At 42.5% G+C, this 57671-nt stretch carries 48 protein-coding genes and 1 tRNA gene (1 of these 49 running past the window's edge); 16 read left to right on the top strand and 33 right to left on the bottom strand.

Translation table 11 applies throughout. The features are described from left to right. From lpxA to BMY70_RS24445, 4 genes are all read right to left on the bottom strand, one after another. Positions 1 to 37 carry the 5' portion of an acyl-ACP--UDP-N-acetylglucosamine O-acyltransferase gene (lpxA, locus tag BMY70_RS24460; protein WP_090339435.1) on the bottom strand. 776 nt of this gene lie to the left of the window's left edge, so only the first 37 of its 813 coding nucleotides appear in the window; it begins with the start codon at positions 35 to 37; the stop codon falls past the left edge of the window. Then, on the bottom strand, positions 34 to 1425 hold the full coding sequence (locus tag BMY70_RS24455) for a bifunctional UDP-3-O-[3-hydroxymyristoyl] N-acetylglucosamine deacetylase/3-hydroxyacyl-ACP dehydratase (protein WP_090339432.1): 1392 nt from the start codon (positions 1423 to 1425) through the stop codon (positions 34 to 36). The genes lpxA and BMY70_RS24455 overlap by 4 nt, the downstream gene beginning before the upstream one ends. A 95-nt stretch (positions 1426 to 1520) precedes the next feature. After that, entirely contained in the window at positions 1521 to 2558 is a 1038-nt protein-coding gene (gene lpxD, locus BMY70_RS24450; protein ID WP_090339429.1) for a UDP-3-O-(3-hydroxymyristoyl)glucosamine N-acyltransferase, read from the bottom strand. Between the two features lie 90 nt (positions 2559 to 2648). Next, entirely contained in the window at positions 2649 to 3881 is a 1233-nt protein-coding gene (locus BMY70_RS24445; RefSeq protein WP_090339425.1) for an HD domain-containing protein, read from the bottom strand. 122 nt (positions 3882 to 4003) lie between these two features. Between BMY70_RS24445 and BMY70_RS24440 the strand changes: the two genes are divergently transcribed. The 3 genes from BMY70_RS24440 to BMY70_RS24430 all read left to right on the top strand — a co-directional run bounded on the left by BMY70_RS24440 (position 4004) and on the right by BMY70_RS24430 (position 6275). Beyond that, a tRNA-Ile gene (locus BMY70_RS24440) sits at positions 4004 to 4077 on the top strand. Positions 4078 to 4428: 351 nt separating this feature from the next. Beyond that, entirely contained in the window at positions 4429 to 5448 is a 1020-nt protein-coding gene (locus tag BMY70_RS24435) for a type IV toxin-antitoxin system AbiEi family antitoxin (protein ID WP_090339422.1), read from the top strand. Continuing rightward, positions 5445 to 6275: a hypothetical protein gene (locus tag BMY70_RS24430; protein WP_090339419.1), complete on the top strand. Its 831-nt coding sequence runs from the start codon at positions 5445 to 5447 to the stop codon at positions 6273 to 6275. Before BMY70_RS24435 ends, BMY70_RS24430 begins: the two co-directional genes overlap by 4 nt. A 456-nt stretch (positions 6276 to 6731) precedes the next feature. On the opposite strand, the gene BMY70_RS24425 is transcribed toward BMY70_RS24430, so the two are convergent. Next, positions 6732 to 6935, bottom strand: coding sequence for an ATP-binding protein (locus tag BMY70_RS24425; protein WP_310590660.1), 204 nt, complete (start codon positions 6933 to 6935; stop codon positions 6732 to 6734). Here BMY70_RS24425 and BMY70_RS24420 point away from each other — a divergent pair. From BMY70_RS24420 to BMY70_RS24400, 6 genes are all read left to right on the top strand, one after another. After that, a complete protein-coding gene (locus tag BMY70_RS24420) occupies positions 6882 to 7919 on the top strand; it encodes a TonB-dependent receptor plug domain-containing protein (protein WP_262485757.1) in 1038 nt (345 codons plus the stop codon). The two genes, BMY70_RS24425 and BMY70_RS24420, sit on opposite strands and share 54 nt — an antisense overlap. Before the next feature lie 282 nt (positions 7920 to 8201). After that, entirely contained in the window at positions 8202 to 8798 is a 597-nt protein-coding gene (locus BMY70_RS31395; protein ID WP_229209760.1) for a cytochrome-c peroxidase, read from the top strand. Continuing rightward, on the top strand, positions 8785 to 9246 hold the full coding sequence (locus BMY70_RS31390) for a cytochrome-c peroxidase (protein ID WP_229209759.1): 462 nt from the start codon (positions 8785 to 8787) through the stop codon (positions 9244 to 9246). Before BMY70_RS31395 ends, BMY70_RS31390 begins: the two co-directional genes overlap by 14 nt. 3 nt (positions 9247 to 9249) lie before the next feature. Continuing rightward, a complete protein-coding gene (locus tag BMY70_RS24410) occupies positions 9250 to 9762 on the top strand; it encodes a molybdopterin-dependent oxidoreductase (RefSeq protein ID WP_143072158.1) in 513 nt (170 codons plus the stop codon). Between the two features lie 337 nt (positions 9763 to 10099). Then, positions 10100 to 11326 (top strand): Na+/H+ antiporter NhaA, encoded by a 1227-nt coding sequence (gene nhaA / locus BMY70_RS24405; RefSeq protein ID WP_090339413.1) that lies wholly within the window; start codon positions 10100 to 10102, stop codon positions 11324 to 11326. A gap of 602 nt (positions 11327 to 11928) precedes the next feature. Beyond that, the gene (locus BMY70_RS24400; protein WP_090339412.1) at positions 11929 to 12570 is read left to right on the top strand and encodes a Crp/Fnr family transcriptional regulator; all 642 of its coding nucleotides are present in this window, start codon (positions 11929 to 11931) and stop codon (positions 12568 to 12570) included. 25 nt (positions 12571 to 12595) lie between these two features. Here the strand turns inward: BMY70_RS24400 and BMY70_RS24395 are convergent, their stop codons facing one another. The 3 genes from BMY70_RS24395 to BMY70_RS24385 are packed head-to-tail and all read right to left on the bottom strand — an operon-like array spanning position 12596 to position 15062. Continuing rightward, positions 12596 to 12985, bottom strand: coding sequence for a YidH family protein (locus BMY70_RS24395; RefSeq protein WP_090339409.1), 390 nt, complete (start codon positions 12983 to 12985; stop codon positions 12596 to 12598). A 32-nt stretch (positions 12986 to 13017) separates the two neighbouring features. Continuing rightward, positions 13018 to 14388 (bottom strand): sensor histidine kinase, encoded by a 1371-nt coding sequence (locus BMY70_RS24390; RefSeq protein ID WP_090339406.1) that lies wholly within the window; start codon positions 14386 to 14388, stop codon positions 13018 to 13020. After that, positions 14385 to 15062, bottom strand: a complete 678-nt coding sequence (locus tag BMY70_RS24385) for a response regulator transcription factor (protein WP_090339403.1) — start codon at positions 15060 to 15062, stop codon at positions 14385 to 14387. Before BMY70_RS24385 ends, BMY70_RS24390 begins: the two co-directional genes overlap by 4 nt. A 178-nt stretch (positions 15063 to 15240) precedes the next feature. Here BMY70_RS24385 and BMY70_RS24380 point away from each other — a divergent pair, with 178 nt between their 5' ends. The 4 genes from BMY70_RS24380 (at position 15241) to BMY70_RS24365 (ending at position 21325) form a co-directional block, all read left to right on the top strand. Beyond that, positions 15241 to 15549 carry a response regulator gene (locus BMY70_RS24380; protein ID WP_090339401.1) on the top strand — a complete coding sequence of 103 codons (309 nt, stop codon included), beginning with the start codon at positions 15241 to 15243 and terminating at the stop codon, positions 15547 to 15549. Positions 15550 to 15633: 84 nt separating this feature from the next. Further along, the gene (locus BMY70_RS24375; protein WP_177197130.1) at positions 15634 to 17013 is read left to right on the top strand and encodes a TolC family protein; all 1380 of its coding nucleotides are present in this window, start codon (positions 15634 to 15636) and stop codon (positions 17011 to 17013) included. Between the two features lie 21 nt (positions 17014 to 17034). Next, positions 17035 to 20241, top strand: coding sequence for an efflux RND transporter permease subunit (locus BMY70_RS24370; protein WP_090339395.1), 3207 nt, complete (start codon positions 17035 to 17037; stop codon positions 20239 to 20241). Continuing rightward, positions 20222 to 21325 (top strand): efflux RND transporter periplasmic adaptor subunit, encoded by a 1104-nt coding sequence (locus tag BMY70_RS24365; protein ID WP_177197129.1) that lies wholly within the window; start codon positions 20222 to 20224, stop codon positions 21323 to 21325. Before BMY70_RS24370 ends, BMY70_RS24365 begins: the two co-directional genes overlap by 20 nt. Positions 21326 to 21847: 522 nt before the next feature. On the opposite strand, the gene BMY70_RS24360 is transcribed toward BMY70_RS24365, so the two are convergent. The 6 genes from BMY70_RS24360 to BMY70_RS24335 form a co-directional block, all read right to left on the bottom strand. Continuing rightward, complete coding sequence (locus BMY70_RS24360; protein WP_090339389.1) at positions 21848 to 22909, bottom strand: ArsO family NAD(P)H-dependent flavin-containing monooxygenase; 1062 nt, start codon at positions 22907 to 22909, stop codon at positions 21848 to 21850. Continuing rightward, positions 22896 to 23990: an ACR3 family arsenite efflux transporter gene (gene arsB, locus BMY70_RS24355; protein ID WP_090339385.1), complete on the bottom strand. Its 1095-nt coding sequence runs from the start codon at positions 23988 to 23990 to the stop codon at positions 22896 to 22898. The genes BMY70_RS24360 and arsB overlap by 14 nt, the downstream gene beginning before the upstream one ends. A gap of 108 nt (positions 23991 to 24098) precedes the next feature. Beyond that, positions 24099 to 24512: an arsenate reductase ArsC gene (locus tag BMY70_RS24350; protein WP_090339382.1), complete on the bottom strand. Its 414-nt coding sequence runs from the start codon at positions 24510 to 24512 to the stop codon at positions 24099 to 24101. A 119-nt stretch (positions 24513 to 24631) separates the two neighbouring features. Further along, a complete protein-coding gene (locus BMY70_RS24345; protein WP_090339379.1) occupies positions 24632 to 25129 on the bottom strand; it encodes a GNAT family N-acetyltransferase in 498 nt (165 codons plus the stop codon). Positions 25130 to 25204: 75 nt separating this feature from the next. Next, positions 25205 to 25783 carry a DUF6428 family protein gene (locus BMY70_RS24340; protein WP_090339377.1) on the bottom strand — a complete coding sequence of 193 codons (579 nt, stop codon included), beginning with the start codon at positions 25781 to 25783 and terminating at the stop codon, positions 25205 to 25207. Between the two features lie 45 nt (positions 25784 to 25828). Then, entirely contained in the window at positions 25829 to 26158 is a 330-nt protein-coding gene (locus tag BMY70_RS24335) for an ArsR/SmtB family transcription factor (RefSeq protein WP_090339374.1), read from the bottom strand. Between the two features lie 318 nt (positions 26159 to 26476). On the opposite strand from BMY70_RS24335, the gene BMY70_RS24330 reads away from it, so the two are divergent. Both BMY70_RS24330 and BMY70_RS24325 read left to right on the top strand, forming a co-directional pair. Further along, positions 26477 to 28864: a TonB-dependent receptor gene (locus tag BMY70_RS24330; protein WP_090339371.1), complete on the top strand. Its 2388-nt coding sequence runs from the start codon at positions 26477 to 26479 to the stop codon at positions 28862 to 28864. A 2-nt stretch (positions 28865 to 28866) separates the two neighbouring features. Continuing rightward, complete coding sequence (locus BMY70_RS24325) at positions 28867 to 30135, top strand: PepSY-associated TM helix domain-containing protein (RefSeq protein ID WP_090339368.1); 1269 nt, start codon at positions 28867 to 28869, stop codon at positions 30133 to 30135. A 53-nt stretch (positions 30136 to 30188) separates the two neighbouring features. On the opposite strand, the gene BMY70_RS24320 is transcribed toward BMY70_RS24325, so the two are convergent. The 9 genes from BMY70_RS24320 to BMY70_RS24280 all read right to left on the bottom strand — a co-directional run bounded on the left by BMY70_RS24320 (position 30189) and on the right by BMY70_RS24280 (position 42105). Beyond that, positions 30189 to 31655, bottom strand: a complete 1467-nt coding sequence (locus tag BMY70_RS24320; RefSeq protein ID WP_090339365.1) for a BNR-4 repeat-containing protein — start codon at positions 31653 to 31655, stop codon at positions 30189 to 30191. 233 nt (positions 31656 to 31888) lie between these two features. Continuing rightward, positions 31889 to 33346: a RagB/SusD family nutrient uptake outer membrane protein gene (locus BMY70_RS24315; protein WP_090339363.1), complete on the bottom strand. Its 1458-nt coding sequence runs from the start codon at positions 33344 to 33346 to the stop codon at positions 31889 to 31891. Between the two features lie 11 nt (positions 33347 to 33357). Continuing rightward, entirely contained in the window at positions 33358 to 36813 is a 3456-nt protein-coding gene (locus BMY70_RS24310; RefSeq protein WP_229209758.1) for a TonB-dependent receptor, read from the bottom strand. A 53-nt stretch (positions 36814 to 36866) separates the two neighbouring features. Beyond that, entirely contained in the window at positions 36867 to 38057 is a 1191-nt protein-coding gene (locus tag BMY70_RS24305) for a FecR family protein (RefSeq protein ID WP_090339358.1), read from the bottom strand. 75 nt (positions 38058 to 38132) lie between these two features. Then, entirely contained in the window at positions 38133 to 38711 is a 579-nt protein-coding gene (locus tag BMY70_RS24300) for an RNA polymerase sigma factor (RefSeq protein ID WP_090339357.1), read from the bottom strand. 1038 nt (positions 38712 to 39749) lie between these two features. Then, positions 39750 to 39986 (bottom strand): hypothetical protein, encoded by a 237-nt coding sequence (locus tag BMY70_RS24295; RefSeq protein WP_090339355.1) that lies wholly within the window; start codon positions 39984 to 39986, stop codon positions 39750 to 39752. A gap of 299 nt (positions 39987 to 40285) precedes the next feature. Next, positions 40286 to 40723 carry an RrF2 family transcriptional regulator gene (locus BMY70_RS24290; RefSeq protein WP_090339352.1) on the bottom strand — a complete coding sequence of 146 codons (438 nt, stop codon included), beginning with the start codon at positions 40721 to 40723 and terminating at the stop codon, positions 40286 to 40288. Positions 40724 to 40833: 110 nt separating this feature from the next. Further along, the gene (locus BMY70_RS24285) at positions 40834 to 41292 is read right to left on the bottom strand and encodes a DUF1569 domain-containing protein (RefSeq protein WP_090339350.1); all 459 of its coding nucleotides are present in this window, start codon (positions 41290 to 41292) and stop codon (positions 40834 to 40836) included. Between the two features lie 90 nt (positions 41293 to 41382). Further along, complete coding sequence (locus tag BMY70_RS24280) at positions 41383 to 42105, bottom strand: DUF3891 family protein (RefSeq protein WP_090339347.1); 723 nt, start codon at positions 42103 to 42105, stop codon at positions 41383 to 41385. Positions 42106 to 42302: 197 nt separating this feature from the next. Here BMY70_RS24280 and BMY70_RS24275 point away from each other — a divergent pair, with 197 nt between their 5' ends. Continuing rightward, the gene (locus BMY70_RS24275) at positions 42303 to 43481 is read left to right on the top strand and encodes a glycosyltransferase family 2 protein (RefSeq protein WP_090339344.1); all 1179 of its coding nucleotides are present in this window, start codon (positions 42303 to 42305) and stop codon (positions 43479 to 43481) included. Between the two features lies 1 nt (position 43482). Here BMY70_RS24275 and BMY70_RS24270 read toward each other — a convergent pair whose 3' ends face one another. From BMY70_RS24270 to BMY70_RS24225, 10 genes are all read right to left on the bottom strand, one after another. Beyond that, positions 43483 to 44082, bottom strand: a complete 600-nt coding sequence (locus BMY70_RS24270; protein WP_090339340.1) for a class I SAM-dependent DNA methyltransferase — start codon at positions 44080 to 44082, stop codon at positions 43483 to 43485. A 6-nt stretch (positions 44083 to 44088) separates the two neighbouring features. Then, positions 44089 to 44835, bottom strand: coding sequence for a PIG-L deacetylase family protein (locus tag BMY70_RS24265; RefSeq protein ID WP_090339335.1), 747 nt, complete (start codon positions 44833 to 44835; stop codon positions 44089 to 44091). Between the two features lie 6 nt (positions 44836 to 44841). Next, the gene (locus BMY70_RS24260) at positions 44842 to 46062 is read right to left on the bottom strand and encodes an amine oxidase (protein WP_090339332.1); all 1221 of its coding nucleotides are present in this window, start codon (positions 46060 to 46062) and stop codon (positions 44842 to 44844) included. Between the two features lie 33 nt (positions 46063 to 46095). Continuing rightward, positions 46096 to 46986: a glycosyltransferase gene (locus BMY70_RS24255; protein WP_229209757.1), complete on the bottom strand. Its 891-nt coding sequence runs from the start codon at positions 46984 to 46986 to the stop codon at positions 46096 to 46098. Positions 46987 to 47642: 656 nt separating this feature from the next. Further along, the gene (locus tag BMY70_RS24250) at positions 47643 to 48458 is read right to left on the bottom strand and encodes a helix-turn-helix domain-containing protein (RefSeq protein ID WP_090339326.1); all 816 of its coding nucleotides are present in this window, start codon (positions 48456 to 48458) and stop codon (positions 47643 to 47645) included. Positions 48459 to 48557: 99 nt separating this feature from the next. Then, positions 48558 to 49118, bottom strand: a complete 561-nt coding sequence (locus BMY70_RS24245) for an RNA polymerase sigma factor (protein ID WP_090339324.1) — start codon at positions 49116 to 49118, stop codon at positions 48558 to 48560. Between the two features lie 241 nt (positions 49119 to 49359). Beyond that, positions 49360 to 52326 (bottom strand): DPP IV N-terminal domain-containing protein, encoded by a 2967-nt coding sequence (locus BMY70_RS24240; RefSeq protein ID WP_090339321.1) that lies wholly within the window; start codon positions 52324 to 52326, stop codon positions 49360 to 49362. Then, positions 52319 to 52666: a hypothetical protein gene (locus BMY70_RS24235; protein ID WP_090339318.1), complete on the bottom strand. Its 348-nt coding sequence runs from the start codon at positions 52664 to 52666 to the stop codon at positions 52319 to 52321. Before BMY70_RS24235 ends, BMY70_RS24240 begins: the two co-directional genes overlap by 8 nt. Then, positions 52636 to 54153 carry a M20/M25/M40 family metallo-hydrolase gene (locus tag BMY70_RS24230; RefSeq protein ID WP_090339833.1) on the bottom strand — a complete coding sequence of 506 codons (1518 nt, stop codon included), beginning with the start codon at positions 54151 to 54153 and terminating at the stop codon, positions 52636 to 52638. Before BMY70_RS24230 ends, BMY70_RS24235 begins: the two co-directional genes overlap by 31 nt. Positions 54154 to 54210: 57 nt before the next feature. Continuing rightward, the gene (locus BMY70_RS24225) at positions 54211 to 57243 is read right to left on the bottom strand and encodes a DPP IV N-terminal domain-containing protein (RefSeq protein ID WP_090339315.1); all 3033 of its coding nucleotides are present in this window, start codon (positions 57241 to 57243) and stop codon (positions 54211 to 54213) included. Positions 57244 to 57671: the final 428 nt, after the last annotated feature.

Raw genomic sequence — 57671 nt, 5'->3', positions numbered from 1 at the left:
TAGCGTCCGAATGGATATATGCTAACTGTTGTGTCATTTTTTCTTAACTAGACTTGCGACCATATCTGCTTCACACACCAGCTGCCCGGACACATATCCCCGACCGCTCATCTTTACTATTCCACGTTTCATAGGTGAAGTAAAAACACATTTAAATATAACTGTATCTCCCGGAACCACACTGCGTCGGAAACGGCATGCATCAATACCGATCAGATAAGACCAGTAATTATCAGGATCAGGCACGCTGCTCAGTACAAGGATACCTCCCGTCTGCGCCATAGCTTCCAGCTGCAGAACGCCCGGCATCACTGGATTCCCAGGAAAATGACCAAGGAAATACTCCTCATTGATTGTTACATTTTTGACACCAACCACGCTGTTTTCATCCAAAGCAATGATTTTATCAATCATCTGGAAAGGATAACGATGCGCGAGCAACTCACCAATCTGCTTGATATCAAGAACTGGTGCTTTATTAGGGTCGTAGGACGGAATATCTCCCTTTCCTGACTTGATAAGTTTCTTTATCTTTTTTGCCAGCGCTACGTTCGCGGCATGTCCCGGACGTGCTGCCAGGATCTGGGCTTTAATAGGTCTTCCGATCAATGCAAGATCCCCGATAAGATCCAGCAGCTTGTGGCGCGCCATTTCATTCGGATAATGCAATTCTACATTATTCAAAATTCCTTTTGATTTGTCAACACTTACCTTCGGCTTGTTTAGTAATTGTGACAAATGGTCCAGTTCGCCCTCTTTTACGTCCCGGTCCACAATAACTATCGCATTGGTAAGGTCTCCACCTTTGATCAGATTTTGTTTATACAATGCTTCAAGTTCATGTAAAAATACAAACGTGCGGCATTTGGCAATATCGTCTTTAAAAAGAGTAATATCGTTCAGAGAAGCATGCTGGCTGCTGATCACTTTGGAATTGTAATCAACCATTACTGTTAAACGATAATCTGAAAGCGGCAAAGCTGCCATTTCAATATCGTTATCCATATTTTTATAATGAACATATTCCGGCACCTCAAAGTAGTTACGGTATGCATTTTGTTCTTCAATTCCCGCATCCAGTAATGCATCGATAAATTTGATAGAACTGCCATCCATAATAGGCGGTTCAGGTCCATCCAACTGGATCAAAACATTGTCGATCTGCAATCCCACCAGCGCAGCCAAAGTGTGCTCAACCGTGTGAATGCGTGCACCGTTTTGTTCGATGGTTGTACCGCGCGACAGATCCACCACGTTGTCCACATCCGCATCAACAATAGGCTGATTTGGTAAATCAACCCGCTGAAACTTGTAACCGTGATTGGCCGCAGCAGGAACGAAAGTCATCGTTGCTACCACACCTGTGTGTAAACCTACTCCCGTAACTGATACGGATTTTTTTATGGTTTGTTGTTTTTCGTTCATTATATTCTCCTAATCTACTAAACGGCTGCGGGGCGTCGCATTTTCGCCAAAAAAGTGAGCTTATTTTGCTCAATCTATATTTTTTCTTTGTTTGTTCAATGTTCAGAAGCCTCACGCTTACGTTCCAGCTGTTTCAATCGTTCTTCAAGTTCGGGCAACCTTCTTGTCGAAGCCATGGCTCTCAGATGTTCTGTCAAATCTCTCGCAGGCGATCCTGAAAGAGACAGTCCTTCTTTCTTAATGGATTTGCCTATACCCGATTGTGCACCGACTTTCGTATTATTAGCCAGGGTTATGTGTCCTGAAATCCCTACCTGACCCGCGATCACACATTGTTCTCCAATTCTTGAAGAGCCTGAAATTCCTGCTTGTGCCGCAATTACGGTATTTTGCCCAATTTCTACATTATGAGCAATCTGCACAAGGTTATCAATTTTGACTCCTTTACGAATAATTGTTGAACCCATGGTGGCACAGTCAATCGTGGTGTTAGATCCAATACTAACATTATCTTCGATAATGACATTACCCAGCTGAGGAATCGTTTTATAGGATCCATCCGTTTGCGGAGCGAAACCGAAGCCATCACTCCCAATCACTGTATTAGCAAAAATGCAGCAGTTTTTTCCTATAACTGTGTTATCGTAAATTCTTACTCCGGGATGGATAATTGTATTGTCTCCGATCTCCACAAAATCTCCCAGGTATGTATTTGGGTATATTTTTACGCCGTTACCAATTTTGCAGTTCCGTCCTATGTAAGAAAAGGCACCACGGTAACCATTCTCACCCATCTGGCTGTTTTCACCAAGAAAGCTTGGCTGCTCAATTCCACTTTTCCCCGTTGCAATACGTTTCTGGTACTCTTCCAGGAGTATTGTAAACGCTGTATAAGCATTATCTACATAGATTAATGTAGCACTGATATCTTGTTTTGGAGTAAAGTCTTTATTAACAATAACTGCCGAAGACTGTGTGGTATAGATATAGGGTTCGTATTTACTATTGGCCAGGAAAGATATACAACCAGGCTGCCCCTCTTCAATTTTTGCAGCCGAATCAATTGTAACTGTATCATCACCAACGGTAGTTCCATCAAGCATCTTTGCAATCTCGCTGACAGTAAATTTCATATTTCGGCTAATTTCTGGTAACGTCTCTGTAAATAATAAAGCGAATTCTAAAAACGGGTCCTTTTGTTGGTGAAAGAATTGACATCCTAACTAACCACGCAAAGATACATTTTTACCCCAACATACATAATACTTGCGGACAATCTTCGTGAGCGCCTCGATCGTTGGAATATCAGAAGCATCTGCAATATCCAGCAAAGCCCCATCTTTCATTTTGACCTTTATGGGATCCTGTTCCTTTTCATATGCCCAATTCGTGGTTTCGCCAGTTACTAAAAAGTATGACAACTCACTTTGCTTTATCCCCTCCGATAAAAGTTTTTCTTTTAAAGGATTTAAAATTTCTTCTCCGGGAATGGTATCGAAAAAGCTTATCTTAAATAAATGTCTGTCAAGCAAATCTTTACACAAAGTCGAGAGAACCAGATCGGTATGTTTTGTCCAACCTTTGACAGAAGCCCATACGTCGTTATCATCCAGGTTGTTGAAAGATTCCAATAAATCCGGATTTTGTTCAAAATCAGATAGCGAAAATTTATTTTTCAGGAACAAAGAAAAGTCCGGTGTCGAAAATAAATTTTCACCGGCAGCTGATAATTCCCTTGCACGCTTTAATATTTGAGTGAGCATGGCTTGCGCACTCAATAAAGTTTTGTGCAGGTAAACCTGCCAATACATCAGCCTGCGTGCGTGCAAGAAATTCTCTATACTCAGCAATCCCTTTTCTTCAATCACAAGCTGGTCCTGACTGATCTCAAACATTTTTATTAAACGGTCGGCGCCGATCGAGCCTTCGATCACACCTGTGTAGAAACTATCACGGTTCAGATAATCCATCCGATCCATATCCAGTTGACTGGAAATCATCTGATGAAAAAATTTGCGTGGGTAAACCCCCTCGAACATTTGAATTGCAATGTCGAGCCGACCGTCCATTTCGCGGTTTAACTGCTTCATCATTTCCAATGTGATTGATTCATGCGCCACACCCGGCATCAACTCTTTTTCCAGGACATGGGAAAAAGGACCGTGCCCAAGATCATGTAAAAGAATAGCGGCCTGAGCAGCTTCCATTTCCGGCTCCCAGATCAAATGGCCTTTTTCCTGCAAGGTGCGCAACGCCTGACCCATGAGATGCATAGCACCCAACGCGTGATGAAACCGGGTATGGAGCGCACCAGGATATACCAAATCAGCCAGTCCGAGCTGCTTAATTCGTCTTAAACGTTGAAAATAGGGATGTTCAACCAGATCAAAAAGCAAATCCGAAGAAATGGTTATAAAACCGTAAACAGGGTCGTTGATAATTTTTCTTTTATTCAAAGCGTACTTTTTTTTGCAAAAATAGTAAACTACGAACGCAGAAAAGAATGAAATCTTATCATAATCATTTGGAGAATTAATCTCTTTGACTAATTTTGCACTCCAAACTCTTTTATAGAGCCGGGCCTATAGCTCATTCGGTTAGAGCAACTGACTCATAATCAGTAGGTGCCTGGTTCGATTCCAGGTGGGCCCACTTAAAAATCAAGGACTTAGCGAAATTCGCTAAGTCCTTTTATGTGCAATACAAATTTGCTTTTTGGCATAGGAGTAATTGAGTGCACTGAAATATTTTTTTTTCGCATGTTTTTTAATTCCACAATAAACTTCACTTTAATAGTTTACTGGTAGACTTGTTCAGGGTCCCTTTGCCAATCTTTTTCGAATTCCTTATTGATATTTTTGTCCTCGGCACAACACAAAGTCTGTCGTTATTAGATACTGAAATTTTTTAGCTAAAAATCTCAGCAAATAAATTTTTAATTGACCTTTTTGTTCGCTATTTTTGATTGTTCACTGAACACGAACAATTAAATAAAACGAACAAATGATTCTTGCAGAAAATGAGATTGTTGGAAGGGCACTGAGAAACCTAGAAGAAAATACCGGTATTACTGGTCATTGGACTTCTGTGCAGAACCCCTATATATCCGAGACCGATGGTGAAACAAGAATAAATATGAAAGAAACCACAGTTACTTTCAATACCGAGGTAAAACGTGAATTTCGCGACTACCACCTAGATAAGCTAATTCGTCAAGCTAAACTGAATAGACCGTTAATGCTTATTGCGGATAAGATATATCCAGCGCAGAAGCAGCGTCTGCGCGAAAACGGAATTGCCTATCTGGACACTGCAGGGAATATTTACATCTCCGACGGCAATCTACTTTTATGGCTGGATGGTCAAAAGCCGGTGCATCTAGGCGCAGATACAAAAACAAATCGGGCCTTCACCAAAGCTGGCCTTAAAGTAGTTTATGCTTTCTTACAAAATCCAGAGGCTGTAAATTTCACGTACCGTGAGATTGCCAGTTTTGCCAAGGTGGCACTGGCAACGATAAACGAAGCCATATTGTCTTTGAAAGAAGCCGGGCATATTGTACAGGTTAATAAAAACCGCATGGTACTCAGTAACAAAAGAGAGTTGCTCGAGAATTGGATAATAGGATATAAAAACATACTAAAACCTTCCTTACTATTAGGAACTTACCATTTCGCGGCAAGTGACCAATGGAAGCAAATGGAGTTACCTGCAACAGCTGTTTGGGGTGGTGAACCAGCAGGCGATCTTGAAACCGCCCACCTGAATCCCCAACAATGGACTATTTATACTGCCCAAGCCAAGCTCGAAATAGTAAAAATGCTAAGGCTTGCCCCCAAGCCTGATGGTAACTTAAATATCTACAACAAGTTTTGGATGGACACCGCCGTGTATCCAGACAACATTATGACTCCCGAATTGATCACTTACGCTGACTTGGTGATCACCGGAGATGCAAGATGCATTGAAACAGCAAATATTATTTACGAAACAAAGCTCAGCAGGATATTTGATCAGCCATGAAACACACAGAATTAAAGAATGTCTTTGATACGTTAGAGAAAGCTTTTACTGAACTCTCCATTGACTATTACCTGATTGGAGCCTTAGCAAGACAGATATGGTACGAGAGAGCTCAAATGAAATTCAGAACAACCAGAGATGTAGATTATGCCATTCTGGTAGGCAGTCATCAAGAATATGAAACTGTTAAGCAATACCTAATCAAAAATGAAAATTACTTACCAATCAGGGAAAATGCATTTGTACTGATATCGCCAGACGGATTTCAGGTTGACCTACTTCCATTCGGAGAAATCGAATCCCAGGGAAGTGTAAAGATTGAAGGGATAGGTATGACCACAATCCAGATAAGCGGGATGAAAGAAGTTTACGAAAATGGGACAGAGATTGTTAACCTTGAAACAGGAAACACCTTCAAGGCCGCTACATTAATTGGAATTGTTCTTCTGAAACTTGTAGCTTATGATGACAGACCCGAACGAAGACAGAAAGACGCCACGGATATTGGCAATATCTTCGTAAATTTTTTCGATATGCATCAAGATTTAATATACGCCAATCATCTTGACATGTTTGATGAACAAGAGCGTACACTTGAAAATATATCAGCAATCGTGCTGGGTAGGGAAATCAAAAAGATTATCTCATCCAATGCAAACCTGATCGACCGATTGAACAGAATTTTGAATGATCATATAAATTCTGGTGAAAAAAGTATTTTCACTCAATTGATTATCAAAGAAATCGGAAAAGAAATTGATTTGATAATCGAATATCTTCGAGATATTCTCTGGGGATTTGAAAATCCATCAAAACCTGTTGACTAGCATCATGGCAGTAGTCAATTCTCTGAAATATCTACCCCATATCAGGATACTATTGAAAATAATGCGCTTTCAGATTAGATATCTATAATCTGGATAATAAGGTTATGGCGTGATATCTTATCGTCTGCCATGCCTTCCAAAAAAAACGGAGCCATTACATAGTCATACTTACCTATCAGAAAGTAGTTTAATAGAAATCATTCCGGCTAAAAGAGATGGGCCTGCCTGGTTTGAAATATACATCGTGGGCCAGTGGTATATCTTGGATGAGGTGCAGCAGTTTACAGGCGGCTTCCGGATTAAAATAGACGTGATGCGGCTTATGTGGCTATGCTATGTTGACACAATAGGGTAAAGCGACACCGCAATCGCTGCATGTCGCGGTATAGCTGTTAGAGCCAAAACAGTAAGCGCTTCGGGCAGAAACGTTGCCCGAAACTTTTCTTTATATCTGTCTTATTGACTGGTTCCAGCCATGGGAAGCAGAATGGTAAAACTCGACCCAACCCCGACTTGGCCGCTGGCATAGATAATCCCATTGTGATTATCTACAACCTGCTTGCAGATCGAAAGTCCGATCGCGGTGCCCTCGTAGGTATTTCTGCCGTGAAGCCGTTGAAACACCTCAAAGATTCTATCCGCATACTGCGGATCAAACAATGGCCAAAGTGGAACAAGCAAAGCCTGTATTTTATATCCAATACCGCTGTCGGTGAAAGAAGCAAAGTAAAGACACGCTTATACTATGACACGTTTGTCAACCAGCTTTTCAGCTACGATGACACGACCTATACCAAGCAGACCCGGCCTTACGCCTTTCAAAGTTTTTACGACGATTATACATTTGGCGGCAATGCAGAATATGAGTCAAGGGCACTGGCTCATAATGTTTTCAAGCTGAATGTACAGTATAAGCGTGACGTACACAGAGAGCATGATCTGGGCGAACCGGTGCAGGGATATATTGATAATACCCTATCCTTAGGCATTGAAAATACCTATCAGATAACATCCGGTCTGGCTATTATTCCCGGCGTAAGCTTTAACATGCGCGGCAACGACAAAGCACAGGAATACAATGCGGCAACCAAAGAAATCACCAATTTCGCTGACAGCAAAAACAATGCGGTCAATGCGCAGATAGGACTTTTTTGGGATATCAACACCAGTCATTCTTTAAAAGGATCGGTAGCACGAAAAACCAGGTTTGCAACCATTAAAGACCGTTATTCCTACCGGATGGGCCAGGCCATTCCCAACCCTGACCTTGGCGCAGAAGCAGCTGTAAACATTGATTTAAGCTACTCGGGAAAAATTGCAGACAAACTCAGCCTGCAAGCTAGCGTGTTTAACAGCAATATTGATGACATCATTCAGCAGGTCGATAATGTGCAACCCGGACGTTTTCAGCTGCAAAATGCAGGCAAAGCCCGGTTCTATGGCGCGGAAGCAGGTCTGGATTACCGTGTCATTTCCGGGCTTAGCATTGGTTCCAACTATTCCTTTATCAAAAGAAAGAACAAGACCAACCCGGCTATTCTTTTTACCAACGTTCCCGAGCATAAGGTTTTCGCATATGCTGACTACTCTTTCTGGAAGCGGGTCAACATCCTGGCAAGTGTGGAACACAACAGCGACCGTTAAGCACTAGCTATGGCACCCAGGCGAAAGCCTACACGCTGGTCAATGCAAAGGCATCGGTTAAACTGTATAAATTCATTTCTGCGGAAGCGGGACTGAACAATATTTTTGATGTGAATTACAGCTTAGTTGAAGGTTTTCCGGAAGCCGGGCGCAATTTCTTTGTAAACCTGGTGTTCAGTCATTTTTAGATGTATTTATCTTGATGAGAAACTTGTTGAAAACGGTTGTAACAAACAAACCGGGTTGGCTTAAAGTCAGCCTGGTTTGTGCTGTTTTCATTTCTTGCGGGCTCATCCAGTCTTTTATGGGCAAAAATGCCCAGCCGTATGTTTTGCAGTATCCAGCGAATTCGGCTCGCGGTTTGTCATTCCGGAGGGCAATCCCACTACCAAAGAAGGTGTTTATCTGGGACGGCTGCTGTTCTATGAAAAAGCCTTATCCGCAAATAACAACATATCTTGTGAAAGCTGCCATAACCAAAAACTGGCTTTTACCGATGGAAAAGCATTCAGCACCGGCACCGACGGTTCTTTAACCGCCAGAAATTCAATGTCGCTGGCCAATCTTTTATGGGTCCGAAACTTTTTCTGGGACGGGCGCTCGCCTGCCCTTGAAGATCAGGCCAGGTTCCCCTTAACAGATCCGCACGAAATAGGGCAACCGCTCAGCGAATCGGCCAGAAAGTTAAATAAAACTACCCTTTATCCACCACTGTTCGCAAAAGCATTTGGAAGCAGCGTAATTACAGAAGACCAGATACTGAAAGCGCTATCCCAGTTTGAGCGGACATTAATCTCGGCTGGCTCTGAATATGACAAGTATCTGGCAGGCAATTACCAGCCCACTGCCCAGCAGCTCAAGGGGGTTGCAGCTCTTTGAAAGTAGTCCCGACCCCAAGCTTGGCATCAGGGGCGCCAACTGCACGCACTGCCATGGCGGGGTTAAAACTTTCAAAGAGCTTTTTCATAATAATGGCCTGGACAGTATTGCCACTGATCTAGGGAGAGAGAAATTTACCGGGCAAGCTGCAGACCGCGCAAGATTCCGCGTCCCCACCCTGCGCAATATCACGCTGACCGGCCCTTACATGCACGATGGAAGGTTTTCAACAATCGAGCAGGTCCTTGACCATTATAACCAGCACATTGTGCAAAGCCTGACGCTCAGCGCTTTTCTACAAAACGTTTCCAATGAAACCTGCGGCAAGAACCTGGCGCTGACAAAAGACGAGAAAGCAGATTTGACGGCCTTTCTGGGTATGCTTACAGACTCATCATTTATAACCAATCCTGCATTTTCCAATCCCCATCCTCTTAAAAATCCTTAAACTATGTCCAAACCTAAATTTTCCAGTCGCAGCATTGTTGTTAGTTTTTTGCTGCTTTTAGCCGTTTCATTTTCATCACTAGCCCAAAATACGGCGACGCTTTCTATTACCGGAGAAGTAACAACACCCCTGGATCTGAAACTGACAGATCTGGCCAGCTTTAAACAGGTAAGTCATAAAGTAAAAGACCGCGACGGAAAAGAACATGAATTTGCTGGAGTTGCCTTGATCGAGATCCTGGAAAAGGCAGGCGTTACAACCGGAAGCAAGTTGCGCGGTGAAAACCTGGCTAAATATCTGCTGATCTCGGCGGCCGATGGCTATGAGGTCTTGTATTCTCTTGCAGAAATCGATCCTGACTTTACAGACCAGGTAATTTTGCTTGCCACATCTAAAGACGGCCAGCCACTTGCAAACGGCGAAGGCCCATTTCGGATTATCACGCCCAACGATAAAAAGCCCGCCCGCTGGATACGGGAAGTGCGTTCTATCAAAGTCGCATTTGCCAAAAATTAAGATGTCTAAGACTGTAAAGTAAAATCACGACGACACATAGTTCATTGGGGATGAAATGACTACTAGCTCAATTATTATTACTTTCGGTTTTATAAATGCCTGTTCGATTTCATAGGCATGAACCGCTGAGCAGAACACAGAATCAACTAAGCCTTAAACTGCTACCTTGGCTTCTCGTGAGCCACACTCAGCGTGTTCCACTGTTTTTTTATAAAACCGATCTGTCCCTGGCAATCTCTTATAAAATTGGTAAAACCATTCAGAATACCTTTTTTTCATTTCTTGTGTTTGGGAAGTTTGGTTTCAGTTTTGACCATTAATGACTAGCTTTACCCTCATGGCAAAGCAAATTAACCTGAAATCTTTTCAAGAATTCCTTAAGTCCAGCTCAACCGGCGGAATCATTTTGATCATCTGTGTGATCGTTTCTCTCATCATTGCAAACTCCGGTGCAGGAGCTGGCTTCGAGGCACTGTTGGCTTCCGAAATTGGTGCTGATATGGCCGGTGTTCATCTGCGTTATCCTATTCTGCTCTGGATTAACGACGGCCTAATGGCGATCTTCTTCCTTTTGGTTGGACTTGAGATTAAACGGGAAATGGTAGAGGGAGAGCTTTCCTCAATTAAAAAAGCCTCTCTTCCCATACTTGCCGCAATAGGCGGCGTATTGGCACCCGCCCTGATCTATTTCTCATTGAATTCAGATACAGAAACAGCCAGTGGCTGGGGAATTCCCATGGCAACTGACATTGCCTTTGCCATTGCCATCATTTCGATGCTGGGAAAACGCGCACCTTCTTCTTTAAAAATATTCCTTTCGGCTTTGGCTATTGTAGATGATTTAATGGCTATCCTGGTTATTGCTATATTTTATTCCACTGATATTCAATACACTTATCTCTTATATGCGTTTGGAATTTTCATCTTCCTGCTGCTGCTAAATAAACTAAAAGTTAAAAATCTAGCTGCTTATCTGATCCCAGGCCTATTCATCTGGTATTTTATTCACCATTCAGGCGTGCACGCTACCATTGCAGGTGTTTTGACAGCGTTTGCCATTCCTACCACCCCTGACGCAACTGAATCACCTCTTGAAAAGCTGGAACACATTTTGGTCAATCCCGTGAATTTTCTGATTATGCCGGTTTTTGCACTGGCCAATACCAATATTCAGTTTGAGTCACAGATGCTGCAAGGACTTACGACTGCATTGGGTCTCGGAATCATTGCCGGCCTGGTGATCGGCAAACCGCTTGGCATCACCCTCTTCTCATGGATAGCTGTTAAACTTGGTATAAGTAAAATGCCAAAATATGCCACTTGGGCTCATATCGTTGGTGTGGGTATGCTTGGTGGAATAGGATTTACAATGTCCATATTCATTGCCCTGCTGTCTTTTTCAGGAAAGACATTAATTCTTTCTGAGGCAAAATTTTCTATTTTGACCGCTTCGGTTATTTCGGGGGCACTTGGCTATTTTTGGCTGGACCAGGTTGCAAAGCGGTCGAAAGTTAAAACCGGCTTACGAGCAGATCAACCATTACAACAGGATAGTGATCTGTGACTACGTTTCGCAAAAGATAAGCGATCATCGGCATACTATTCAGCAATACAAAATCCGGGTTTTCAGTAATGTTGCGAGTCTGTAATTTCCTGTTTTTGGTTAAATTAAGTCATTCTGTTTTATAAAAAATAAACAGCGAGCATTGCTAAATGCAATCAGTATCATTAAATAATGTAAACTAGCTATCAACGTAGTCTAAGCTTCCATCTTTGTTTGGTTCAATTTCTTGATATGGTCCATGCAGAGCCAATTCATAACCAAAATTTCCGGATCACTATGGTCGCTGCCGGTGTTCCTACGGAAATTGATGGCGCATGCATGTAGTTCCTAAGCTGAAGGGAGAGGCCCCTGACCCACCAAACATCTTATCTGGAGTTCGATAGATAAATACCCAGGCTTTGGATGCAATTATTTCCATCTTTGCCTCCTTTGTTATATAAAATTGAGGGTTGTTGAAAGTCCGGGAAGTGATAAAAGTCACACACGGGAAATATTATTTTTTTCAACTTTACAAACGACGAAGTCTTTAAGGTTTCTGAACATTGGAAATCTTCTACAAAAGTTTTGATTAAGACAATACGCCCGTTTTAATTATTGATCCTATGATAACTGAAAGTATTTCCTATTACCTGGACCATGTTTTTCCTGATTTTGAACCTGAATTAAAACAGCGGTTGGCAAAGGATTGCATCCTGAAATATATACCCGCCGGAGAGGTAATTATGCGGACAGGACAGTTCATTAAGCATACCTTGCTGATTGGCAGCGGCAGAGTGAAACTTTATCGCCAGGGTGATGACGGCGAAGAAGCTTTCATATACAACCTGGAACCCGGAAGCGCCTGCGCGCTATCAATGATCTGTAATACCAAACAGGAAGCCAGTGAAATTATGGCCAAAACCGTTGAAGATACCGTTGCGATCATGATACCGATCCAACTGATGGACGAACTGATGCAGAAATATAAAAGCTGGTATTATTTCGTGATTGCTAATTACCGGGCCCGTTTTGAAGAACTATTGGTTGTATTTGACAATGTCGTTTTTAAAGGTATGGACGAAAGATTGGAATTCTATCTGAAAAACCATTTTGAAAATCGCAAAACCAATATCCTGACCATCACCCACCAGGAAATAGGAAATGACTTGAATACTTCCCGGGAGGTCGTATCAAGATTACTAAAAAAAATGGAGCAGGACAAAAAGATCAGGCTATTAAGAAATAGTATCCAGTGGCTTTCCTGAAAATATGCCGGTATATGTGCTTACGTTAAACACTCTGGATCAAATATACAATCAGCACGATACTAATCAGCAAAATCACGCCTGTTAAAATGCTGGTAAGAACCGTGGACGGCTGGTAAGTTCCGTTTCTGAGTTGTTGATCCGTTTTTCGGTACTGCCAGAAAGAAAACAGGATAGACAAAACACCCATCGCTACAAGTACAATCCCGATGATCGCGGAATATCCATGCGAAGGTATCTTGATTTTCTCGCCCAGTACCAGACCAATTTGTTTGACAAATAAAGAGAATTTGACCACTACAAATCCAAATGCCATAATCCCGATACCAGTTCTTATCCACGCCAGATAAGTCCTTTCATTGGCCAGATGATCGTTGGGCTTAAAAGGAGAATTGTCTTTTTCTTTTTCATCCATACAACAAATATAGCGCTGATTATAACTTAAATTCAGGAAAGAGAAAAAGTCGGTAAAAGGATGCAAACTGTGGTACCCTGCCCATCTGGAGAATCTACCGTCAACTGTCCCTGGTGCATATCGATGATTTTTTTGGCAATAGTAAGTCCCAGTCCAAAACCTGGAAGATTTCCGACATTAGCAGCTCGCATCATCGGCAGAAATACATCTTCAAGCTGGGCCGCGGGAATGCCGATTCCCTGGTCAATCACCTTTATCATCACCAGATTCAAATCGAAATCAACACGCAGTGTAACGGGTTTGTTCTGAGAATACTTGCTTGCGTTTTCCAGAATATTATTAAGAACTGTACGAAGCAGTGTTGGATTTCCAAGTATCCTGATTGCTGAGGTGTTTTCTGTAAAATTATCCGTCAGTTGCAGTTCGATATGCTGGCCTGGATGCTTTTCTCCGAAATAAGTAATCGTGTCCAGTATTGTATCAACGATATTGATATCTTCCTTGAACTGCCCTGCCTGCAACCCTTCCACTTCTGCCAGATGAAGCAGAGAGTTTGCCAGATTGATTGCCCCCTCAAGACGTACAAGTGCCTTCTCCAAACTTAGTTTGGTGTCTTCCAGATTTTGATCGTAAGCCAGAGAAGTTTCCAAAACACCTTTTACGACCGTCAGCGGCGTTCGGATTTCGTGAGAGGCATACGCAACAAAATGCTCCTGACTCATCGCCAAAGCCTGGAGCCTGGAAAGCAGTTCGTTAAAAGAACTTGCCAGATAAGCCGCTTCATCACCTTCTGATTTGGTGGAAAGCCGAAATGAAAAATCATTCACAACCGCCGGGTTCATTTGCCCTATTAACCCATCAAAGGGACTGAGAGCCCTTCGGGCAAACCAAAATCCGGCAAAAGCAACAATGCCCAGCATGATCACATTACCTGTTATCAATATAAACATAAGGCTTTCAATCGCTTGCCTACCAGTCAGATCATAAGCCGTTACAACTGAAATATAGTTTTTCCCGTCGATTTTAAATGATAATGCAACCCCCTCCTTTAAAGAATTCCACGGTTTGGCCTTATACTGAAAATACACCTCCTTTTTGCGTGCCTCTGCAAACAAATCTGATGTCAATTTATAATCCTCCGTACCGGAAGACTGATAGAGCAACTTATTTTTTTCGTCGACTATCCATTCATGCTGTTCGGGCAAGGTAAGATAACTTGAACGGTGAAATTCCATGCGGTCCTGAAAATATAATTGTCCGGCGAGCGCCCGTCTTTGCAGCCTATTGTGCATCAGAGATTCACGGTAGGATTCGTAATTCTGATAAATAAAAACAGAAAACAAAAGCAATAAAGTAGCCACCAAAACACCGAATCCGATGGTAATTCTTCGCTTGATGCTCATGGCTCCGCTCCGATCATGTACCCAACACCAAAAACAGTATGGATAAGCCGGGGCTCCGATTGGTCAATTTTTCGTCGCAAATAGTTCACGTAAACATCAACCACATTCGTATTGGTATTAAAATGTACATCCCAGACATTTTCAAGCAGATCTACCCTGTTGATAACCTTTCCCTGATTGAGCATCAGATATTCGAGCAGCGCATATTCCCTGGCGGTCAGCTCTATCCGTCGGCCTGCCCTCCATACTTTGTGTGAATCTGTTTCCATTTCAAGATCCAATAATTGCAGTCGCTTGGCCATCGGAGCTCGTGACGGGTGTCGTCTCGCCAATGCTTTCAGCCGGAACAACAGCTCTTTAAATGCAAAAGGTTTTGATAAATAATCGTCTGCTCCCGCTTCAAAACCCAATACTTTATTATCCAGGCTACCTAGTGCGGTAAGCATGATCACAGGAATTGCCGGCCAGTTTTCTTTGATAAAACGGCAAAGGTCAAACCCATTCATGCCCGGAAGGTTCACATCAAGGATGACCACATCAAAGCGATGCTCATTAACCATACTACGCCCGATAACGCCGTCGAAGGCGACCGAAACCGACACTCCTTCTGAAAGCAGCCCCTTTTGAATAAACTGGGTTAGTTCCACATCATCTTCAACGACTAAAACATTCATAGTTTTTATTTCATCTCATACATTTCATGTGGTAAAAGTAAGCAACCGCACTGGAACACCTGCTCAAAGCCGCTCTTCTAATCATATTTTAATAACCCTCTAACTACCCTCTAACCGGATCAGTATTTACTTTGGAACATTGATGCCAACGTTTATGACATTAAAAACAAAATGACCTGTGTATCTGATAGATGACGAAGAAGACGATCCTATTTTATTTGAAATGGCAGTTAAAAATAAACATCTGGATTGCAATGTAAGCCGTTGGGTCGATGGGGAAGATTTCACTTCAAAGCTGGTCAAAAATAAAAAACCAGCACCAATCCTAATTTTTCTTGATCTCAAATTACCAGCGTTCAGTGACGTCGAAGTACCACGTCGGTTCTGCACGCTTCGTTTCGCATCGCTCTTTCCAGCTTTCATTCTGTCTGGCTCACAGTTACCGGGAGCTATTTCCCGGGCATACAAAGTTGCTGTTACAAGTTAGATATCAAAACAGGCAATTCAAAGACCAATGAGTCAGCACATTAGAAAAGGCCATTCATTTTGCGAAGAAAATATTAACCAGATTATGAAAAGAATAACACACCGTTTAATCGGTATTTTAATCGTTTTGTTTTATCCGTATACACTTTTGGCCCAGGTGATGGGAATAGAGGACGCAGTGAATGCGACACTTTCTAATTATCCTTCGCTGTCAGCAGCGCAGTCTGCGCTGGAAGTTGTGCGTGAGAATGCCCAAGTCATTAAAGACAACCGGCTTCCGAATGTCCGTTTGCATGATCAGATCAATGTCGGTACGGCAAACGGACTTTCGGGATCTTATTTTTCAATGGGGCTTATTGTTCCGACTTCCGGCGGTAGGCGCCCGGAAAACAGCTCAGATCTGGCTTCGGGCAATATTGCTTTGGCAACTGCTGACTGGGAAGTATACAATTTTGGACGTTTCCAGGCGGAAGACCGTCTGGCTAAGGCTGACATTCTGGTAGGTGAAGCGGCAGTTGAAAATGAAAAGTTTGGTATCCGCCAGACGGTCATCAATACATATCTGGACCTGCTCTGGCTAAGACAGACCATTAAAATCGAACAACGCAATATTGCGCGCGTCGATACCGTCCGAAGGATCATAACGAATCTGGTACATAACGGAATTCGTCCAGGTTTGGATTCCTCCCTGGCCTCCGTGGAATTCTCGCGGGCAAAGCTTAATTATTTCCAGATGCAAGAGCAGTTACAGAGAGCCTTCATCCAACTTGCTACGCTAACCGGCCGGCCCGTAAATCAGCTGGAAATTGATACGACTTTTCAGGAGCAAGCTCTGTTGATGCAACCTCTCGATATGAAACTCACAGCAGATCATCCGCTGCTGCGATATCAAACTAACCTGGTCAACCGGCAAAATTTCGAAGTAGAACTCATCCGTAAGTCTGCGTTGCCAAAGGTTTCACTACTTGCGTCCACATGGGCGCGTGGGACGAGCCTGGATATAGATAATAATTTCGGCCCGCTCGGATCAGGGTTTGGATATAGCCGGACAAATTTTTTGGTAGGCGTAGCTGCAACAGTAAACCTGACTGATTTTCACCGGATCAAAAACCGTTCTCAATTGCAACAATGGCGGATCAAACAAGCGCGCAGTCAGCTGCAAACCCAGCAAATCCAGCTACAAAACTCGCTTACTACCTCTGACTCTGTCATGGCAACCGTTAGACTGGCATTAATGGAGCTTCCGACCGCTCTGAATTCTGCAGAAAGGGCTTATCAACAGCGGCTTTCGCTTTATAATAACGGAATCGAAAATATTCTGGGCCTGACCGATGCACTGCAACTTCTGACAACCGTCGAAAAACAGGCTGTCAGTATCCAGCGAAGGGCGGTAGACGTTCGTCTGCAACGTGCGTATGCAACCAGCAATTTTGACGATTTCTTCTCACTTTTCCGTCGACAATAAATCCTTTTATAAACCAGATTTATGTTATCAACTTCATTAAAACGACCCATTTCAATACTGGTACTCGTCGCAGGACTGATCGTTTTTTCGGTCATGTCCGCAACCCGGATACCTATTGACATTTTCCCGCGACTTAATTCGCCCGTGATTTATGTCATCGAGCCTTATGGCGGGATGTCACCTGCACAGATGGAAGGATTTTTTGCCACCCGGATGCAGGATCAGTTCCTGTATATTGGCGGAATAAAAGAAATTTCCAGCCGGAGTGTGCAAGGTTTAACCGTTGTAAAACTGGCATTTTATGAAGGTAGTGACATGGCACAGGCTTCGGCCGAAGTAGCAATTCAGGTCAACAGGGCTATGAAATTTTTCCCGCCCGGAGCATTGCCTCCGCAGGTGGTCCGCTATGACGCGTCCTCGGTACCGATTGGCGATCTGGTTTTCAGCAGTAAGACCCGCTCATTAAAAGAAATTCACGAGCTGGCCGTAACGCGTATCAGGCCTCTGTTTTCAACCGTACCCGGACTGACCGCGCCGCCTCCAATCGGGACGAATGCGAGAACGGTGGTTATTAATCTTAATCCCCAGAAAGCGCGCAGTTTAAATATTTCTCCCGACCAGGTCGTTGAAGCGCTGGCTGCCAATAACGCGATGACGCCTTCCGGGAACATTCGTGTTGGCAATACATCTTACATTACCACCCTTAATTCACTGGAAGAACAGGTTGCAGATTTTGGTCAGATACCCGTTTCAACCGATGGGCACCGGACAGTTTTCTTAAAAGATCTCGCAAATATTCAGGACGGATCCGATGTTACGGCTGGTTACGCGATTGTCAACGGGAGCCGGTCTTCCTATATTCCTGTTGTAAAAACAGCGGATGCTTCTACCTGGGATGTTGTTACTGCCTTAAAGGCTAAATTGCCGGAAATGCGCAGTTTACTCCCCGATGATATTGAAGTGAACTACGAATTCGACCAGTCCATTTTTGTGATCAACGCGGTAAAAAGCCTTCTTTTTGAAGGAGGCCTTGGCGCAATTTTGACTGGCTTAATGGTACTGCTTTTCCTGGGCGACTGGCGCTCCTCGGTGATTGTGATTGTGACCATACCTGTGTCAATTATTGCTGCAGTTTTATTTTTGAGCCTTGCCGGACAGACCATCAACATCATGACTTTGTCAGGACTGGCCTTAGCAATCGGAGTACTTGTGGACCAGGCAACGGTAACGATTGAAAATATTCACCAGCACCTGGAAATGGGTAAACCCAAAAAACAGGCTATTTATGATGCCTGTCAGGAAGTTGCCTTGCCATTGCTTCTTATATTACTTTGTATTATTGCCGTATTCGCACCGTCATTTATTATGAGCGGAGTTCCCCGGGCGATGTTTCTTCCGCTTTCATTATCAATCGGTTTTGCCATGACCGTATCATATCTTCTGGCGCAAAGCCTGGTACCTATTCTGGCAAACTGGATGCTGAAAGATCATTCAGAAGCCGCACACGCCGGCAGTTCTAACAAAAAGCCCTCCTTTTTTGACCGAATCCGGGAAAGTTTCATGGGTCAGAACCGAAAGTTGCTGCGCAGCAACCGCCTGATCGTGATAGTATATTTTCTGGCGGTTTTTGCTCTTGCAGCGGCAGGTTTTATGCTGATTGGGAAAGACATGCTTCCGCAGCTAAATTCCGGCCAGATGGTGATCAGGCTAAAAACTCCTGATGGAACGCGTCTGGAAAGAACGGAGGAAAAAGTGAGTGAACTGATGAGCATCGTTGATCAGGCTTCCGACGGCAACCTGGCAATTTCTTCGGCATATGTTGGCGTTGTCCCTACCAATTATGCAACAACAAACCTGTATGTGAGCACCAGCGGTTCTAATGATGCCGTTATCAAAGTGGGACTTAATGGTGCGTATCACACGAATATGCAGGATTTAAAAGAAAGGATCCGTGATGCGGTGAAAGAGCAGATGCCCGATGCCACCTTGTCTTTTGAACCCGCCGACCTTACAGAAAAACTAATGAGCGGCGGTGCTTTTACGCCAATCGAAGTGCAGGTAGCAGGACGGGATATGAAACAGATCGAAACGTATGCCAATAAACTTGTAAACGGTTTATCACAGGTTGACAACCTCAGGGATGTGCGTATCGTACAGCCGCTAAAATTCCCAGTGATCAATATCAAACTGGACCGGCAAAAGCTGGCTGCTATGGGACTTAATTTGCAGAAAACAGCGCGCTCGATCACAGCTTCAACATCGTCGAGCCGATTTACCGAGAAAAATCAGTGGCTTGATGCGAAAGCTGCCTACACCTATCAGGTACAGGTGCAGATTCCTGAGTTTGCCATGCGAAATCTTTCGCAGTTACAGGAAATCCCCCTTGTATCCGGCCAAGCTCGTCCGGTACTGGCCGACGTAGCAACTTTTTCGATAGATACTCTTCCCGGAGAATATGCCCGTATAGGCCCAAGACGTTTTGTAACCGTCTCGGCAAATCTGCACCATACAGACTTGGGCACAGCAACGACAGAAGTCGAAAACGTGATCGCAGGTCTTGGGGAAGCACCAAAAGGGCTGGTAACGCAGGTGAAAGGAATGTCTTCTTTATTAACTGAAACACTTAATAGCTTGCAACTAGGATTGGGCATCGCCATTGTCGTCATCTTCCTTCTGCTCGCAGCCAACTATCAATCACTTAAATTATCACTGGTTATACTCTCCACAGTGCCGGCTGTTATTGTGGGTTCAATCGCAATCCTTCTTTTGACAGGAAGCACACTGAATTTGCAATCCTATATGGGCATTATCATGTCAACAGGTATTTCTGTTGCCAACGCGATCCTGATCGTTACCAACGCCGAACGCCTGCGCTGGGAATACCGCGATGTTCGGCGTGCCGCATTGGACAGTGCCGGACTTCGTCTTCGTCCTGTATTAATGACGAGTTTCGCCATGATCGCCGGCATGGTTCCCATGGCCTTAGGAACCGGAGAAGCAGGCGAGCAGGTAGCACCGCTGGGCCGTGCTGTGATCGGCGGATTAATCGCTTCGACGCTTGCCGCCCTTTATATCGTACCACAGATTTATGTTTGGCTGCAAGGTAAAACCAATTTCGAAGACCCATCACTTTTACCCGATGAAGTTAATTCATCTCAATTTATTGTTAGTCCCAATGGCAGTTCTCACTCAGATCAATCTTCAACATATGAAAAACATACTTTATAGCGGCATGTCTTTGATGTTATGCATCGCAGTTTTGACAGCCTGTTCTTCATCGGAATCTGATGAAGCCAAATCAAAAGAAAAGAAAAAGAAATATTCACCAACCTATCAGTTTGGCAAGGTTTCACAGCAGAAGGTAGGATCGGAAATTCAGTTACCTGGAGAATTTCTACCCTTTCAACAGGTCAGTATCTATCCAAAAGCAGACGGTTTTGTTGAAAAAGTGCTGGTAGACCGAGGATCGAAGGTTCATAAAGGTCAGGTGTTAATGGTGCTCGAAGCACCTGAAACTGAGGAACAACTCGTTGCAGCCCGCTCGAATTACCTCAAGGCAAAAGCAATGCTGGTAGGTAGTGCAGAACATTACAGAAGGCTGGTTGCAGGAAGTAGAATTAGCGGTTCCGTATCCGCGTTGGATCTGGAAAGTGCGCATGCAAAAATGATGGCAGATAGTGCAGCGGCTATGGGTGAACAGGCGAATTTCGGCGCATTAGCCAAAATCAAATCGTACCTGGTAGTCCGCGCACCGTTTGACGGCGTTATTACAGAAAGAAATGTTCATCCGGGTGCCCTCGTCGGATCAGGTTTAAGACTATCCGGGCCCATGCTGATGCTTCAGCAGCAAAACCGTCTTAGGCTGGTTGTTGATATTCCCGAAACGTACAGTTTAGGTGTTGAGAACGGGAAAGAGGTCACATTTGAAGTAAATGCAATGCCTGGGAAAAAATTCACAGGAAAAATCAGCCGGCGCTCGGGTAACATGAATGAGAAATTTCGCTCAGAAACCGTTGAAATTGATGTCAAAAACAATGACCAGCTCATTAGACCAGGAATGTTTGCTGAAATCAGTATGGCATCCGATGGTACTGCCGGAGCATTGTCTGTTCCAAGTTCCGCAATTCTGACATCAACGGAAAGACAGTATGTAGTGAGGGTCCAAAACGGTTTGGTAGAATATGTTGAAATCAAACCCGGTCAGCAGTCGGATACGATGACAGAAGTTTTCGGAAATCTTCATGTTGGTGACAGTATTGTTACCAATCCGCGTAATGATCTGAAAAATGGGACTAAAATAGCGATGAAATGATTCGCGAGAATTGATAGCTCCGAGCTTAAATTAGAATCAACCATGTAAATTCAAGACAGTTGACAGTCTATTTGTTATGATCATTCTATTAATATTTTTTTTAGGAACAATAACTTTTCTGACAAGCCAGGTGATTCATAGGCTAGAATCAAGGTTGGGCATTACGAATAATGAAGGAAAGCGCCAAAAAAAACATAAGCAGTTACAGCTAAACAAAGATGTTCTGATCGACAGGTATTAATATAGCATAAAGCTGATAAAAAGGCTTTTTGGCCATATCATAAGATAAGACAGCTCAGAGATTTAGGTGACTTTTAGAATGGATTCATCTAAGTATTGCCACTGAATTTACATGATTCAGTGGCAATACTTATTCTGGATTTCAGTTATTCGCTGGTTCCTGGATGTTGAAAGTTTTTCGTATACATTTTCATCATGGGTCTGGTAAGTCTACCGAAAACGTCATTTTTCTTCCGATTTCATATTGGCAAGATATTAAATCCCATCAAAAAAACGTCTTTCTCAACGTTTCGTCTTTTTTAAATATTCAACTATTTCATTGACAGTCTGGCGCGCAGAACGACCAACACCAATTAAAGTAGCTGATGCAAATCCGGTAAAACTTCCGTATCCCACTAGCCAAAGACCTTCGACATCTATGGATCTGGTGCCCTCACATTCCATTTTTCCGTTCTTCTGCAAAATACCCAGATCTTTCAGATAACTGGTGGCATACCCGAATCCTGTACACCAAATAATCACGTCAAAGGATTGTCGGCTTTCATCCTGCCATACAACGCCGTCTTCAAAAATTTCCTTAAACGTTTCCCTGCTATTAAGCACACCGCGGGATCGGGCTTCTCTTACAGTTGGCACCATGACAATATGCCCAATATTATATTGAGCAGCATCGAACTGCTTCCCTTCTTTCATCGCATGATATTTGGCTGAAGCCACGTCAAAAAGCACTCTGCCATCGACATCGTCAGGTAGAAATTCAGGTTTATTTTGTGTCGCCCAAACCGTTTTTGCCACCTTTGAGACTTCTGCAAGGATTTGCGCGCCAGAATTGCCACCGCCAACAATCAGCACCGATTTGTCTTTAAACTGATCCGCAGTTTTATATTGTGACGAATGCAGCTGTTGTCCTTTGAATAAATCTTTTCCAGGCACCGAAGGAATAAATGGATTTTGAAAAGTACCGGTTGCGGAAATCACAGTCTTGCTTTGATAGTCACCCTGATCAGAAATTATAGTAAACAAAACTCCTTTTTTTTGAACATTTTTTACCTTTACACCATTTTTTATCTGAATCTGATAGCGCTCTTGATAAGCACTTAAATAATCCAGAACTTCCTGTTTTGAAGGAAATTCGTTTTTAGATTTGGGCATCATCCAGCCAGGCAGCGAGCTTTGTTCTGATGGTGAAAACAAAGTCAGAGAATTCCAGGCGTGCTGCCAGGCTCCTCCGGTATGCTGCTGATCATCCAGAATAATATATTCCAAACCGGCACGACGGAGAAAATAACCGCATGCCAAAGCGCTCTGGCCCCCACCGATTACAATCAGATCATATATTTTCATGGTGCGCAGCAATGGGATCAGCTTTATAATATTTGTCTCGCAGCCAAAACGCAACGTTGACCAGAGCAATCAAAGCAGGCACTTCCACCAGCGGCCCGATCACCCCTACAAAAGCTTGTCCCGAATTGATACCAAAAACGCCAATTGCCACCGCGATCGCCAGCTCAAAATTATTACCCGAAGCGGTAATGGCTATGGAGGCATTTTGAGAATAATCCGCTCCCTGCGCTTTTGCAACAAAAAAACTGACCAGGAACATAATAATAAAATAAATTACCAGTGGAGTAGCGATAAGCAGTACGTCCGTGGGTAATTGTAAAATGAGTTCTCCTTTTAACGAAAACATTAAAACAATCGTTGACAACAACGCCACAAGTGTGATCGGTGAAATAAAAGGAATAAACTTCTGTTCATACCACTGCTCGCCTTTCCAGGCTGTCAGTACGACACGGCTCAGCATTCCGGCAGCAAATGGAATCCCCAGATAAATACCTACACTGACAGCAATTTCTGCAATGGTTATGTTTACTACCAATCCTTTCAAACCCACCAAGGGAGGTAGGACCGTTATGAAAAAATAGGCATAAAAACTGTAAAGCAGAACCTGGAAAACACTGTTTAAAGCCACCAGACCGGCAGCATATTCACGGCTTCCTTCCGCAAGTTCATTCCAGACCAGCACCATGGCAATACAGCGCGCGAGGCCGATCAGTATAAGACCGATCATATAGTCCGGGTGGTTGGGAAGAAAAATAATGGCAAGAATAAACATCAGTACCGGCCCGATAATCCAGTTCAGGATCAGCGAAACGGTCATTACTTTGGTATTACGAAACACTTCACCCATTTTGTTATATTTCACCTTGGCAAGCGGTGGATACATCATTAAAATAAGTCCGACAGCCAGCGGAATATTGGTTGTACCGCTTGAAAAAGTATTGATGTAGGATGGAATGGGAGGCACGAAATTACCAAGACCTATGCCTATGGCCATCGCAATAAAAATCCATAAGGTTAAATAGCGGTCCAGAAAGCTCAATTTCTTTCGGTTGGCCGCAGGGGCGCAATGATTTGCAGACATAATTTTTTGCTAGCATCTTGATGCAGATAACGGTTAGCCCGCTGGTTAACCGTTATCCGCTGTTATCCTGAATCGGTTCAAATAAACAACCTGCCCGGCGCAGAATCGTTAAAGGTTTGTCTTCACAAAATCTTCAGAGTATTGCTTAATCATTTCCCTGACAGAGCGGAACTCCTCAAGTACCTCTTCTTCACTACCGGTTGCTTTGGCGGGATCCGGAAAATTATAATGGAATTTCTTTGCATTGGTAGGAAAATACGGACAACGTTCTTTGGCATTATCGCACACAGTGATCACGAAATCGAAGTCGATGTCAGAGTATTCATTTATGTTATTAGATGTATGACCGGAAATGTCAATCCCATCTTCGGCCATGATCGTTATAGCTTTCGGATTAACACCATGCGTTTCGACACCCGCACTGTAAACAACGGCTTGATTACCGGCAAATTTTCTAAGATATCCTTCCGCGATCTGGCTGCGGCAGCTATTTCCCGTGCAGAGTACTAATATTTTTTTCATGTGGATTGCTTTTGGCCGTCAGCTACCAGCAGCCGGCAATATTTATTTAATTGATTTATGTTATAAAATGGACAAAGGTGCATTTTCAGCAAACTTTATTGAAGGCCGATAACACGCACCTAATCAATTCCGGTTACTTTACTTCTTCTTTCAAGAAGATTTACACTTCGCCATACTCCGTTCATTTTTCCAATGTTTTCCCGAAATCCGATCAGCCTGAAACCATTTCTGATATGAAGATTCATACTTGCCAGGTTTTCTGCAAAAATTCCGGCTTGTAAAGTCCAGTATCCCATACTTTCACTTTCGCGGATTAAATGCTTCAAAAGCATATCACCAATCTTTTGGCCTCTGAATCTGCTGCCGACATATACGCTTACTTCGGCTACGCCAGCATAAACGCACCGACCAGAAACGGGAGTCAGTGCAGTCCACCCAACTATTTCTCCATGTTCATTTAGTGCAACATATCGTAAATCCTGCGTATGGGACTTGTCCCAAACCTCCCATTGCGGCGGACTTGTTTCGAGCGTCGCCTGTCCGGTTGCAATACCTTCTGCATAAATCTCGCAGACAGCCTCCCAATCACCAGACTTTAAATTCCGAATTGATATCATCACAAATGTGCATTTGAATTCCCTATCTTTAAATAGTGCATTGGTCAGCACCCCATAGCTGTTAGCTGAAAGACATTAACAGCACCCGCCGCCTGGTGTACAGCTTTGATTTTGCTCGCCGATGGTTTCCAATACGAGATTTTGTTTTAATGGCGCGACCATTTTGTCAGCAGGTGAACAGCATTCTTCACCCGCTGGCGTAATTCCACAACTCCCACCTCTGGTAATAGCTTTGCATTGTGTGTAGTCTGCGGTCAGTTTCACGGTAAATCTGTCGCCTTCTGAAATAAATTCAGATGGGTACATCTGGCGCGTATCAAATCGTGAATTGCCAAATTCAATTTTTACAATTCCAAGAGGGTTAAGTGGAAGCGATTTTTCAACCAGATTCATAATGGATAACGCTTTGCTTACCTTCATAGCGCGGTCTGTTTCAGCGATCGAAGGCTCCCAAAGCTGCAAAATAACTTCCGTCCAGCTATTCATCACGCCGCCGCAATCTACCGAAACAATCGGCGCTTGTTTGATCTCCGTAATATGATAAGACGCGTCGACATATAAATCTTCGGCATATTGAAACTGAAGTACCTTATCAGGATTTTCAACCAGCGTATTTTTAAACGCCTGCCAGTTCATCGGATCTGAATTATTCATTGCTATGTTACGATTAATTATAATAAGAAAATCTTTCCCCTGAAATTATTTGCAGCAGGTTACTGCAACTTCCGATTCGAAAATTTCTCCGAATATAGCCTTTGCTTCCAGCCAGACCGTTTCATTGATGCAATAACAAACCCTCGGCGGGTTAATCTCTCCGTGAAGAATCCCGATATTTTTCAATTCCTTCAAATGTTGTGAAACTGTGGCCTGCGCAAGCGGTAATACTTCGACGAGATCACCGCATACACATGATTTTTCTTTTAGTAAATGTTGAATAATCGCAATACGCGCCGGATGGGCTAGCGCCTTGGCCAAATCGGCAATACGGTTTTGCTTTTCGGTAAAAACTTGTGTCTTTGTCACTCCCATAACCCAAAGGTAAGAAGAATTTTTATTATCGCAATAATACGATAGACATTTAAATAAAAACTTTTGTTGTGCCGGATCTGAAAGGTTCGAAAAACGTCTGCGGCCGGGTTATATAGGTTTTAATCTTGTATTCAACAGGACAGAAAGTTTTCAAACACTTGTTTCCTGAGCTCATTCGCTGGGATCCAATTCGTGGTTAATTCTGCCATTGTCTTATTTATTTAAATTAATTATAAACAGCAAAGACAAGAATGACAGTTTATTTCTATATTTGTTATCATTAATCAGTCTAAATAATCCGAACCCTTCATTCGTTATATGATTAAACTTTACAAATCCCTGTTATTGTGCTTCATCGGTGCTGCCTGCTGTGCTCAAGAGGCTCAAATACGTGGTGTTATTACGGACAAAGAGAATAATGGTGCTGTCAGTTATATCCCCGTTCAGCTTTTCGAAAACAACAAATTTGTCAAGGGTGTTGTATCTGGACAAAACGGTGATTACAATTTTGATAAACTTTCAAGAGGAACGTATACTGTGAAAGTGAGCGGAGTCGGTTACGAACTTCTGCAGATAGATCAAATCACAATTACTGCTAAAAATCAGCATCACGAACTCAACTTGATTCTTCTACCCATGGTGTCCCAATTATCAGAAGTGATTGTGAAGGGCGATATTGGTGTTACCAAAATAGAACCTGGAAAAATTGTTTACAAAGCATCTGATCTTCCTGTCGCAAAAGGTTCGTCTGTGGGTGATATGCTCAGATTAATGCCCTCAGTTGCGATGGGTGGCCCTCCCGGTGTTCCTCGTGATATTCGTTACCGGGGTCTTGAAAAATCCTATACACTGGTTTTGATTGATGGTAAAAATGCCGGTATCACAGGAAATAACAGAGAAGTGGTATTGAATCAAATCCCTGTTTCAGCCATCGAACGGATAGAAATTATTGCCAGCCCGGGTGCTCAATATGATGGCGACGGAATGAATGGCGTTGTAAATATCATCCTCAAAAAAAATGCCCGTTACGGTACCCATGGCCTGATTATGGCTGGGATTAATAGTCTTGGTGGTTATAACGCTTCCGTGCAAGCCTCCCATAAAGTAAAATCAGCTGAATTTTATGGCGCCTATGACCGGAATCTGGTAGCCTTGACAGATGGAAATTCCATGACCGAAACCAATAAGGTGACGGTTCTGAAAAACGGGGAAGTATCAGGATATCAGGATATTTTTTCAAAAGAAAGCAGAAAAATAATTAGCGACAATATCAAATTGGGAATGCGCTGGAATCTTTGGAAGGGTGCAGACGTCCGTACTGAATATGTAAGAGGATGGCAAAAAGAAGAGAAAATAAAAACGCAGGACACCAGAGTGCTCAAAGCGGACCAGTCATTCGGGAGCCGTACACTTCGCACAGAAGATCAGACAGAGGACTGGAGTTTTAATGAATACATCGTTCAGTTTTCTCAGAAATTATCTGCGAATGGAAAACTTAACCTCTCCTATAATCACGTAGATGGGCATTATCCTAAACCGAAATACCAGACTGACCAAAAGCTCAGCGTAACCAGGGAGCCGCTCGACAGCAAACCGGCATTAACCAATACGTTTGAAAATAATTACGACCGGAATGATTTTATTCAGGCGGATTATTCTCTGAAACGTAATCACATTTTTACCTTTAACACAGGGCTAAAGTACAGCGGGCGTAATCGTGAAAACATTCAGATTGTAGACAAATTTGACTACAACAAAAACCAGTATATAACCAGCCAGAGCCCGACCAACAACTTTTCGAGCTCTGAAAAAATCCTGGCAGGCTATGCACAATCCGTGATGACCAAGGGCAGGCTTCGCAGCGAAATCGGGATTCGTGCTGAGTATACCGATTTCTATAATGAGACGATTGAGGCTGGTTATTCAACGAAAGGAAATTACTTCATTCCCTTGCCGAGCGCATCTTTTATATACAACCTGGATACCACTCAATTCCTTAAATTTTCGGTTGACAGAAAAATCAGACGCGCCAGTTTTAAGGATTTAAGTCCCTTCGTGGATAGCTCGGATGTTGCAAAAATAAAAACAGGGAACCCGCTGCTACGTCCCGAAAAAGCCTGGGGTTTCGAGCTTGGTTACATGAAAACCGCTTCTAAATGGAATATGGGTGTCAATCTTTTCCGCCGTCAGATTACCGGACTAATCCAGAAAGTATTGTATGACGTGGCTGACGGCGTGGTGCTCGAAAAGCCTGACAACTTCAATTCGGCCTACATTCAGGGCGTTGAACTGATCGGTGCGGTGCAACCTTTGCCTTTCTGGAGCATTAACGGGAGTTATTCGCGTTTTGGCTCTAAACTGAAAAATGAAAATGAAGGAGGCGGCGACGCCATCAAGGATCAGTTTAACTGGTGCGCGAAAATGATCTCTGATTTTACAATTGGGAAAAATACATTTTTCCAGGTTGCCTGGAACGGTATCGGGCCAAAAGTTTCCAGCCAGAAAGAAGAAAAAACACTGGCATATTGGGATGCCAGCATTTCACAATATCTGGTAAAGAAAAAAATAATGCTCAGTGTTCGCATGATGGATATTTTCAATACGAATAACAAGCAGACCATCGAGTATACAACCGCCCAAACCAGCGAAAAAGTACAGGATATTCCAGGCAGACAAGTTTTTATCAATCTTTCATACAGTTTCTGAAAATGGCAAAATCTTCATTCAAAAGTATAGCAAGCGTGTTGCATCTATGGCTTGGGCTTGCTTCCGGCATTGTGGTTATTGTTGTCAGCATAACTGGCTGCATTTTTGTTTTTGAAGAAGAAATCAGGAATGTTACCCAGAAAGAATATCGGTTTGTTCAACCGGAACTTCGTTCTAAAATAACACCCGCTACAGCCATATCAATACTCACCAAACAGTTCCCTGAAAAAGAGATTGAGCAGCTCAGGCTATTTTCTCAACCCGACCGCACCATGATCGCAAGGCTGGTTGATCCTGAAAAAATCCATTCTAAAAAAACGGGAAAACAGAAGAAAAACGATTTGGAGGATGACGAAGAAAATGTAAAAGCACGAACCATCGTTTCGCTCAACCCCTACTCCGGCCAGATTCTTGGCCCGTGGAATATGGAAAGCGATTTTCTGCATACAGTTGAAGAAATGCACAAGACTCTTTTAATGGGAGAAGTTGGGAAATGGATTATCAAAGTCAACATTGTCGTGTTTCTGACAATGCTTTTATCCGGACTGGTGCTCTGGTTTCCCCTTAAAAAAAATCAGGTAAAGAATGCTTTTAAAATGAAACTCGACGCGAAATGGCAGCGCATCAATTATGATTTCCATAATGTGCTGGGTTTCTATTTTCTGATTCCACTATTCCTTATAACACTGACCGGTATCTGGTGGGCGGTCAAACCGTCGCAGAAACTTGTTTATGCAGTTTTGGGTGAAGGGAAAAAAGCGGAGCCCAAAAAAGTGATTTCCATTCGTCCAGCTAATTTCCCGGCCGTAAAATTCAGTCCCGCAGAAGCTTTGGAAACAGTTTCAGCACGTAATGCGGGATGGAATGAGGCGCATATCAATTTTGCTAAAAAACCGAATGATCCAATCAGGATAAATCTGCGTTATCCATACCAGATTGTTAGAAAACAGAATGTTTTTGAGTTTGACCAGTATTCAGGCCAATTATTAAAATCAGAATATTATAAAGACTACACGACCGCGGATAAAGTCAAACACGCAAACCGTACTTTGCATACCGGCCAGGCATTTGGCTTATTCGGAAAAATAATCATGTTCCTGGCCAGCCTTTTCTCAGCAACGCTTCCAGTCACTGGATTTTTGATCTGGTATCAGAAGAAAAATAAAAAGAACAATAAAAAACAGCCGATACGTGAGGCGGTTGAATTTCCTGTTAAAACTGTTCAAAAAAGAAAGCCGGTAATGCAGCCGCGAGTTATTCAGCAAATCTGAAGTAAATTACTTCAAGTCGAAATACCAGATAGCCAGGAGCAATTATGTTCCTTTTAATTCATTTTTTTGATCTTTAACGGTTTCTCAAAATTAGCTTTCATCACTTTTGGAAGCATAAAAACATTTCCTTTCTTATCACAAAAATATAGTCGTGATTCTGATTTTTTTCTGCCGTCTCCATCTGCCCAGAATGCAAAAAAATCATCGTGGACATGCACTGGTTTCCTGGCATAAGAATGATTGTAAACACTGTTGAAAGTCAGTTGTTCCGATTGCCAGGTTTTTCCCTGGTTTTTGCTTGTCCAAAGAACCATTTCGCCTCCTGTATTGAATTTCTGAGGCCCCGGCACAGTCGGACCGACGATCCGCCATATTCCTTTCTTATCAATTTCAAGCGAGCCCATGTCATAGTTATTATCAGATGTGGTAACCGGCTGAATTATCCAGGTATGTCCGTCATATCTGGCCGTATGCCATTGCCTCGGCCCCTCCTCAGGCCCAGCCTGATATCCCTTACTGGTAATAAAAAGTATTACCGGACGACCAGCCTTATCATAGGCCAGATCATTGATATAAACATTTAACCCCTGTGACTTATATTCCTTAACCAATGCTTTGTTATTGACACTAACCAGTGGCAACTTAATCGTGTCTGCGCTCACGGATTGCCAGGTTTTCCCAAAATCCTGCGTTTCCATATAATACAGGTTTGTGCGGTAATTCAGCCCGTTTTCGCCCATTTTAATAGGGTGAAAATTAAACGCACTGCCAATTTTTTTATCCTTATAACTGCCACTGGTCTGATAGTGACCTTCTTCTATCATGGCCAGATCCTGCCACTCTGAGTAATGAACACCGTCTTTACTTGTAAAGAAACTAATCGTTCTTCTCGGTTTTTTAGGCTGACCCGGAATGACGTTACGGTCATAATGAGTAAACAGATTCAAAAATCCCTTTCCAGCCTGATACCAGCTTTGCAAATAAGAAAAATTATCCAGCGGTACCGAGTTTTCACCTGTCTTACGCTTCGCCATGATCTGTTCAAATGCGCTGACATCATAAGGTTTTAGACTTTTATGAATGTAAGAAGGCGTATTGGTTCCATGTGCGGTGGAGAAGATCCAGATATAACCCTCGGCGTCGATATTCATGACCGGATTGTCATGGGCGTTATCCGTTTTCTTGTCCAGAACGATGGTTGGCCTTGGTACTTTACCTGTTTTATGATCAAAATAAGAAACCATGTGCAGGAGCGTTTTTCCCGCCTCATCGGCACCTCCATAGCAGAAAAAGGTTTTATTAACCTCTTTTGCATAAACAGAAAAAGGGTAATGATTAGCGGGATAAGTTCCTAAACCACCGCTGTACTTGTAGACATATTCATCGTTGGACGGTTGATTGCTATACCAGATTCCCCTGTAACCGTTATCAGCTTTATTCAGTGTAAGAATTTGCTGAGCAGTCACTGCACTTATAGTAAAAAGTGATATGACAAAAATATAAGTAAGTATGTTTTTCATATAAATCAGTAAAAATACCGGATAGTTGTCAGCACCTGGCTATTCAACTATCCGGTAGGTCCTTTCGTCATCGGAGCTTGTTTTTAGTTATCAACCTACTCTCAGACCTTATCACGAATAATATCATGAGGAAGTTTTGGCATCGGCTTTCGACAATCCTCGGAGTTGTGTTTTTAGTATTAATCTGAAAGCTGATAGCTGACTGCCACTAGCATGCAAAATAGATCACGGTATTAATTATAACCAGGATTCTGGGTCATAACGGAGGGATTAATCTCTATCTGGCTGTCGGGTATCGGAAATAGTATATGGTGTGCCTGCATGCCTAGCGAAGACAAAACGGGTAATGCTCTTCCGGTACGTACCAGATCAAACCAGCGATGCCCTTCAAATGCCAGTTCCACGCGTCTTTCCTGCTCAACAGCAAGCCTGAATGCAGTTTGCGTTGGAACTGACAGTAACGGATTTATATCATTGCTGGTTTTATTCGCCAGGCCGGCTCTGTTTCTTATTTTGTTAAGATTAGTAAACGCAGGCCCTTCGGGAATGAACCCGATTTCATTCAGCGCCTCCGCATACATCAGAAGCACATCAGCATATCTGAGTACAATCCAGTTGTTATCACTGTCTAAGTTGGCAGCGGGTGCACCCAGATATTTGGCTACATAATTTTGAGAGACCGTGGTGCCACTCAGTACATAACTCGTACGCATCGAAACATTTTTACGGACATCAGCAGCCTCGTAAGCCTTACTGATATCTTCCGTCGGAATATTTTGTCCAAGCGGATTACCGATACCAGATATCACCGTACCTGACCCAATAGGAGCAAACTGGTTTGTATAGGGGCTGCCCTCTCCGGTGGAACCTTTTTTGAACTGCACTTCAAAAATGGATTCTGCATTATTTTCATTGGCAATACCAAATACCCCGGCATACGTGGGAAGCAGTTGATATTCATTCATATCGATCAGCTCCTTTAACTTTGCCGCGGCCGGCTGCCAGTTTTTTTGTGTCAGATATACTTTCCCCAGCAGTGCCATTGCAGCCCCTTTGGTCGCCCTTCCGATATCCGTACCAGTATATTTGTTAGGCAATGATTGTTCAGCATCTTTCAGGTCCTGAATAATGCTTTGATAAACTACTTCGGATGACTCGCGCTTATAGCTGTAACCTTCAGAAGGATTATTAATGACCTGTAAAACCAAAGGAACATCTCCGAATATCCGTACCAGATTGAAGTACATCAGTGCCCTGAGAAACTTAGCCTCCCCGGTATATCTTGCTTTCAGCGTTTCGTCCATGGCCACCGTTGCGATTTTTTCAATAACAAGATTGGCCGACTGAATCCCCTGATAATGCCCGCTCCATGTCGTGCTGCTGATGGTATTGAAAGCATTATTCTTAAACTCGTCTACCTCCTGAAGGTTTGCGCCGGCATTGGGATTTGGTATCCAGGTATCATCAGAACGGAGGTCACCGATGATGTGCATGGAGGAGTAGTATAACCCACCGTACTGTAAAGCACCATAGGTGGCGGTGAGTGCATTTTTCATATCCTCCCCCGTTTGATAAAAGTTATTTCCGTTCAGCTGTGAAATTGGCGCCAGATCCAGAAAGCTCTGGTCACATCCTGTCAGGGAGGCCAAAAGTACGGCTCCCGAAATCCATATTTTTTTAAAACTTTTCATGATTACTTTGATTAGAGGCCTAAGTTTAATCCCAGCATAAATGTGCGAGCAAGCGGATAACCTCCCGCGTCCACACCCGGTACCAGCGTGCTTCCACCCTGCACACTTACTTCGGGGTTATAGCCCTCGTATTTTGTGAAAGTAAAGGCATTCTGCACGCTAAAACTGATCCTTGCATTGGCTATTTTCGACTTGGTGATCCTGGCTACCGGGAGGTTGTAACCCAGGGTGATATTTCGTACTCTCAGATAAGAGCCGTCTTCTATAAAGGCAGAGGTTACGTTGTTTACCAGGTTACTTCCCGGTAATGCTCCGAAGTTTCTGTCCACCATCGGAGAAGTTCCATTACCAGGCTGCTGTTCAGAGCGCCATCCCTGCGATGCACTTTTCAATACATTATATGAGCCAGCGTAGTTGCCATAATATCTCCTGGCCATATTCAACACTTCAAATCCCTGAACACCTTGCAGTGAAAAAGAAAAATCCAGGTTTTTGTATGAGAACGTGTTGGTCATCCCATAAGTGAAATCAGGAAAGGGGCTGCCTAGCTTCGTACGGTCAGTGCTGGTGATTTGTCCATCGCCGTCAACATCCTCAAATTTAAGATGTCCGGGTTTGGACTCTCCCGCAATGCTCGGCGTAGCTGCAACTTCATCCGCATTCTGATACACACCAATTACCTTATATCCATAAAAACTTCCTGGTTCCGCTCCTACTTCGGTAATATGCGTCGGAGCATTAGCCGAAGTGACCTGCCTTGAAATAATTGGCGAGCCGTCAGGTCCCAAAGCCAGCACCTTTACTTTATTCGTGGAGATGTTAAAATCTGTTGTCCATTTAAGCTGGCTTACAAGATTCCGGCTCAGTAAAGTAAATTCTAATCCCTTGTTACGAATTTTGCCGATATTCTGAAGGGCCGTGGCATATCCTGTCAAAGTGGGAACCGGCACGTTAAGTAACAAGTCCGAAGTATTTTTGATATAGTAATCCAGAGACATCGAAATGCGATTTTTAAGCAAACCTATTTCCAGACCAACATCGAGCTGGTTGTTCTTCTCCCAGCCCAACATACTGTTAGGAATGTTCGTCAGTCTTGTTCCGTTGGTGATCGAACCTCCGCTTCCGCCAAAAATATAATTCTCAATTCCCGTCAGTCCGATATGGCCGTAGTTGCTTATAAAATTATTTCCTGTGAGCCCGTAACTTGTCCGAAGCCGCAGTTCGCTCAACCAACCTGCGTTCTTAAGAAAATTCTCTTCTGAAATTCTCCAACCAAGGGAGACCGATGGAAAAAAGCCCCATTTATTATCCGCCCCGAAACGCGAAGAGCCGTCTCTTCTGAAAGTTGCAGTGAACAGATATTTGTCTGCATAGCTGTAATTTAATCTGGCGAGATACGATATCAGTGCCCATTCTTCCTGCGTGGTAATGGCGCTGGTGATGAGCCCTGCGGCATTCATCGTTTTGATCTGGTCGTTGGCGAAATTCGTCCCGGCTGTACTGCTGTAATCGATATATTCCTTTTGCGCGGTGTAACCTACCAGAGCGTTCACTGAATGTTTGAGAAATTTTTTATTATAGCTCAGGGTGTACTCAGCCAGCCAGTTTTTGGTTTCAGAGGTCACGGCAGTTGCCGTCGGGACCTTTGCTGCGTTAACACTATTTGGATTTACAATAGAAGGGCTGAATACATTTTCCCGGAAATTCCTGAAATCTGTTCCAACCAGTGTCTTGAAAGTCAGACCATCCAGAATATTAATTTCTGCAAACGCTGTTCCCAGCAAACGAAGTGTTCCCTGCTTATTGTAAGATTCTTTAGCCAGCTTAACCGGATTGTCCACCTCACTCGTGCCAATTCCTAGACCGGTTATTTTTGTGTAATTTGCCTCGCTGTCGTAAGGAGTCAGGAACGGAGCGGCTGTCAGGGCAGATTGTACGATACCCCCTGCCTGCCAGTTTCCCTCGGCATTGACCAGATTATTGAACGTATAAGAAGGCGTCAGATTAGCACCCACTTTCACCCTTTTGTGCACGTCAGATTCTACATTGACGCGGAATGAATATCTTTTCAGATCAGAATTGATGATAATCCCTTCCTGTGTCAGATAACCGCCTGATACAAAATATTTTGTCTTATCATTCCCGCCCGAAAAATTGAGCTGATAGTTCCGCATAGAGGCCGACCGGTAAATTTCCCTTTGCCAGTCAGTTCCATTGCCCAGCAAGGCCGGATCTTTAATCATATCTGGCAGCAGGTACATTACATTATTTGTCCTGGCCGAATTAGGATCTGATGCACTCCTGCCTGGTCCTGAGTTAACCCAGGCATTGTTGCGGGCTTCATTGAGATAGCTGGCATATTCTGACGCGTTCAGCACATCCAGATATCTCTCTACTTGCTGGATTCCGGTGTTAACTGTCAGATCAATTTTAGAAGTTCCACTCTTTCCTGATTTGGTGGTAATGATCACAACGCCATTGGAACCTCTTGAACCGTAGATGGCCGTAGCGGATGCGTCTTTCAGTACCTGTATATCGGCAACGTCAGCCGGGTTGATCGTATTGAGAGGATTATTGGTCTGGTTAAAATCATTGGTGACAGGAAAACCGTCGACCACGTACAACGGATCATTGCCAGCACTCAGCGACCCGGCTCCACGAATCCGGACCGAGGAGCCGCCGCCCGGCGCACCTGTCGCCTGACTTACCTGAACTCCGGCCATTTGACCTGCCATGGCGTTATCAACGGTAAAAACAGCCTGATCCTTTATTTTTTCAGCATTCATGGAACTGATAGCTCCTGTAATATCCTTGCGCTCCTGGGTACCGTAACCGATCACAACCACTGCATTCAGGCTCTGGGTATCCTCCTTCAGGACAATACGAAGGGGCGTCCCCGACGACACACGAATTTCCTGTGTTGCAAATCCTGTATAACTGATCATTAAAACGGCGCCGTCGTCCAGATCTGAAAATGAAAACATCCCTGAACCATCCGAAACAACTGCCTGATCAGAACCTTTCACCCGGATAGCTGCTCCGGGCAGCGGGTTGCCGTTTTGGTCAACAACACTTCCGGATGTTTCCTTACGGACAGGCTTTGCTACTGGTACCTGCTGTGTCTTGTTCACGATAATGGTCTTGTTATCAATCGTAAACCCAAACGGTTGCCCCCGAAAGCTTTCCTTCAAGGCACCTTCCAGACTAGCTTTTTTTAGATTTAACGTCACGGGCCGCGCATCCTTTATTTCATTATATTTGTAGAAGAAAAAATGGCCGCTTTGTTTACCGATCGAAATAAGCACTTTTTCAAGTGGCATATTTTCAGCTTTCAGTGTAATACTTTGAGAAAATCCTTTTGCACTCAAGTTGAAGAAACAAGCAAAACAAAAAAGGAAAGTCAGCTTTGCAACATATAGATGCCGCGGATTTGCTGTTTTGTCTGGTTTAGGAATGGGTCGGTACATGTTTAGCGACATAGTAAGGAAGATTTGATTTAGGAATAATATTCTTGAATTTTCTAATTAGAAATAATAATTTTTCGACCCTTAATTCTGACATCAATATTGCTTAACTGAAATATTCTGAGCACTTTATTTACGTCCTCGTCACGTTTTATCTCGCCGGCGAATAAGTCCGTATTAACTTTCCCTCTATACTCCGCCTCGAGGTCGTACCAGCGGCAAATCTGGCGCATCACCGTCTGAATATCAGCCTTCTCAAATTTGAAATAACCGTTTTTCCAGGCTACCGACTGCTCTGTATCTACGCTCTCCAGATGAATATCAGACCTGTTTTTATCAACGGTTGCCTGCTGCCCTGGTTTCATGATACGTCTTCCGCTCAACGCGGGCTTACCCTCCGCAGTCGTTTTTGAGATGCTCACCTTTCCTTCGATCAACGTGGTTTTTGAAGATATTTCATCCTCGTAAGTATTGACATTAAACTTGGTTCCGAGAACTTCAATATGCTGATTTTCAGATTTCACTTTAAATGGTTTCAACGGATCCGGGGCGATTTCAAAGTATACTTCTCCGGTAATCTCAACCAGCCGCTCAGTTGTCCCAAAAACAGAAGGAAATCTGATGGACGAAGCAGCATTGAGCCAGACCCGGGATCCGTCGGTCAGAATCAACTGATACTGACCACCCCTGGGTGTGCTTACTGTATTCAGTAGAGGTTTTTCAGCAATCGTCTTTTCTATCTCATAGATCAGTTGCCCATCCGTTGATTTCCGGACCGATACCCCTGACTGCTGACTGACCACACCATTTTTCTCGTCACTAAGCACGATTATTTCACCATTTCCAATAGTTAGCAAAGCCTGGTTGCTGCCCGGGACAATTTTCTCAGCGCTGTGTTTAACAAGTTCTGTATGGTTCGATCTCTTATCGACCGAACGGTTGAAAAAGAAATATCCCAGAGAACTTACAGCGACTATCATGGCTGCCGCAAACCACTTAAAATGAAATTTTGATGTATCCTCTTTCGAATCAAGAGATCGAGTATTATCGTTTTCATGAATTCCTTTATCGATTTCCTTTTTTATACTGTTTCTCAGTTCCTGTTTGGAATCAGAATCCAGCTTTTCGAGTACATCCTCTTCCAGGTCGAAAAGCTTGTAATATGCAAATAAAAAATGCTTTTCTTCTTTGGTCGCTATTCCCTGGTTATATCTGCCCAGAATAATAAAAAAATCTTCTTTATTCATCAGTTTGCGCACAAGGCGATTTTTGTCTTAATTATGATAAGACCGGTGAAACCTAAATAATCCCACAAAATATTTTTAAAAGTTGCTTAACAGCAGATACATGAAAAGCCCGAAAGAATGCCTAAGCTGAGCAATGCTTCTATGAAGCTGATTTTGAACAGTTTTACGGGTTATGCTCAATCTTTCGGCGATTTCCAGTGTACAGAGATCTTCGTAAAATCTCATCCGGAAAATTTCCTGCTGAGACGGCGTCAGTGTTCTGACCAGCGCTTCAAACCGGACCATAAATTCTTTTCTCAGCACAAGTGCATCCGCTTTTTCACCTGCTGCAGAAAGCTGCTCGAGCAAGGTCGTTACCGGGGTATATTTTTGTTCTTTTTCAAGATATTTAAATACATTGTTCCTTACCGACGTGTATAAATAAGTCTGCAGATGATCAATCTGCAGTTCCTCTCTGCGCTGCCAAAGTTGCAGAAATATGTCCTGAATGATATCCTTTGCATAATCTTCATCATTCAGCCTTTTATATGCCTGGTTATAGAGCTTTTCCCAGTATTTTTCATAAATGGTGTCAAAGGCAATACTGCTTCCATTCTTCATGCTTAGAAGAAGTAGATGGTCTTCAGCTTTTTGATTACCTTCAATTCTGATCATTTGGGGCGATATATCTTCTAACGGTATTGGTTATACTATAAAAACGCTGTTTTGTTATTCAAATCTACTTTCATTTATTGATAAGACCGCAGAAGCGTAAAAAGTCCCATGAGAATTTACTTTTTTTTTCGGACGCCAATTACCTTACCGCAAGTCATTGGCAGTCGACAGTTTAAATCTTATATAAAGATATTTTACAACAACCTCCCACAAAGGGAAAAGAGAGAAAAATTTAAACATCACTTTATGATCGAAGCCTAAGATTTACATACCCACAGGAGCGGCATCGTTCGATTATAAGCTTAAACGAAATTTTAAGTTCGGTACAAAACCTTTCAAAACCTGTCAGATATCCTGCTTTGAACATTTGCGATAAGAAAGCGTAAGCTTTTCCCTTTTAGCCTCGGACTTGTCTATTATTCTCATCTGGTGGTCCATGGGCTGTTTTATGATTCGGGGTATATCACTGATCAGGAGAGAATGCTGCAAAATTCAGCTTATGGTTCACAACCGTCCCGTAAGACTGTGATCGTTAGATACGCCCGTTTTATAGGGTGCAGGAAATATTTTTTTCCCATGGGCTAAATCTTCCAACTTACGATACAAAAATATTACAACCGGGATCTTCAATCTAAAACCTGTTTATTTTTACCGGAACAGTAATTGATCAGGCGACAATAAATTAACATATTAGAAACGATAGAAGGATGGTAGAACCAAAGCTGGTAACAGATACTGGATTATGCTTAAAAAAACGAGCAATTCATCAATTTGTGGCGTGGTGAAAACATCCGTAGGACTCGGTAAATGTGTGACGATTCGTGAAGATGCTTTGTAAGTTCAAAGAAAATCTGAATGCACTTACAAATTCAAAAATTTGTAAGCAATTACCTTAGGGTTTAGGATACGATTTTGCTTGCGCATGTAAGTCCGGAAATAGTTCTACATGATGGCGTTACAACTTGCTGGTTCTGCATAAAAGAAAAGCCCGAAAAACTTTCGGGCTGATAAACTCGTATTTCGTCGCTGATTTATTTCTCAAACCAAAATCACCTCACTCGGCACTATCTCTCCTTCACTCGTTTGGGCTTCATATTCCAGGGAAAGCTTTTTACCGGTTGCGTCTGCCTCTTCCAGAAGTTCAAAAACCTTTCTTTCACCCAGCATCAAAAGTGCCTGAAATAACACACAAGAATAATTATATTCTTCACTTCCAACTCCTTTTTCTTTACCTAAATCGTTGTATTTCCCGAATAAATCCTTGCCTTTTCCCATAACTTTAAGATCGTTTTCTGGTAAGTTTTAGTTGAAATTTTTTGAATCTGAATTATATATAATGTTTACGTAACCAAGCTCTTTACTAATTTTTATGCCCATTTAATTTTCTTGATAATGATCTTCGTTTAAAACGATCAGACCAAAAATCTGAAAGTAAAAAATTTTCAATTGAATAAATATCCAAAAATTTCTTTCAATTTACATAAATTTATTCGAGAATAATTTAAGTATGGGCGAGACTTTTTATAAAAATCCCACGGGATCAATTCAAAAATACATCCGGGTTTTACTGCAATTTATCGCTCTTTAATAAAACTCAAACCTGCGTTAAGGCTTTCGTTAAAATCTCCAATCGTAGCATTATGGAGCGTCACTTTGATTTTTTCACGAATACTTTTAAATTCTGAATGCAAGGGACAAGGTTTCGATTCTGAACAATTTTTCAATCCCAGCCCACAACCAATAAATAATTTATCACCATCAATTGCCGTCACAACGTCTGCAAGAGTTTTTTTTCGGGAATCTTTATCGATATAGAAACCGCCATTTGGTCCCTTTGACGATTGCACAATTTCCCGTTTACTCAAATCCTGCAAAATCTTGGCAATGAAATGGACAGGCGAATCAATGCCAGCGGAAATTTCCTTTATACCAACTTTTGTTCCATCTTCCGACTTCTGGGCAATGTAGATTACCGCCCTGATCGCATACTCGCACGTTTTTGAAAAAACCATCCTGCATTATATTTATACACAAACCTAGTCATTTCAATCTTTAAATAAAAGAGTTTTTTATCCCTTACTTTCCAAGTATATATGCCTATACTGGATTCATCGACAATCATTTAAACCCCAAATTGGGTCAGATGATGGTCAAGATGTTTATAGAACATATTATTCCATTCTGTGCAACTCAATTTTCCGAAAGAAAGTGATTCCTTTCCCTTAAAATGTAGTTTTCCCAATTCCTGTGTTTTCCAGATATATGCGATGAGCCTTTGTTTTTCATACTCAAAATCGCGTTCATCGGTTATAACGAAGTCAGCGGCTGTTCTCCCGTTTTTCGGATACGGTTTTTCGCTCACAACTTTATCCTTTACCAACATTTTGAGAATAAGCTTCATAACTGGTCCGGGCGGTTTGTGTTTATCTTCGTAAACGTACTCATAAGATACGCAACAGTGGGCAAGCATTTGCGCCACATTCATCTTTCCCCAAAGCGGTTGTGTATGGCTATCAAGCTTCTCGATCCGGTTGATCACTTCGCGGGAAACTGCTTTACAAAAAATGTCAGGGAGAGGCATAATGGTCTGATTTAGTTGAAATACAATTTAGTCAAAAAATATTACCAAAAAATATACACAATCAACTTAATCAAAAATACCATAATTTTCTCATTTGATCAATTGGAAAGTATGCGTTTCCACAGCCGTTTCCATTAAAATATTCCTGAATTCTTCGGCGCTATTAAATTTCAACTGAGGAATTGTCCGGGATTCAAAACGAATTTCGAAGTGATCTGAAACAAACGGCCAGGGATCTACGGAAAGTTTATTTTCCTTTGGCGCATGCAGCTGATAACAGATACGATCCGGCCCTTTGCTGATTTCTATTTTCCGATTTTCCGGCTGGACCAATTGCTGACAAATCAGAAGAGAAAAAGCGTCGCACCATTCAATAATCGCGTATGCCTCTTCAATTTCGGATTGAGTAATTTGAATTTCTTTACGCCAGACCTTGTCTGATTTTCTCAGGTCCTTACAATACCTCGCGGCATTCTTGTCTTCGGAATCTGCGTGTAGAAATTGAATATGACGCGAAATAAGCAATGCAATATACCGGCTTTTGGAAAGCGCCTGACGAATAAGCCGATCACATTTTAATTTTTCAAATTCGCGCATTTTAAAGTTTACAGGTCCGCCGTTTTCATTGATAAGAACCTCCCCCTTTTCAAACTCATTAAATACATCATCATGTTCAGCAGCCGCGATAATCGTTTCAAACCATCGATTAGTAACTGTATTTTTTTTCCAGTGAAAACAAATCTCACCTGCCAGTAATCCGTGCGCTCTTTGAGAAATTATTTGCCAGCCATCTTCCTTGTAATTTACTATCATCAGTCGAAAAAGTTTTAAAACGAGAACACCATTTACTCAAAAAGTATGCCCTGCTAATCAATTTTTGACTTCCCTTTCAATATCCTGAAAATGAATTCAGTAATGTCCTGAAATATTGGCCATTTGGCACACTTTTTAATTGAACTGATGATCCTGTGACTTTCGACAGGCCGCACGTCATTTAATTTTCACTTAAGATGGTACAAACTTCTCTGGAAGAAACTGCCGATATCGATCAAATTTCGGCTTCTGATTTATTTAATAATATATCACCTGCATCAGATTTAAAAGTATCGGTCATCCTTCCGGTGAGGAATGAGCTTGAAAATTTACCGAAAACGCTTGACGCGTTGCGGAAGCAATATGACAATTCGGGAAAACGGGTTCCTTACCAACATTATGAAGTGCTGCTTCTTGCCAACAATTGCTCTGATGCATCAGCGGATTTTGCCAGAAAATACCAGAAGCGATATCCTGAATTCTCCCTGCATATTGAGGATATCCGGCTATCAATGGACGTGGCGCATATTGGTACTGTGAGGAGACTTTTAATGGACGCTGCATACAACCGATTTGAATTATTGGGCAAACCTAACGGAATTATTGCCAGCACAGATGGCGATACGGAGGTAGATAAAAATTGGGTTTTTAATACAATCGAAGAAATTAATAAAGGAAATGACGTGGTTGGAGGAAGGATTTTAACACGGCCGGAAAACAGCATAGCAAGAGTTTATTACCTTCGGGATGTAACCTATAAACATCTGGTTTCCAGAATCGAAACACTTATTGATCCCTTGGAAAATGATCCCTGGCCGCGACACTACCAATGTTTTGGTGCAAGCTTCGCCGTAACCTGTGCCATTTATGATCTATCGGGGCGACTTCCCGTTGTTCCATTTCTGGAAGATATGGCTTTTCATAGAGCATTAAGATGTATTGATGCCAAAATTCGACTGAGTCCACTGGTTAAAGTATATACCTCAACACGCATTCAGGGACGAGTAGATTTTGGCTTTTCCATACAGTTGAAGCAATGGGGAGAAATGAACCAGGCACATGATCCGGTTTTGGTTGAGCCAGCGGAGGCCTTATTTAAAAAGCTTGATGCCAAGAAGATGTTACGCCAGTACTGGTTACTTTCGGATGAGCAAAAAAGGTCTTCTGACCTTCTTCGCCAAGTGGCCCAAGTTCTTGAAATAGACTTAAACTGGCTGAGAGACCAAGCGTCAGTGACGACATTTTTTGGGATGTTCTGGGAGCACATCGAAGAGGAATTAGCAAAAGGCGCCTGGTCCGAAATCTGGCAGAAAATGGATGTTGTTCATGTGATCCCGCAATTAAAAGCAAAGATTATGGAGTTTCAAAAGCATTGATTCATTGCTTCTTTTCAAATAGATCCAGCCGGTATTGAGTTTCTGATCGGCCATAAAGATGGGCTAATATACCAGATTCCGGTTCCGCTGATTGAAGAAATAATTCGTGGACCTGATCGCCCGTCAGCGGAAACTCCTCTACGAATGGCGTCCAATGTACAAGTAATAAATGTCCATTCGGCGCAAGTGCATCAATCATTTTGTCTCTCGACAGGGTCAGATCCTCCATACTTAAGAAATATCCAACCTCAGAGAAAAGTATCAGATCAAATTGTTCTTCCGGAAAATTTTTCGGTATAGTCATTTCCTGGACTTCAACGAAGTGATAGTCTGCCAAACGTTTTTTTGCATTTTCGACAGCAATAGAACTTGCATCCACCGCTAATAGACGTTCACAGAAATTGGCTAATTTTTCGCTCAAAACACCGTTTGAACATCCAATCTCAAAAACACTTTTATACTTATCCTTAGGAATTGCTTTCAAAGTTGCATCGTATTTCTCCCTTTCATATGCACTGTTTTCAAAATCCCAGGGATCCTGGTTTTGCTCATACATTTTATTAAAAAACTCAGCATCAAGCGATTTTTCAGGTTTTTCCATAGCTGTTTAATTTATAGATTCAAAAAATACTTCTGTCGGAATATTGAAATGTGCGATAACTTCCGGAGACAAAATAAAACCTCCAGGATCATCGTCGATCATTCGTGTCACCTGCGAAACATGAGCTGTCAGAGCCTTGTTTTTTGCAGGAAGCGTCTCTTCAATATTGACTGTCAGCTTCTTCATCTGATCTATTGACGCAACATCTTCCGGATCACCAAGCTCCCAGAGCCAGATTGGATATTCCAGGACCCTTGGCTTAACATCAAGCTTTTTTAATACTTCGGACATAATTTCCCACGTAGCCTGATGATCGCGGTGCGGATCTTTTTGCCAGGGGACAAACACTGTTTCAGGCTGAATAAGGTTTATGCTTTTAATCATTCGATGCACCGTATCTGAGAAGTCGGCATCTTCTCGATTCGGAACTCTGGTATCCTTTATTCTCATAAATTCCATACATTCACTATCCCCTCCAAGCGTCACAACGGCGTCTTTTGCCTCTTTCTCCCGCAATTTTCTCAATTTGGATTCAGGAAATTTTTTCGAATTAGGATGCGACATTGTGCCATCACTTACAAAAATAAAGTGTACCGGAATTTCTAGCTTCCTCAACAGTGCCACAGTCCCGCCGCACCCCAGGGTTTCATCATCAGGATGTGGGGCAATAACCAGGCTTATCCCAAATTTTTCAACATCTACGGCTTCAAGATCTCCGAGCTGGCTCCATAATTTTGTAATTTCCTTTATCATCTTAAATCACGATTTGGTGAGCGTCGACTCTTGTGTTTTTAAATAATAATTTTGATTTTTCGCCGGCGCCAGACTTGCAGCAATCAATTCCTGACATTCCAATAATGCATGGGCGGAGGGCTGATGCAGGATGCGGCTGTCAAGACCTGATTCCGGATCCATATCCCACAATCCTGAATTATGCCAGTCATCCAGATTATCCCAATTGGGGCGATCAATGATAGGATAAATACAAACACCCCATATCGGGATATCTTTCTGAATCAATTTCGTAATTTCCACACTAATGTGTTTGATCCAGACGGGGCGGTCTTCCCTGGGATGACTTGTCTCCGAAAGTAAAATCGGTCGATCATATCGTTCATGCGCTTCGGTCAGCAAACTTGACAATAACCGCAAATTTTGATGCGGAACCGGATCATTCCACCCGAGCATCTGGTGTGGTTCAACGATCCATTGATTGTTATAATAGTAGTTAAAGCCCAGCATATCCAGATATTCCGGCTTTCCTCCCAGCTCCGGGCAAATTCTGCCACATAGCATATCAACGGACTGATATTGAAGATCATGGTGCTCTTTTGCAATAGTGATTTGCTCTTGTGTAGCGTTAAGATTTGCCGATAAACTGACGAGCGGCTCCGTTGTCAAAATTCTGACAGTGGGATCAACTTCTCTCATCACTTTGACTCCCGCAATATAGGCCCGCATGTATGCATATTTTACCTCCCAACCGTTATTTCGGCAATAAGGCGATGTTGCCGCGACATCCCCTCCAAGCCATGACATGAAACTAACTTCATTTATCGGCGTTACGATAAGCGGAAGCTCAAAACCGAAACTTTTGTAATAGCTGACAAATGCCTCGCAAAGAGCTGCAAAACGCATCGTAAAATGCGGGTGCAAGGGAGTCAGATCCGCCGGGAAACCAAAATGACATATATCCCAAATTTGCTGAATACCGTGTTTCTGTCCGGCCAACAGCATTTTCTCCAATATTCCAAAATCATAAATATATGGTTCCGTTTCAATCTGGCTCCATCGCAAACCTTCACGTACTGTATAAAAATTAAACTTTTTCAAACGCTCATAATCTTCATCAATCAGAGTCAGATGAGACGTTATATTAAGAAAATCAACCCGGTCGCCATGGAAATTCAGTTGATCACTGCACTCAAATCCCGCCATCCAAAATGACTTGAAGGGATTTTCGATAATTTGGTCATTCATTTCCAATATTTGATACATTTATTACTTCCAGTACTATTCACTAACAACCGATACCGTCGTATTTCTATTTTTCATGGTGCTCTCCATTAGCTCTCTCATGGACTGGAAGGTATTATCCCAGGAATAATCTGCGAGAAAATTATCGACCTGCGCGAGCCATACGCTGTCGTCCGGACTCTGCAGCAATTCTTCAACTGCTGTTACAAAATCAATGGAATCTACTCCGATCTTTACAAGCTTGTTTTTTGCGTACGGATTTACGACATCCTTTATGGCTGAAGATACAACCGGTTTTCCACCAGCAAGATATTCAGGTGTCTTTGTCGGACTAATGAAACGTGTAGATTCGTTTAGAAGAAAAGGCACGAGAGCAACGTTCCAGCCAGATAAATAAAGCGGTAATTCCTCGTATTTTTTCGATCCGAGATAATGTATGTTTTCATTTTTCGGTAAAGTGGCTGGATCAATTTTTACGATCGGGCCAATTAAAATAATTTGCCAGTCAGGATGAGCATCGGCGATGCCCCTGATAAGATCTATGTCAAAACGTTCGTCGATCACCCCGTAAAATCCTAGCTTAACTCCCTTGATACCCGACTGGTCATCAGGCTCTGATTTGTTGTTCCTAGCTTTTTCAAAATGAGTTTTATCGATACTGCTTTGAAAAGGATGGATATTGTAATGCTGATGTTTTTTCGCTTCATAGAGCGATTGTCCTCCCGTAAATACGATGTCTGCTTTATTGAAAAGACGTTTTTCAAGATCCTTCAATTCTTCGGGAGCAAATTTGAATGCAGATAATTCGTCCATGCAGTCATAAACCGTCAATCCCGGAATAAATTTGAATGAAAATTCCAGCGCCATAGGCGTATAGTACCAGAAAGTAAAATCCTGGGTGTCTTTGTTAATAAAAAAGATATTCAACAGCGACTTCAGCTGTTTATTTATCTCAGTTTTACTTAAATGATGTGGAAGATGCGGTACGCAAACCCAGAGATTTGGCAACCTTTGTGAAAACGTAAGAAATGCGTTATCGATTTCAGAAAAAATTGGTTCTTCTAAGTAGTATACTGCTGAAAACTCTGAAAAACGAGTCATCAGATGTTGCGGACGTTGATATACGAAGTCCCACCGCAAGTGCGAAAAGCACAATAAATTTTTAGGTAGTTGAATCATAAGGTTACTCATTCAGGCAGTTGATGATATAGTTTTAAGTTGTTGATGACAGAAAAAAATAGCTTGTACTTTGGCTCGCAGATCTCAGTGTTCCAATTTCGCTGACCATATTCATTACAATCTCGCGCATGACAAAACCGCAGATCATGAAATCAAAATCTCCAAACTTATTCCGCGAATTATTTAAGAATCAGGGCAATGGCCTCTCTTCTGAGATCATTAAGGTACTGAAACGATATGCTCTGATATAAACAACTGTGCCAGATATGCCGGGCCCAAACCGACGCGATCCATGCATGCAATTTTCATTAAGTGACCGCAAAAAATTAATTTGGGGAAATCATGTGGATTGCTTTACTCAGCAGAGTCGAAACGTATTCGTGATGGACGTAATCCGAGGGTTTTCAACTGAAAAAAGTAATGAAATTTTCCGCAACCTCATTGGTCCTTTTTTGATATTGATACGGAGAGAAACCGGAAAACTCTCTGAAGGCGCGGATGAAATGCGACTGATCGGCATACTCACTTTCAAAAGCGATGTCAGAAAGCTTCTCGTATTTATTCATCCTTAGCAATTCCAGCGCGGCCTGAAATTTACAGATCCGCGCAAATAATTTAGGAGAAATACCGACAGACTGTTTGAAACGCCGCTCGAATGTTCTTTCGGACAGCTGCAAACAGGTCAGCAGATTTTTGAAATCAACATGCCCTTTCGAAGTCGCGATTTGAGAAATAGCATAGGCAACTGAACTATCTTTATTGCATTTGCTTTTATTCACTAACGCAAAAATCGAATTAAAAAGAAAAGCACTTTGATCTGCAAACGAATGAAGGTGGGATATTTGCTCAGTAATTTGACAGGTCATAGATTTTTGCAGCCAACTAAAATCTGTACAGGAATTTGTCAGCTCATTGGCATCGATACCGAAAACAGATTTCAGGGCATCGGGCTGAAAAACTACGCCAAATGTTTTAAACCTGCCTCCCGAAACAATCTCAACAGGCCGCGTCGTTTGTCCATATAAAAAAATTTGAGGCAGTTTTTTATCGTGCTGGACCAAATTTCCATCCGCTGACTGATGCAGCATAATTCCGGGACAACCATCAGCAAGTGGCTTGAAAATTGTTTGGGAATGATCAGAATCGGTATTTTCAAGCATCCAGCAATACCGGATTTTATCCTTTAAATAAACGGGAGGAATAAATTGTTGATACTTCATAACGGATTGCAGATCATTTTCGTAATCAAAGTTACGTATTGAATTTTAAGTTCATCAAATTATGCGATGAACCACTGTCCGATGCAGATTAATACTTTTTTATCGAAGATAGACGACAAGTTCCTGCCGAAGAAACGCCATTACACGCGAGATTTGCGCCTCAACGGTTTTAATTGATATGCCGAGTTCTTCCGAAATTTTAGTGTAAGTCAGGCCTTTTTCACGGTTGAGAAAATAAGCTTCCTTAGCTTTATATGGCAGCTTAGAAAGTGCTTTCTGGTAGGCATGCATCAATTCCGCATGTTCGAGGCTTTCAACAAGATTATTATCAGAAACATCATAATCTGTCAATTCATAATGAGATACCAGTTCCAGTTTTTTCCTTTTAGTATAATGTTTTATCGCATGATTTCTGGCGATCACAATAAAGTACGCTTTAAAATTTCCTATCGATTCAATGTCCAGAGTTTTTCTGGATTCCCACAATTTAACATAAATCTCCTGAACCCAATCTTTAACCTGTTCAGGATCTTGTGAGAATCGCATGAGCACGCGGACGATGGTATTATAATATTGATCAAACAATATCTTGAATGCTTCCGTATTGTCTTCAGCGACAAGCTTTAACAGCTCTTCATCTGAAAAAATTGGTTTATTCATATTTTTTATTCCTGAAATAAAAATACTGTCAAAATATTGTTCTGCAAAAATGATATATATAAATATAATAGATTGTCATTTATATATTACACAATAATTTATTTTATTTTTTTCGATTATATAAAATAGTTAATTCTTACAATTTCATTAAAAAACAAAAAAGGAGAAGCCTGTTCGTGCCTCCCCTTTCCAATTACAATTATCTAGTATTTTTAATATCCTGATACGAAAACCCGGTTACTTATTTGCCCTGTTTCAAAGTTTTAAGATTCAGATATTCTCCATTTTTTATCACACCATCCACATTCAGAGCTTCCTTGATATTAGTCAGCGGATCTCCATTGATAATCACTATGTCCGCAAGTTTACCGATCTCGATTGTCCCCAGATCTTTTTCTACCCCGATTTCCTGAGCACACCATAAGGTTGCCGCCCGAAGTGTTTCGAAAGGTGAAATACCAGCTTTTACCCAGCTCTGTAATTCTCCGTGAAAACTGAACCCCGAAGGAATAATAGGCGAATCTGTTCCGGGTGTCACGCGCGCACCGGATTTGATAAGATTTAATGTCGTTTTTTCAACATTTGAATATGTTGATTCGCTCATTCTGGATGCAGATCCCAAAAGCTCCGTTTTCAATTTTTCAGAATAAAATGTTTCAAATTGCCAGTGATTGAAAAAGTCAGGATCATTTTTAGCCAGCGATGTAAATCCGCCATGCAGGGAAATCGTAGGCGTAATGTACATTCCTGATTTCGCGATAAGCTGTAAAACATCCTGATAAGTATTATTCATTGCCGTTAGTTTTGGTGAATAACCTCTTCTGCTCGTCGCGCCCATATGCTCAACCCCGTCCACACCATATCCAACTGCCGGATAAATCTCATGAGACGCTACCGGGATTCCATTCGTATGAGCAAATTCGGTTACACGTTTTTGCAGATTATCCGATAGCCCGACATAAGTTTTGATCATATCATAACCCAGTCTGACAGCACGATTTAGTTCGAGCTCTAATTGTGCACCACCTACATTGCTCGTGTTCCGGTTATAATAAATCCGGTTTCCTTCCATATGTCCACCTGTAAAAAATGTCCTCGGTCCAAGGCGCTTTCCGCTCGTCCACGATTCTTTTCTTTCCAAAGCATCGTAAGGATCAGTGCCGGGTTCCCGAATTGACGTGATTCCGTAAGCCAGCCAGAGTCTTCCTCCTTTTTCACCATGCTGCGCATTTTGATGCGTGTGCATTTCAAACATGCCCGGCATGATCACCTGTTTGGAAGCATCAATAATTTTTGCATTTCCATAAGCTCCGGCACGATGCTGTGTAATTTTTTTGATCCGGTTTCCTTCAATCAGTATATCAACATTTTCAATGTATTTCTCCGAGCGGCCATTGAAAAGTTTACCCGCATGAACAACTAATTGGCCCAATGGCTGTTTTATCTGCCAGGTAAAATTCATGCTTATCGGCGTAACTTTTCCATCGACGACTGACACTTCTTTTAAAACATCCGTTGCCAGAAATACAACGGTTTTCGAATCAGCTGCCCAGCTTGGATCTTCTGCTAACTCATTTGTTAATCTTCTAGGCGGACCGATAATTTCGCATTCCTTATCAACCGGAACAACCCATAAGGTGTTATCCAGAATGTAGGCGATCATGCTCCCATCCGGAGAAACAACCGGACCATTTTTCCCTCTCGTCGCAAGAGAACGTTCAGGAACAGGAGACACGAACTTCGCGGGCGATTTGTCGAGCGGAATAACCAGGAATTTGCTTAATCCTTCACGGAATCTTGTAGAATAAGAATCGAGCGATGAGATCACGATAAATTTTCCATCAGGTGTCCAGCTTGGCTGCGAACCTTCAAAAAGAGAACCATAAGTCGTTGTGATTTCATTCGATTTAAGATCCATAATATTGAGAACGTTCCGGCTGTAAGCTTTCGGATCTGCCTGATAAAAAGCAATTTTTGATCCGTCCGGAGACCACGATGGGAATTTTAAATTATCCGGAGCATCAAGCAGGCAGCTATCTTTTCCGGTCGAAAGATCTTTTACATAAAGATCCATGTTCCCTTTTTTGTCGCTGGTGTAAGCAATTTTTTTGCCATCCGGCGACCAAACGGGATCAACGTCAATAAAAATGTCGTTGGTTACCTGAACCGGCTTTTCAGTACCTTTTTTAAAAATCCACAGATCCCCCAGCGCAGTAAAAATCACGCTTTTCCCGTCGGGTGATACGATAGGACTTCGAATACCTTGCACAGGTTGTGCTTTTTTGGAATCAAAATCACGGACTTTTGTAACATACTTTTTTCGGTCTAGAATTACCTCAGCCTGAAACGGAATACTGGTTGTCTTCCTTTGCCCTAAAATTCCATGTTTAATCTGTCCGTCGGCAGTATATAAATAATCCGTTTCCGAAAGCCAGCTTACCTTAAATGGAAAAACATCTTCTGTTTTTTCAGACAAGGTTTGCCAGTCTCCGCCACCAATGTTCACAAATTCTAGCTGGCTTACGCCCGGGAGCAACGTATTAAAAGTTAGCTGTTTACCATTGGGATGCCAAACAGGAGAAAATAATTTCTCCTTGCTATGTACCAATAATTTTGGTTCAGCATTCCTTTCAAGCAAATAAAGTCCGGCGGCAGTATTCCGCTCCGACACATAGGCCAGTTTCGATCCGTCTGAAGAGTATGACGGGAAATAGTCGTTTCCCGCATCTTTGGTCAATTGCACCAAATTTCCCTTATCAAGTTCTATCTTCCAGATATCATAATTTCCACTCCTATCAGACGAAAAAACGATCTCTTTTCCGTCAGGCGACCATTGAGGCTCGCGGTCGTGGTAAACTCCAAAGGTCAATTGACTTAATCCGCTGCCGTCTCTGTTAACTTTCCAGATATGAAAGTTTCCGTCGCGATACGATTGAAATGCGATCTGGTTTCCGTCTGCTGACCAGGTTGGCTGGCGGCAATCTCCAAGCGCATCTGTCAACGCTTTCGCTTTTCCACCAGCAACAGGCATCAACCAGATTGTCCCCTGGATATCCATGGCCAGGTTTTTCTTATCCGGAGAAAGGGAAATTGCCATGTTGGTACCTTCCGTCAATATTACCTTAACCGAATCCGATGTCATGGCCTTTAATTCAAAAAGGGATAACAGCGCGATAAAATTGATTAACAGTTTAAATCTTTTATTCATTGTAATTCAGGATTTTGCAACATTCAGATTCGAAAATATTAAAAGAGCTTTTATCGGAAACATCCCAGCGGCATGACCAGTTTATAGAAAATAATGAGCTTGATCCGATCTCAACTCCCGTCGGAGTTCCCTTATAAGTCCCAGGAAGCTCTAACGAGCCAAAAATTAGAAATTCATGATTCGTGTCTATAAACAGGAGGCTCCATAGGAGCCATATCACCATCAATATTTCATTCCCTATCGGAGCAATGAAATAATGCTGTCTTACCATTGAAACAAGAGGTTCCAGAGAAACCAAGGCAATACAAATCAAATCGGTGTTGTTAAGATAGACAAGCATGTTTTGATTCCCATTCTCAAATTTCCTAACCGAAGATTTTCATTCGGACTGTGCTGATTGTTATCCATATTCACCAATGGAACAATAACGGCCGGAACCCCAAGCGTCTGAATAAATGGAACGACCGGAACTGAGCCACCCATAATTCTGATCACAATCGGGTCTTGTCTGAAGTTTTCAGTAACCGATTTCCTCAACCAGTTTCCGATTGGAGAGTTAACTTCAGTACGAAAAGCCGGACTACCTGGTCCACCTCCACTCATGAAAACCAATTTTTTATATGCCAGACGTTCCGCTTTTGTCGGCACATGATCAAAAACCTTATAACCATGTTTTTCAATATGTGCCTTAACCAGATTCGTCATTCTGGTTCCTTCGGTTTCCGGTACCAGACGAATCCCAAACTCTGCAAGTGCTTCTTCCGGAATAATCGATCCACCACCTTTTCCAACAACCGCTGCTTTCAAACCTCTAATATTCAACGAGGGATACTGCATAGATTCCTGATAATTTTTACCAACTTTTTCTTCCTCGGCAATCTGTAAACGATCGTTAATTTCCTTCATATTATCAGGAACAGCCGCCATAATTTTCTCTGCTTCGGCATCGAATTTAATTCCATCATAGAATCCGTCAATCAAAACTCTTCCATCATCGTCTTTCATCGTAGCAATGATTTTTGAAAGAATAAAAGTCGGATCCGGAGAATAATTCCCAAAATGCCCGCTGTGCTGCTGTGTGATCGCGCCGTATGTTGTAAGTCCAAAACCAGTTCCTCCACGGCATCCAAAGGTTAATGTCGGAATATTGGAAGAATGCATAGGACCATCCATCACGATCAGGTAATCAGCCATCAGCTCTTTTTTGTATTGAGCAAGAGACGCTTTCAAACCCGGAGAACCTTTTTCTTCTTCGCAATCCAGAACCACTTTTACATTAAACGGAGGTTGTTGATTTTGGCCGGCAAGAATATCCAGTGCCTTCAACAGCATGACAATCGGCCCTTTATCATCCGAAGTGGAACGCGCAAAAATCCGCCATTCGTCATTGATTTTTTCTTTTTTCAAAAGTTCCCAGTCAATTTCCTTAAAAGTACCGTCTGCTCCTTTTTCTTTCAAAACCGTCATATACGGATCTTTTTGAAACCATTCATTTGGTCTGACCGCTTGCCCGTCAAGATGGAAATAAAATAAAACAGTCTTCGTGTTTTTCGGGTATGTTTTTTCAGCTGAAAACAAAGGCATTTTCCCCGTTTTCAGAATCGCTGTTTTGAAACCCCGTTTCGCAAAAGCCTTTTCTGACCATATCAGATTTTTTTCGATATCCTCTGCAATTAGTGCGTCATTTGGAATAGCTACATATTCTTTCAGTTCTTCCAAAGCAGGATACATGGCTTTCGAGATCAGCGCATCACTTTTTTCTGCTGGAATTTTCTGGGCACTCAATTGTGCCGAAGCAGTAATGGCGAACGCAAAAAGCGTTGCCATTACAGTTTTCGTTTTTATATTTAATCTTAAGGCCATGCGTACCGGATTAGAAATTAATTAAGGTTTTTTCAAAAGCTCATCGATTGAGAAAAGGATCCCGTTTTTCATTACATGTTTTACATTCCAGGCGTCTTCAATTTTCACCAAAGGATCACCTTCAACAATGACCAGATCCGCAAGTTTTCCTTTTTCAAGTGTCCCCAGATCTTTGCTCACACCCACCGCTTCGGCTGACCATAAAGTCGCGGAACGTAAAGTTTCGAAAGGAGTTATCCCTCCGTCTACCCAGCACTGCAACTCCGAATGCAAGCTCATGGCATAAGGAATAAAAGGACTGTCCGTACCCGCTGTAACACGCGCACCGCTGGCAAGAAGATTTTTTACCGTTTTCTGAATTGTTCCAAAATTGGCAGTGTAACCCGGAAACATTTTCTCAATTTGTGAAGCACCGTCTTTCAAAGCTTTTCTGAATTCCTCTGAGTAAAAAGCCTTGAATTGTTTGTTTTCATAATAACCAGGATTTTTTCCGGCCATCACATAAAAACCTCCCTGCAATGAAGCCGTTGGTGTGATATTCATTTTTGATTTCACCAGAAGCTCTGTCACATCCTGATAGGTAAAATTCATCGCTGAAATTTTCGGAGAATAACCACGCCGGCTTGTTCCACCGATGTGTTCAACCGCATCCACTCCGTAACGCATAGCTGGAAAAATCTCATGAGAAGAAACCGGAACGCCGATTTTATGTGCATAATTGGTAATTCGCAGCTGCAAAATATCAGGCATACGAACGTAAGTTTTGATCATATCATATCCCAGCCGCGACGCCCGTTCAAGTTCCAGATCAAGTTGTGCCGTCGAATGGATACTGTTCGCAAGACCGTAATAAATCCGGCTTCCGTCAGTTAGTCCACCGGTGAAAAATTCGCGCGGACCGGTTAATGTTCCTGCGTCCCACGATTCTTTTCTTTCTAAAGCATCATAAGGATCTGCGCCGGTTTCCCGCAGCGAGGTAATCCCAAACGACAACCATAAGCGACCAAGTTTTTCACCAGTCATGGCATGTTGGTGGGTATGCATTTCAAAAAGCCCGGGGATAATGGTTTTATCGGAAGCATCAACAAGTTTTCCCGGACGACCCGCTTTATGCGGAACAATTTCTTTGATGCGATTACCTTCAACAATAATGTCTACATTTTTGATGTATTCTTTATTTCTACCGTCAAAAACTTTCCCGGCATGAATTATCACGGTTTCTTTTGGCTGCTTGTAATCCCACTTGAAAGTCATTGGAATGGATTCAATTTTCCCGTCCGAAACATTGATCTGCTTGATGGTATCCGTCGCCATGTAAACCAGCGTTTTCGAATCGGCTGTCCAGCTCGGTACTTCTGACAATTCGTGCGTTAATCCTCTTGGAGGGCCAACGATGGTCCCGGAAGGATCCACCGCGATAACCCATAGCAAGCCATCCTGCACATAGGCCATCGACTTTCCATCCGGCGACCAGGCCGGGCCATTTTTCGCACGCATTCCCAGCGATCGCTCAGCCAACGGCGACACAAAACGGTCCGGTTTTTTATCCAGAGAAATCAATAAGATTTTGTTAATTCCTTCCCGATAGCGCGTAGAATAAACTTCTAAACCTGAAACGGCGATGGTTTTGCCATCATGAGACCAGCTTGGCTGACTTGGTACAAACAGCGATTCATGAATTTTCTCCACTTTTCCGGTTTTTACTTCAACCGTTTGAAGCGTTCCGCGTCCCCATGAATTTCTTGGATCTGCCTGGTAAAAAGCAATTTTCGAACCATCAGGAGACCAAGCCGGATAATTGATATCGTAATCCAGCTTAACCAACTCTGATTGTTTTCCGGTTTTCACATCATGCACCCAGAGATTCATAGTGCCAGAGCGGTCGGTCAGGAATGCAATGAAATTCCCGTCTGGTGACCAGGTCGGATCAGCATCCAGATTGGCATCTTTTGTAATTGGTTTCGGAACGGTTGCGCCTTTGTCTAAAATCCAGAGATCGCCCAATGCTGAAAAAACGAAACGTTTTCCGTCAGGAGAAACATTTAGTCCTTTTATTCCCTTCACCGTTTTGGGTTTTCCACTGTCAAAATCATAAGTTTTTCTTTTGTAAACCGGCGTCGTAACTGTCACAATAGCTTTGAAATCGATAGCCTGACTTGTTTTTTCACCTAACTTAACACGCTTAATTTTTCCGTCAGCACTGTATAAATATTCCAGTGGAGAAATCCAGCTCGCACGGAATGGAAAAACATCTTCTGAGGGTTGTGTTAAAGGTTTCGCATTTCCGGTGGCAAGGTCAACTTCTTCAAGATCGCTGAATGCACCCGTGAGTGAATTGAAATAAATACGAGTTCCAGCCGGATTGAAAGCGGGCGCAGAAAGTTTCGCGGTATTTTTAACTATTAATTTCTGAGAACCATCGTTCGTCAAAATATAAATCCCCGGAGCTGATGTGCGTTCGGAAACAAATGCGATTTTACTTCCGTCACTTGCATAAGCAGGACAATAATCATTTCCCGGATCAATGGTCAGCTGGGTTAATGTTCTGGTGGAAAGCTCCATTTTCCAGATGTCATAATTACCTCCGCGATCTGAGGAAAAAACCAGGAATTTTCCGTCCGGCGACCATTCCGGTTCGCGTTCATCAAAAACACCGAAAGTTAGCTGCGTCAATCCCGAACCATCTTTATTGACCGCCCAGATATGATAATATCCGTCACGAAAAGATTGAAAAGCAACACGGCTTCCGTCAGGAGACCAACGCGGCTGACGGTCATCCCCCATTCCATCGGTCAACGGTTTTGCATCGCCGCCCGCAATTGGAATACTCCATATCGTACCCTGAATATCAACGGCAATCGATTTCTTGTCGGGTGACAAATCCGTGGCCATGTTTGTGCCTTCCGTCAGCGTGACTTTTGTTGAATCAGCTGCGGCAGCCTGGACGTAGTTGCCGGAAAACACAAATGCGCCGGATAGCGCAGTTAGTGCAAAAACATGGTTAATGTGAATATTTCTGGAAAAAGACCGAAGTAACCGGATTGCTCTAATCATTTTAAACGTACTTTAATTTGTTATTTTATTTTGGTATATGTTTAAATCAATTTAGAATTTAAACAGGGGTTATGTTTTTGATTCTACAATCATTACCGTGGGATCCACCTTTAATTCTGATTAATTATCCCTTGGTTAGTTTCTACAAATATTACGGTGCGATGCACCTTTGATTTTGGTTGATATTGTTGGTTAGTTTCTACAAATATTGCGGTGCGATGCACCTTTGATTTTGGTTGACACTCCTTGGTTAATTTCTACAAATATTGCGGTGCGATACACCTTTGATTTTGATTGATATCGTTGGTTAATTTCTACAAATATTACTGTGCGATGCACCTTTGATTTTGGTTGATATTCCTTGGTTAATTCCTACAAATATTGCGATGCGCTGCACCTTTGATTTTGGTTGATATCGTTGGTTAATT

It is taken from the genome of Dyadobacter koreensis (assembly GCF_900108855.1).
GTDB lineage: Bacteria > Bacteroidota > Bacteroidia > Cytophagales > Spirosomataceae > Dyadobacter > Dyadobacter koreensis.
The sequence above is the reverse complement of the archived record's forward strand: the minus strand, read 5'-3'. Positions and strand labels throughout refer to the sequence as shown.

Excerpts from the sequence above, each read along its gene's own strand:
- BMY70_RS24455 (WP_090339432.1), bottom strand. The coding sequence starts at position 1,425 with ATGAACGAAAAACAACAAACCATAAAAAAATCCGTATCAGTTACGGGA.
- lpxD (WP_090339429.1), bottom strand. The coding sequence starts at position 2,558 with ATGAAATTTACTGTCAGCGAGATTGCAAAGATGCTTGATGGAACTACC.
- BMY70_RS24435 (WP_090339422.1), top strand. The coding sequence starts at position 4,429 with ATGATTCTTGCAGAAAATGAGATTGTTGGAAGGGCACTGAGAAACCTA.
- BMY70_RS24430 (WP_090339419.1), top strand. The coding sequence starts at position 5,445 with ATGAAACACACAGAATTAAAGAATGTCTTTGATACGTTAGAGAAAGCT.
- BMY70_RS24410 (WP_143072158.1), top strand. The coding sequence starts at position 9,250 with ATGTCCAAACCTAAATTTTCCAGTCGCAGCATTGTTGTTAGTTTTTTG.
- nhaA (WP_090339413.1), top strand. The coding sequence starts at position 10,100 with ATGGCAAAGCAAATTAACCTGAAATCTTTTCAAGAATTCCTTAAGTCC.
- BMY70_RS24400 (WP_090339412.1), top strand. The coding sequence starts at position 11,929 with ATGATAACTGAAAGTATTTCCTATTACCTGGACCATGTTTTTCCTGAT.
- BMY70_RS24395 (WP_090339409.1), bottom strand. The coding sequence starts at position 12,985 with ATGGATGAAAAAGAAAAAGACAATTCTCCTTTTAAGCCCAACGATCAT.
- BMY70_RS24390 (WP_090339406.1), bottom strand. The coding sequence starts at position 14,388 with ATGAGCATCAAGCGAAGAATTACCATCGGATTCGGTGTTTTGGTGGCT.
- BMY70_RS24385 (WP_090339403.1), bottom strand. The coding sequence starts at position 15,062 with ATGAATGTTTTAGTCGTTGAAGATGATGTGGAACTAACCCAGTTTATT.
- BMY70_RS24375 (WP_177197130.1), top strand. The coding sequence starts at position 15,634 with ATGAAAAGAATAACACACCGTTTAATCGGTATTTTAATCGTTTTGTTT.
- BMY70_RS24370 (WP_090339395.1), top strand. The coding sequence starts at position 17,035 with ATGTTATCAACTTCATTAAAACGACCCATTTCAATACTGGTACTCGTC.
- BMY70_RS24365 (WP_177197129.1), top strand. The coding sequence starts at position 20,222 with ATGAAAAACATACTTTATAGCGGCATGTCTTTGATGTTATGCATCGCA.
- BMY70_RS24360 (WP_090339389.1), bottom strand. The coding sequence starts at position 22,909 with ATGAAAATATATGATCTGATTGTAATCGGTGGGGGCCAGAGCGCTTTG.
- arsB (WP_090339385.1), bottom strand. The coding sequence starts at position 23,990 with ATGTCTGCAAATCATTGCGCCCCTGCGGCCAACCGAAAGAAATTGAGC.
- BMY70_RS24350 (WP_090339382.1), bottom strand. The coding sequence starts at position 24,512 with ATGAAAAAAATATTAGTACTCTGCACGGGAAATAGCTGCCGCAGCCAG.
- BMY70_RS24345 (WP_090339379.1), bottom strand. The coding sequence starts at position 25,129 with ATGATATCAATTCGGAATTTAAAGTCTGGTGATTGGGAGGCTGTCTGC.
- BMY70_RS24340 (WP_090339377.1), bottom strand. The coding sequence starts at position 25,783 with ATGAATAATTCAGATCCGATGAACTGGCAGGCGTTTAAAAATACGCTG.
- BMY70_RS24335 (WP_090339374.1), bottom strand. The coding sequence starts at position 26,158 with ATGGGAGTGACAAAGACACAAGTTTTTACCGAAAAGCAAAACCGTATT.
- BMY70_RS24330 (WP_090339371.1), top strand. The coding sequence starts at position 26,477 with ATGATTAAACTTTACAAATCCCTGTTATTGTGCTTCATCGGTGCTGCC.
- BMY70_RS24325 (WP_090339368.1), top strand. The coding sequence starts at position 28,867 with ATGGCAAAATCTTCATTCAAAAGTATAGCAAGCGTGTTGCATCTATGG.
- BMY70_RS24320 (WP_090339365.1), bottom strand. The coding sequence starts at position 31,655 with ATGAAAAACATACTTACTTATATTTTTGTCATATCACTTTTTACTATA.
- BMY70_RS24315 (WP_090339363.1), bottom strand. The coding sequence starts at position 33,346 with ATGAAAAGTTTTAAAAAAATATGGATTTCGGGAGCCGTACTTTTGGCC.
- BMY70_RS24310 (WP_229209758.1), bottom strand. The coding sequence starts at position 36,813 with ATGTACCGACCCATTCCTAAACCAGACAAAACAGCAAATCCGCGGCAT.
- BMY70_RS24305 (WP_090339358.1), bottom strand. The coding sequence starts at position 38,057 with ATGAATAAAGAAGATTTTTTTATTATTCTGGGCAGATATAACCAGGGA.
- BMY70_RS24300 (WP_090339357.1), bottom strand. The coding sequence starts at position 38,711 with ATGATCAGAATTGAAGGTAATCAAAAAGCTGAAGACCATCTACTTCTT.
- BMY70_RS24295 (WP_090339355.1), bottom strand. The coding sequence starts at position 39,986 with ATGGGAAAAGGCAAGGATTTATTCGGGAAATACAACGATTTAGGTAAA.
- BMY70_RS24290 (WP_090339352.1), bottom strand. The coding sequence starts at position 40,723 with ATGGTTTTTTCAAAAACGTGCGAGTATGCGATCAGGGCGGTAATCTAC.
- BMY70_RS24285 (WP_090339350.1), bottom strand. The coding sequence starts at position 41,292 with ATGCCTCTCCCTGACATTTTTTGTAAAGCAGTTTCCCGCGAAGTGATC.
- BMY70_RS24280 (WP_090339347.1), bottom strand. The coding sequence starts at position 42,105 with ATGATAGTAAATTACAAGGAAGATGGCTGGCAAATAATTTCTCAAAGA.
- BMY70_RS24275 (WP_090339344.1), top strand. The coding sequence starts at position 42,303 with ATGGTACAAACTTCTCTGGAAGAAACTGCCGATATCGATCAAATTTCG.
- BMY70_RS24270 (WP_090339340.1), bottom strand. The coding sequence starts at position 44,082 with ATGGAAAAACCTGAAAAATCGCTTGATGCTGAGTTTTTTAATAAAATG.
- BMY70_RS24265 (WP_090339335.1), bottom strand. The coding sequence starts at position 44,835 with ATGATAAAGGAAATTACAAAATTATGGAGCCAGCTCGGAGATCTTGAA.
- BMY70_RS24260 (WP_090339332.1), bottom strand. The coding sequence starts at position 46,062 with ATGAATGACCAAATTATCGAAAATCCCTTCAAGTCATTTTGGATGGCG.
- BMY70_RS24250 (WP_090339326.1), bottom strand. The coding sequence starts at position 48,458 with ATGAAGTATCAACAATTTATTCCTCCCGTTTATTTAAAGGATAAAATC.
- BMY70_RS24245 (WP_090339324.1), bottom strand. The coding sequence starts at position 49,118 with ATGAATAAACCAATTTTTTCAGATGAAGAGCTGTTAAAGCTTGTCGCT.
- BMY70_RS24240 (WP_090339321.1), bottom strand. The coding sequence starts at position 52,326 with ATGAATAAAAGATTTAAACTGTTAATCAATTTTATCGCGCTGTTATCC.
- BMY70_RS24235 (WP_090339318.1), bottom strand. The coding sequence starts at position 52,666 with ATGCTTGTCTATCTTAACAACACCGATTTGATTTGTATTGCCTTGGTT.
- BMY70_RS24230 (WP_090339833.1), bottom strand. The coding sequence starts at position 54,153 with ATGGCAACGCTTTTTGCGTTCGCCATTACTGCTTCGGCACAATTGAGT.
- BMY70_RS24225 (WP_090339315.1), bottom strand. The coding sequence starts at position 57,243 with ATGATTAGAGCAATCCGGTTACTTCGGTCTTTTTCCAGAAATATTCAC.